This window comes from Burkholderia sp. MBR-1, assembly GCF_013822785.1.
Lineage (GTDB): Bacteria > Pseudomonadota > Gammaproteobacteria > Burkholderiales > Burkholderiaceae > Burkholderia > Burkholderia vietnamiensis.
Window position 1 is genome coordinate 908,183 of sequence record NZ_CP053609.1, and the last position, 56,251, is coordinate 964,433.

A 56,251-nucleotide genomic window follows, 5' to 3' on the forward strand; every position below is an offset into this window, starting at 1 on the left:
AGATATGAATCCATTGCCCGTTGGTGCAACGGGAGAAATCTATGTAGGTGGGCGAGGGGTGGCGCACGGATACTTGAATCGGCCGGCGCTTACGGCCGAGAAGTTCGTTCCCGATCCAATCGGCGGAATTCCGGGTGCGCGACTTTACAGAACCGGCGACCTTGGCCGCTATTTGCCTGGAGGAGCGCTTCAGTACCTTGGTCGCAATGACCAGCAAATCAAGATACGCGGATATCGTGTGGAACCGGGCGAAATCGAGTCGGTCCTCATGCAGCAACCGGGCGTCAAGGACGCGCTGGCTATGGCGATCGATTTCGACACTGACGACAAGCGCTTGATTGCGTATGTGGTTCCGCATGATGACTCGAACCTGCAGCCCGAGGTATTGAGACGCATACTTAGAGACGAGTTGCCGGCTCATGTGATACCGGCGAACATCGTATCGCTCAGCAGATTTCCGCTAACGCCAAACAACAAGGTTGATAGGACAGCGCTTGCGATGCTCGGAATGAAGCACAAGCGAGAGGCCGAGCAGGTCGAGATGCCGACCACATATGCGCAGAACATGGTTGCAGATATCTGGCGGAACCTGTTGAACATCGACAGAGTGGGCGTCAACGAAAATTTCTTCGACTTGGGTGGGCACTCGCTGCTGGCTATTCGGCTTACGTCGCAGATATACCGGCATTGTGGCGTCGAAATTCCCCTCGATGTGCTGTTTAGGGGCCTCACGGTGGGTGAAATTGCCGCATATATCGAGAGCGAAACGGCGGGGTCAACGCCTTCACGTAGTGTGCAGATAGAGAAGGGAGAGGCAACATCGAGAATCCCCCTATCATACGCGCAGGAGCGGCTTTGGTTCCTCGAGCAGGTCTCAGCGAGCGCGGCGTTTTACAACATTCCAATGGTGATGACGCTGGAAGGGCCGTTGGATGGAGAAGGGTTGGAATGGTCATTGAATGAGGTCGTGAGACGACACGAGGTGTTGCGTACGGGCTTTTCGATGAATGAGGAGGGTGAGCCAGTGGCGGCGATACGAAGCGATATCTCGCTGGCGCTGCCGCTGGTTGATTTGAGTGGTTTGCCGGAGGAAGAGGCGCAGACGGAGGCAGAGCGACTGGTGAAGGAGGATGCGAGACGACCATTCGACTTGAGTGATGCCCCGTTGATGCGCGTCCTGTTGGTGAGGGTGAACGAGACGAAACATATTTTTTTCGTCAATGTCCACCATATTGTTTTCGATGGGTGGTCTGGCAACATTTTTGTGCGGGAGTTGGGCGAACTCTATCGCTCACGCAAGGAGGCATGTGAGCCGGAGCTTGCGGATTTGCCGATCCAGTACCGGGACTTTGCACAGTGGCAGCGCGACTGGCTAGAAGGGGAAGAACTCGAGCGTCAGTTGTCGTATTGGAGAAAGCAGCTAGCCGACGCGCCGCAGACGCTGCAATTACCCTGCGATTATGAGCGTCCGGCGAAGTCGGGACACCATGGGGCGACACAGGTATTCGAGTTGCCCGTGGAGTATGTCGGCAAAATAAGCGAGTTGGCCAAGAGATACCGCGCTACGCCATTCATGGTGATGTTTGCGGTGTTCAATGTGCTGATGTACCGTTACACGGGGGCACCGGATATCTGCGTCGGCACACCCATTGCCAATCGCAATCGGGAGGAGGTGGAGGGGTTAATCGGTTTGTTCATCAACACGCTCGTGTTAAGAACAAAGTTGTCTGGCGACATGACGTTCGCGCAAGTGCTTGAAGAAGTGCGCACAACTACACTCGATGCATACTCCAATCAGGATCTGCCCTTCGATAGATTGGTCCGCGGATTAAACCTGACTCGCAAGTCGGGACAGTCTCCCCTCGTAAATACAATGTTCGGCTACCATTTGACGGCTGATCGCGCGTTACGCCTGCCCGGTCTCCGTGCCATGACAACCTTCCTGCACAGCGACGTTGCACGCTTCGATTTGATTATGAATGTCTTTGCGTCAGAGGCGACACTGACCGGCTACGTCGAATATCGCACGGAGCTCTTCAAAGCATCGACAATTCAGAATATGGTTGTGCATTTCAAAGAGCTTATTTGCCGAATCTGTTTATCAACGGGCACAAAACTTCCCATTTTGCGGTTGGTCGATTCGAATTTTTCTGTCACCTACTCTGATTGATTTCGGAAGCGTATTCGTGAATGTCGCCTTCATTGCAGTGCTCCGGACCGAGGGAACTCCAACACACCTTGAGCGTCTGCGTTGATGTTCACGCGGAACTGACCCATTGCGTTGCGGTCGGCCACCGGCAGTTGGACGCTTTACGCTCGCGAGCTACTGGTGCGGACGTAAGTGAGCACGTCGCGGCGTTCATCGGGCGTGAAGCCGTGACGGTCGAGCAGTTCCACCAGCGTCAGCAAGACCTCGGTGGACGTCTGATCCGGCTGGTGCCAGTGCAGGCTGTTGGTTTGTTCGCGGCCGATCTGGGCTGCCGCCCGGCGCCAGTCATCCGTTGCAACGACCGTTGCACGCCATGCTGCGCGATCAGCAAATGCAGCGTTCAGCGCGTCGACGTCGGTGGCCAAGGCATTCATGGAGTTCGACGAAGCGGGGCGAATGAAGCCGTCGGCGCATTTCGATCGGGTGGTCGACGTGATGGAGAAGCTGGTCAAATTCACTTTGCTGACTAGTGACATCGGCCCGTACCTGGTCGATCGGTATAGCGAGCGAAAGGAAAGCGCCGAAGAACTGTCGAAGCGCGTGAATCAAGGCAGAATCTAAGTTCCTTGGGATCAAGGCAGGCGCTTGTGTCTCATGGCGAACTTTGCCTTCGTTCAGGGGAGAGGTTTGTCGCAAAACTCGCTCTCGGATCGGCCCAGGATTCCTCAAGCGGATCAGTCGAGGCGCCCAGCACATCACCCTGCTTGCTGATTGGGATCCTGGGCGTAGCAGAACTTATATGTGGGGATGCTGCGTACCTCGGGCAGCTGGCCGGTGCTTAGGTCGCCAGTACTTGCAATTCAGACGTTTCGAGGATAACCTCCTGCGAGCCATTCGGTTGGCATCATCACTCTGCCCATGCGGCTTCCTTGTTGGATCGAGCGGTTTCATCCCGCTTCGCGTAACGCAGCGTAGTTGCGTTTGGTCAGCGCTCAGTCTTTCTGGCGCGTCGACATTGCCTACTCCGTCATGTCTTTTCCAGCGCGACTTATAGGACACCTGGAACTGACGCGGAGCAGCGAGCCGCTCGCTGTCGCTTCCCCCGCACTTCAAGGTTCCAGTCAGGCACTCACTATGTTCCTGCCACCTCGGAGGAGTCATGTGGCGCAATTTTCGTCGCGCGGTGGATAAGTGACCCCGGGAAAAGTTTCGCTTTTTCTCAAATTACGCCCGCAGGTACCGTTGTACGTGTTGCTGGGCGGCCTTGGTCGAGAAAGTTTACGGTTATTACAGAACAGAACCGTTCTAAAGCGGACCGACGGCATCGCGTACCCGAAGGGGGCCCGGCGGCCCGAGTCGAGCGAATCGCTCGGCGCGGACCGCCGGGCCCTTTGCCGTATACGTGCCGCGCGCCCGACACGCCGCGGATGCCGCCCGCAATCGTGCGCAATCGCGCGCATCTGATCGATGTCACGCGGCCGCCATGATTGACCGGCTAAGCTCGTCTCTTCGACGTTCGATCGAAGGAGACGCAATGCGGCGGGTCGTATTCAACCAGAAGGGCGGCGTGGGCAAATCGACGATCGTCTGCAACCTGGCGGCGATCAGCGCCAGCGAAGGGCTGCGCACGCTCGTGATCGACCTCGACGCGCAGGCGAACTCCACGCACTATCTGCTCGGCGATCGCGCGGCCGATGCGCGGCCCGGCGCCGCCGAGTTCTTCGAGACGGCGCTGACGTTCAACTTCCGGCCGATCGACGTCGCCTCGTTCATTCATCCGACGCCATTCGACGGGCTCGACGTGATGCCCGCGCACGCGGACCTCGACACGCTGCACGGCAAGCTCGAGTCGCGCTACAAGATCTACAAGCTGCGCGACGCGCTGAACGAGCTGGACGGCTACGACGCCGTCTACATCGACACGCCGCCCGCGCTGAACTTCTACTCGCGCTCGGCGCTGATCGCGGTCGAGCGCTGCCTGATTCCGTTCGACTGCGACGACTTCTCGCGCCGCGCGCTGTACACGCTGCTCGAGAACGTGAAGGAAATCCAGCAGGACCACAACGCGGCGCTCGAGGTCGAAGGCATCGTCATCAACCAGTTCCAGCCGCGCGCAAGCCTGCCGCAGCAGCTGGTCGACGAACTCGTCGGCGAAGGGCTGCCGGTGCTCGCGTCGCGGCTGTCGGCGTCGGTGAAGATTCGCGAGTCGCACCAGCAGTCCAAGCCCGTGATTCATCTCGAGCCGGCGCACAAGCTCGCGCAGGAGTTTCGCGCACTGCACCGCGAGTTGGCCGGGTGAATCTGCGCCGGCAATAATCGGAATCATCCGATCATTTAAATGCGTATTAGTAATCCCGGCAACGGTTTCAGAATAAATCGAAAAAACGATTACATGATAAATGATCGCATTCGAATGCGATCATTTTTTTAATATCGGGAATAATGACGGGGTAAATGTTGCATCTCGTCATGGTGCGGCATACCGTAAAAAGGTAAAAGCGATCGTCGGCGTTGCGGTGCAACGCCGTCATGCAAGCCTGCAGGCCGCCTTGCAGCGCCGGTCATTTCGAGGCATAAGGGTTTTCACCTATCATTAATGCCATTTAATTGACAATTAAACGTTCTAGAATGGCCACCTCAACTTCTCGAGCTCAATGGAGTTGCGGGTTGTCAGTAAGGAAGCGGGCGGTCGATCTGCCTTCCATTTTCCGTTACGTCGTCTCTCGCATTGCCAACAGGAGCGTGCCCGATGTCCGTATTTGCCCCCGAAAAATTCGCCGCCGATTATCAGTCCGGTATCGCAACCTGGTTTGCGCTCGCGCGTCCGGCGATCAGCGGCTTCGAGGCCGTCGTCGAACTCAATCTGCAAGCGGCCCGGACGGCGCTCGCGGAGTACGAGGACAAGTTGAAGAACGCGTTCAACGCGAGCAACCCGGCGGCTGGTTTCGCGCAGCAGGTCGCCGCGCCGCAGGAAGCGGCCGGCAAGGCAGTCGCGTACGGTCGCCATCTGTTCGACATCGCGGTGTCGACGCAGGCCGAGTGGGCCAAAGTCGCTCAGGCGCAGTATGAGGAGACCGACAAGCGCGTGAAGGACGTGGTCGGCGAGCTGACCAAGCACGCACCGGCCGGTTCGGGCGCCGTGGTGGCCGCGCTGAATTCGGCGCTGTCCGCGGCGACGGCCGCGGCCGACTCGATGCGCGCGGCAACCGGGCAGGCGATCGAGGCCGCGCAAAGCGGTTTCGACGCGGTCAGCGACACGGCCGCGCGCGGCGCGAAGCAGACGGCCGCAGCCGCCCGCAAGGACGCCGCGTCGCGCGAATCGGCCGCGTGATCGCGGGTCGCGCGACACGAACACGATCGCTTGATCGCCACGGGAGCCTCGTGCCGGCCGTCGCGTGTGCTGCGCGGCGGCCGGCGCATGGCCGGCTTATGGCGCGATGTCCGGGAACGGGCCGAGCGCGCGGAAGTGCCGCGTATCGCTTTCGCGGTGTGCGACGCATCCGCTCTGACGGTCGCGCTGCGCGTCCGCACGCGCGGCCGCACGGCGCCGAGGCGCGGCAGTCTGCGCGCCGCCCGCCCACCGCCGCGCATCCCCTATCGACCCATTGATTTCAACGCAGGAACAGAACATGACGGACGTAGTGATCGTATCGGCCGCGCGGACCGCGGTCGGCAAATTCGGTGGTTCGCTCGCGAAGGTTGCGGCACCGGAGTTGGGCGCGACGGTGATTCGCGCGGTGCTGGAGCGCGCAGGCGTGCAGCCCGATCAAGTGAGCGAAGTGATCATGGGTCAGGTGCTGGCGGCGGGCTCGGGGCAGAACCCGGCGCGTCAGTCGCTGATCAAGGCCGGGCTGCCGACGGCGGTGCCGGGCATGACGATCAACAAGGTGTGCGGCTCGGGCCTGAAGGCGGTGATGCTGGCGGCGAACGCGATCGCGGCGGGCGACGCGGAGATCGTGATCGCGGGCGGCCAGGAGAACATGAGCGCGGCGCCGCACGTACTGCCGGGCTCGCGTGACGGGTTCCGGATGGGCGATGCGAAGCTGGTCGACACGATGATCGTCGACGGGCTGTGGGACGTGTACAACCAGTACCACATGGGCATCACGGCGGAGAACGTCGCGAAGGAATACGGGATCACGCGCGAGGAGCAGGACGCGTTCGCGGCGCTGTCGCAGAACAAGGCGGAAGCCGCGCAGAAGGCCGGCCGCTTCGCCGACGAAATCGTGCCGGTGTCGATTCCGCAGCGCAAGGGCGAGCCGCTGCAGTTCGCGACCGACGAGTTCGTGCGTCACGGCGTGACGGCGGAATCGTTGGCGGGGCTGAAGCCGGCGTTCGCGAAGGACGGCTCGGTGACGGCGGCGAACGCGTCGGGGCTGAACGACGGCGCGGCGGCGGTGCTGGTGATGTCGGCGCAGAAGGCGCAGTCGCTGGGGCTCACGCCGCTGGCGCGCATCAAGGCGTACGCGAACGCGGGCGTGGATCCGAGCGTGATGGGCATGGGGCCGGTGCCGGCGTCGCGGCGCTGCCTGGAGCGCGCGGGCTGGACGCCGGGCGATCTGGACCTGATGGAAATCAACGAGGCGTTCGCGGCGCAGGCGCTGGCGGTGCACAAGCAGATGGGCTGGGACACGTCGAAGGTGAACGTGAACGGCGGCGCGATCGCGATCGGTCACCCGATCGGCGCCTCGGGCTGCCGGATTCTGGTGACGCTGCTGCACGAGATGGTCAAGCGCGATGCGAAGCGCGGGCTGGCGTCGCTGTGCATCGGCGGCGGGATGGGCGTGGCGCTCGCGGTGGAGCGCGCGTAAGCGCATGAGCGCGATTCGACGCTCGAGCATGGAGGCGGCGCAGCCTGCGCCGCGCGCGCACGAAGCAGCGGCTTCGCGCGCGATACGTTGCCAACAACAAGCGTGATGTTCCGGGATGCGCCGTGTCCGCGCCGCGGGCGCGGACGCATCGCAGCGGCGGGGCGGCGGCATCGGCGGTGCGGCCGTCTCGCGTGATTGTCTACTTTTCTTGTCGGTGACAAACAGGATGACTAAGCGAATTGCAGTTGTGACGGGTGGAATGGGCGGCCTCGGCGAAGCGATCAGCATCCGGCTGAGCGATGCGGGCCACCGGGTCGTCGTCACGTATTCGCCGGGCAACAGCGGCGCCGATCGCTGGCTCGGCGCGATGCATGCGGCCGGCCATGAATTCGACGCGTACCCGGTGGACGTGGCCGACCACGATTCGTGTCAGCAGTGCGTCGAGAAGATCGTCCGGGACGTCGGCCCGGTCGAAATCCTGGTGAACAACGCGGGCATCACGCGCGACATGACGCTGCGCAAGCTCGACAAGGTGAACTGGGACGCGGTGATCCGCACCAACCTCGACTCGGTGTTCAACATGACGAAGCCGGTGTGCGACGGCATGGTCGAGCGCGGCTGGGGGCGCATCATCAATATCTCGTCGGTCAACGGCTCGAAGGGCTCGGTCGGGCAGACCAACTACGCGGCGGCGAAGGCCGGCATGCACGGCTTCACCAAATCGCTCGCGCTCGAAGTCGCGCGCAAGGGCGTGACGGTGAACACGGTGTCGCCCGGTTATCTCGCGACGAAGATGGTGACGGCGATCCCGCAGGACATCCTCGATACGAAGATCCTGCCGCAGATCCCGGCGGGGCGCCTCGGCCAGCCGGAGGAAGTCGCGGCGCTGGTCGCGTATCTGTGCTCGGAAGAGGCCGGCTTCGTGACGGGCTCGAACATCGCGATCAACGGCGGCCAGCACATGCATTGACGCGTGGCGGCCCGGCCGCGCACGGCCGGGCCGCGTTCCCGCAGTATCCAGCGCCGGCGCGGTAGGCACGCCGCGCCGGCCTCGCATTCCGGAGGAGGCATGGGCGACACCTGGACGGGACTCGTGATCGGCGGCTCGGCGCTGGCCGTCGCGCTGACGATGGCGATCGCGCTGCACTGGCTCGAGCGGCGCCGCGCGCGGTTGCTGCGCAATTTCGATCATCGCGATTGCTGGGTCGTCGCGTATGGCAGGCGTCTTGCGCGTCGGCCGGTACGGCGCACGCGCAGCGGCGCGCGGTGAGGGCGGCGGGGTGAGTACGTAGCGGTAGGCGACGGCGGCTGCGGCGCGCTTACGTACCGTGCCGCAGTCTGCAACCCGCAACCCGCAACCCGCAACCCGCAACCCGCAACCCGCAACCCGCAACCCGCAACCCGCAACCCGCAACCCGCAACCCGCAACCCGCAACCCGCAACCCGCAACCCGCAACCCGCGAGCTCGGCGGCGGTGCGCCGCTCGCTCGCAGTCAATCGCGCTCAATCGCCGTGAGTCAGCCCGCCGTCGCCCGGGTCGCTCTTGCGAAAAATCCGCTCGGTCGTGCGCTTGGTCGCATCCCGGCCCGCGCGCAACGCTTGCGCGATGCCGTGGCTCACTCGCCGTGCGTCTGCGCGCCGTCGCCCGAATCGCCCTTGCGAAAAATCCGCTCGGTCGTGCGCTTGGTCGCATCCCGGCCCGCGCGCAACGCCTGCGCGATACCGTGGCTCACTCGCCGCGCGTCTGCGCGCCGTCGCCCGAGTCGTTCTTGTGGAAGACCCGCTTGGTCGTGCGCTTGGTCGCATCCCAGCCCTCGCGCGACGCGTGCGCGATGCCGTGGCCGACCGCCTTCGCGGCGCTCGCGGTCGCATGGCCGAAGCTGCGCGCGGCCTCGCCGGTCTTGTGCGCGGCTTCCTTCGAATCGCGCTTGATGTCCTGCTTCACTTCCGACATGTCCGCGTGCGCGATCGGGCTGATCAGCGCGACGACGAACGCGGTGCAAACGAACTTGCGTGCTTTCACGACGTGGTTTCCTTCGGATTGATTCATCGGGCCTCCATGCGATCGCCGTGCGGCGCGGCCGATGCGCCGGCCGCCGCTGCATCGAGCATCACCGCCGCGCGTCCGCGCAGCAGCACGCGCTCGCCGCAGCGCAGCGCGAAGTCGTACAGCACCGTGCGGTCGTCGCCGCCGATGCGCTCTGCCTCCACGACGAGCGGCAGCTCGAACGTGTCGAGCCGATCGACGAACGCATCGACGTTGCGCACGCTCGCGAGATAGCCGGCGCGCGGACGCGCCCGTTCGTCGTGCGCGCCGAGCAGCGCGCCGTGCACGGCCATCGCCTGCGTTGCATATTCGATGCCGCACACCGACGCGAGCCGGCCGTCGCGACGCAGCGGATGGTGCGCATCGCGGTGGCTCGTCGCGCTGCAGCGGATGCGCACGGCGTCCCACGCGTCGACGCGCTCGAGCATGCACATCGCGCCCGCGTGCGGAATGCGCGCGGCGATCCATTCGCGATCGAGCGTCGCGGTCGACATCGGCGGCAGCGGCGTAGCGTCGACGGTCGTCATCGCACACGCTCCATGGCCGCATCGGCCGGCGCGACATCGACCTGCACGCGCGTATCGTCCAGATAGTCGAGTACGACGCGCGTCGCACGCCGCGCGGCCAGCGCATCGAGCAGCGGCAACGCACGCGCGGCCGGAATGCCGGCGCGCAGCGCTTCGAGCGCGGGCAGCGCGAGCGGCGTCGCCGCGGCATCGGTGAGCGCCACGTCGATGCGCGCCAGCGTGCGCTCGCTCGGCTGCGGCGCGAACACCAGCGCGACGCCGAATGCGTCGACGATCGGGCGCACGCTGCGCAGCGGCTGCGGATAGTCGGTGTCGTAAGCGATCAGCAGGCTCGGCACGCAATCGACCGCCACCTGGCACAGGCTCTCGAGGAGGCCCGCGGCAAAGCTGCCGTCGTGCGCGCACAGCACGTTCGACGTCGCCATCGCGCGGGTCGCGATGCTCCAGTAGCCGGCCGGCGCATTGTGTACGGAGTTGTGGAAGCGCGTCGGCGACAGCTGGCGATCATCGCCGGCCAGCGTTTCGCAGATCGCATGGCAGTTCTGGCCATCACCGCCCGACGCGCTGAACACGGTCGCAAGCGTCGCCGCGTCGCGCCCGCTCGCCGCCGCGGCTTCGAGGCCGGCTGCCAGCGCGACGCGCACGACCGGGCCGGTGCGCCGGCGTTCCGCCGGCGGCAAGCCGGCCGGCGGCGGCAACACGGTGCGCGCGCTCGCGTAGGGCGCGTGGCCGGCGAGGACGGCGGCCGCGTGCGGCCAGTCGTTCAGCCCCGGGCCAACCAAGCCGATACCTTCGATGAATGCGCTGAGCGTCATGTCGGCTCCCGGCGGTTCGCGCTCGCGTGGTCGGCGCGGCCGAACACCAGCGTACAGTTCGTGCCGCCGAAGCCGAACGAATTGGACAGCGCCGTGCGCATCTGCGCCGCGCGGCTCGCGAGCACGTAGTCGGCAGCGAGCGCCGGATCGGGTTGCGTCGTGTTGACGCCGGCCGGCACGAACCCCTCGCGCAGCGCGAGCGCGGTGATCACGGCTTCGAGCGCGCCGGCCGCGCCGAGCGTGTGACCGGTCGCGCCTTTGGTCGAGCTGCACGGCGTGCGCGCGAGCAGCGCGCCGACTGCGCGACTTTCGGCGGCGTCGTTGCTCGGCGTCGCGGTGCCGTGCAGGTTCACGTAGTCGATGTCGGTCGCGTCGAGGCCGGCCGATGCGAGCGCCTGTTCGATCGCGAGGCGCGCGCCGAGTCCTTCGGGATGCGGCGACGACATGTGATGCGCATCGCTCGATTCGCCGATGCCGAGCAGCAGGATCGCATCGTCGTCGAGTGCGTCGCGTTCAGCGGGCACGCGCTCGAGCAGCGCGAACGCGGCGGCCTCGCCGATCGAGATGCCGTCGCGCGCCACGTCGAACGGCCGGCACGGCTGGCGCGACAGCAGTTCGAGCGAATTGAAGCCGTACAGCGTGGTCAGGCACAGCGTGTCGACGCCGCCTACCACGGCCGCGTCGATCAGCCCCGCCTCGATCATCCGGCGCGCGGAGCCGAACACCTTCGCGCCGGACGAGCAGGCGGACGAGATCGCCGTCGCCGGCCCGCGCAGCCCGCAATACGCGCGCACGAACGCGGCGGCCGAATACGGGTTGTGCGTATGTGCGTAGCGGAAGTTGGCCGGCAGCGCGCCGCTCGCGGGATCGCGCCGCATGTACGCGCGTTCCGTTTCGAGGATGCCCGACGTGCTGGTGCCGACGAACACGCCGATGCGCTGCGCCCCGTATCGCGCGACGGCCGCCGCGACGTGCGCGTCGAAGCCGTCCTGCACGAGGGCGAGCTGGGCGAGGCGGTTGTTGCGGCAGTCGAAGTCGGCGAGATCGGCGCGCACCGGCTGCGCATCGAGCCCGTCGACGGCGCCGATCCACGTGTCGAGTTCGGCGCGCTCGAAGCGACATGGCGAGAGCCCGCCGCGCGCGGTGCGCAGCGCATCGACGGTCGCGTCGCCGCCGCGGCCGATGCAGCTGGTGCTGGTGAAGTGCGAGAGCAGGAGAGGGTTCACGAGGATCGCATCCGGGAGCCGGAACGCGCGCGGCAGCAACGCCGGCCGGCGCGTCGGGCGTGGTCAGAGTTTATCAAACGGGGTCCCTTGCAGGCCCGGCCGGACGCCCGCTGCGGGCGGCTCGGCCGCGGCGGCGGCGGCGCGCAGCGTGGTCCACTGCAATTGCGCGTCGGCAGCCGCGCGCAGCAGCGCGGGCAGCACGTCGAGCACGACCGGTACGCCGCGCGCATCACGCGCGGCGTGCCCGTCGTGCACGAGCAGGATGTCGCGCGGCGCGAGGCCGTGGAGCAGCCGCTGCGCGACGATGCCCGCGTCGCGCGTGCGCGTGTCGAAGCCGCGGCGCGTCCAGCTCGCGAGCTGCAGGCCGAGCTCGCACAGCACCGGCTCGAGGAACGGATTGCGCAGCCCGGCCGGCGCGCGAAAGAACTGCGGGCGCGTGCCGGTGAGTTCGATCAGCGTCTGCTGCGCGGCCGCGATCTCGCGCCGCAGCGCGGCGGGCCCCGTCAACGAGAACGTGTGACGATGCCGCTGGCTGTGGTTCTCGACCGCGTGACCGCGCGCGACGATCGCCTCGATCCAGCGCGGATGCCGACGCGCGAGATCGCCGATGCAGAAGAACGTCGCGCGCGCGTCGTGGCGCTCGAGCAGGTCGAGCACGCGCGGCGTGACCTCGGGGTCCGGGCCGTCGTCGATCGTCAGCGCGATCCGGCGGCCGGCGTCGGCCGGCAGCCGCGTCCAGTTCGGGCCGAGCAGCGCACTGCGCGGCCACAGGCCGGCCGCCGTCAGCGCGGCGTGCGACGCGAACACGCTGCCGGCAGCCCAAGGCCACGCGCCCGGTTGCGCGAGCACGGCCGCGAGCGCGCCCGCATGCAGCGCGACCGTGCCGGCGATCAGCGGCGTCGGCTTCCAGCGGCGCGCAGGGCCGCCCGGGTGTCGCCCAATGGCCGACGGCTCGTTCATGAGCGACCTCCTGTCTGATTGTGATGCGGGCGGTGCGCGGGCGGTGCGTCCGGTGCTTCCGATGCTTCCGATGCTTCGGCAGTGTCCGTCGCCCGCGGCGAGAGGATCGCCGCGAACGCGAGCGCGAGCATCGCGCCGGGGCCGACGGTCAGCCCGAAGGTTTCGAGCAGCGGCACGTGCGACAGCGCGAGCAGGCCGAAGCCCGCCACCGTCGCGGCGTTGGCGACCAGCAGCGACACGAGCGTGTACGGCGTCACCGGTTGCGCATCGTCGCGCTTGCAGAAGAACAGCGCGTAGTTCGACCCGACCGCGACGATCAGCAGCATGCCGACCAGATGCAGAATCGTCAGCGGCACGCGGGCGAGCGCGAACGAGGCTGCCACCACCAGCACGGCCGCGACCAGCGGCGCGAGCGCGCGCAGTGCGCGACGCGGCGAGCGCAGCGCGATCAGCAGCAGCACGGCGATCGCCGCGAAGCCGGCCAGCGACAGCCGCAAGTCCTCGCGCACGTAGTCGACGTACAGGCGATCAGCTTCTGCCTTCAGGTCGACGAACAACGCATCGCGCACGCCGGCGCGCGCGACGGCCGCGCGGATCGCCGCCGTGTCGAGCGCGGCCGCGGCATCGGGCGCCGCCGCGGCATCGGGCGCCGCCGCGGCCGACGACGCGCTGCGTGCGCGATCCGCCGCGCGCAGCGGCAGCATCGCGTTCCAGCGGCCGTCGCGCTCGGTCAGCAGTGCATCGACGGCAACGGCCATCGAGGTTCCGCGCAAGTCGGCGCGCGTGAGCAGCGGCGCGCGGCGCGCCGCGTCGACATCGGCGATGAACGGCGCGAACAGCTCGGGCTTCACGGAAACCGGTTGATTCGCGACCGCGTCGCGCATGCGGGCGGCGAGCACGTCGGCGCTGGGCAGGCTCGCCTGCCGCGCACGCTGCGCGGCGTCGCTCGGCAGATAGCGGGCGGGCGTTTCGAAGCCGGCGAGCGCGCCGCGATCGACGAGCGGCTGCAACTGCCCGGCGACCTGCTCCGCGCGTTCGAGCGCCGCCTGTTCGCCCGGCGCCGAGATCACGACGAGATAGCGCACGTCCGGGGCGCCGACGTCGGCCCGCAGCCGTGCATCGAGCGCCTGCGCGCTCCCGGGGACGGGGCTGAGCGCGGCAAGCTCGCGGCTCCACAGGCCGTCGCGATGGATGACGAGCGTCGCGCACGCGGCCGCGACGAGCAGCGCGAGCGGCCAGCGCAGCCGCGGCGCCGCGGCCGCCGCGCGCGCGAGCAGCGCGCCGAGCCGCGACACGTCGCGAATCGCGACGTGCTCGCCGCGCAGATGCGGCAGCACGAAGCGCGTGACGAGCGCGGCGGCCGTCAGGCCGGCGATCGAATACAGCCCGAGCTGCACGAGACCCGGAAAGCCGGAGAACAGCATCGACGCGAACCCGCACACGGACGTCAGCACGCCGAGCCGGATCGTCGGCCAGTACGCGGCGATCCATGCGCGGGTCGCGTCGCCTGCGCGCGCGACGTTGCGCGAATCGGCGCGCGCCGACTGGACGAACAGGTAGATCGAGTAGTCGACGGCTTCGCCGATCAGCGTGGTGCCGAAGCCGAGCGTGAGCCCGTGGACCGTACCGAACGCGACGCCGACCGCGGCGATGCCGGCCGCGATGCCGGTGAGCACCGGCAGCAGCCCGAGCGCGAGCGTGCGCGGCGAGCGGTACAGCGTGAGCAGCAGCGCGACGATCAGCACGATGCTCGCCGTCGACAGCCGCTCGACGTCGTGGCGGATCGTGTCGCGCGTGTCGACCGAAAACACGCCGGGGCCGGTCATCGCGAGCGTGTAGGCGGCGCGGTCCGGCAGCGTCTGCGTGGCCGCCCCGAACGCGCGCCGCACGGCGTCGAGCGCGCGCGCCTGCGCATCGGTGTCGGCGCCGGCCGCGGCCGTCTGCACGACCAGCACCGCGCGCGTGCCGTCGCGCGACGCCCACACGCCGTCGCGCAGCGCGGGCTGGGCGCCGCTGTCGAGCTGGTCGACGAGCGCCGTCACCTCGCCGGTCGGGTCGCGCGGCAGCAGCGCCTTCGCGACGAGCCCCGCCGACGAACTCAGCAGGTCGAGGCTGTCGCCGAGCGCGCGGTGCAGGCCGTCCGCGCTGAAGCGTTGCGGGTTCACCGCCGGGCTCAGCAGGTAGCGATGATCGAACACGAACTGCCGGTCGCGCGCGTCGTTCGCGGCTTCGCCGTTGTTGACCGCCGAGAACTGCCGATCGTCGCGCAGCGTGCGTGCGATGCGCCGCGACAGCGCGGCGCGCGTGGCCGCATCGCCGCCGTCGATCGCCACCAGGATCAGCCGCGACACGATCCCGTCGCGCAGCTGGTCGACGAGCACGCGCTGCGCGGCGCTCGGCGCACGCGGCAGGAACGCGGACAGATCGGCGGTGAAATTCGCGCGGGCGATCGCCGCCGCGCACGCGACCAGCGCCAGTGCCCATACGAGCACCGCGGGTTGCCGCCAGGCGGGCGAATGCGGCGCGACGGGGCCGGCCGAGCGGGGGCGCTCGTTCATCGGTTCGCGGGCGCCGGTTGCAGGCGCATCGTCGAATGGTCGCCGTCGGCCTGCCGGATCGCGACGCTGCGCAGCACGTCGCGCGTGCCGTCGAGCGTGATCGAGCTGACGACCTTCAGCATCCGCGCATCGAGCGGCGTGAGCGTGAGCGTCCAGTCGTCGCCGTGTCCGTCGACCACCACCTTGTAGAGCTGTTCGAGCGCATAGCGATTGCCGGCGAGCGTCGCGCGGATGCTGTCGATGAACGCGCCCAGCTCGGGATAGCGCGCGAGCGCGAGCGTGTATTTGCGGTCGTTGCGCTCGACGGTGAGCATGTCGCCGTCGACCACGAGATGCTCGGGCTTCGGGCGCAGCGTGTGCTTCTCGAGATGGTCGGGCGCGACGAACACGAGCTCGCCCGACGATTCCAGCGGCTCGGCCGCGATCGACAGCGTCTTCGTCTCGGTGAAGGTCGCGCGGCCGGATTTGTGCTGCGCGAGCGTCGCCATCAGCCGGTCGAGCGTCCACGCGGGGCCGGCGTCGGCCGCGTGGGCGGGCAGCGCGCAGGCCGCGGCCGCCGCGATGACGAGCGTGCGGGCGGCGCCGCGTAGCGCATGGAGCAGCGTGAACGACGGCAACGACGACGACCGCGGGGGGCAGGGCCGCGGCAACGACGACATCGACGATGCCAACGAGCGACGAACGGCGATCATGTGTCGGAATCCCGGGTGGCCGGCAGCTCGGTGCACGCGCGCGCATCGTCGCCGCGCGCGGCGGCATCGCCCGTCTGCCAGAAATCGAAATAGTTGAACCAGTTGTAAGGCGCCGCGCGGCAGTACCGGTCGACGAGGCCGACGTAGCGCGCGAGCGCCGCATCGACGGCCGCCGCGCGCGTGTCGCGGCGCACGTCGGAGAAATCGGCGATCGTTTCGAAATGGACGTCGTAGCGGTTGCCGTCGCGGTACAGGCCGGTCATGAACAGCACCGGGCGCCGCAGCATCGCGGCCATGTGCAGCGGCCCGAGCGGAAACGCGGCCGGTGCGCCGAGCAGCGGCAGCCGGCGCAGCGACGCGGCCCCGTCGTCGAGCAGCGTGCGATCGGCGAGCATCCCGACCATGCAGTTCGCGTCGAGGCGCTCGCGCACCTTCAGCATCGAATCGATCCGCCCGAGCGGGATCACTTCCGGCGTCGCGGCCGGATTCACCGCGGCGAGCGTCGCGTTGATCTTGCGCGCGTTTTCCTCGTACATCGTGACGACGACGCGCAGGTCCGCACGCGTGCGCCCGATCGCGCGCACGACCTCGAAGCTGCCGAGGTGCGCGCCCAGCAGGAACGCGCCGCGCCCGCCGGCGAGCGCTTCGTCGACGCGCGCGGCGCCGTGCAGCCGGATGTCGAACAGGTCGAAGCGGCCGTTCATCAGATAGATGCGGTCGTGGATCGTCGTCGCGAACGTGAACACGTGCCGGTATACGTCGCGCCATCGCGCGGGACGGCCGAGCGCGCGGCGCAGGTAGTCGCGCGACGCCGCGCACGCGGCCGGCGAGAACAGCACGAAGTACGTCGCGATCGCATGCAGCACGACACGCGACGGCCGCCGGCCGAAGCGCAGCGACAGCCAGGTCATCACGCGCAGCAAACCCGCATGGCTGCGTTCCTGGCGTTCGGCCCACGCGGTGCGCTTCATGGCTGTCCGCCGTCGTGCGTGGCGGGCGGCTCGGCCAGCACGGCGCTCGCGACGTCGCGCGCGCCGGCGCGCAGCGTGAAGCGGATCGCACCGTTCGCCGCCGCCTCGAACGCGAGATCGAGCGGCTCGCCGGGCGCGACCGGGCTCAGGAATTTCGCGGATGCGAGCCGCCACGTGTCGAGCGGCCGGTTCAGCGACGCGCCGAGCGCGGCGATCGCGTGGTCGAGCAGCACGACGCCCGGCACGATCGGATGGCCGGGGAAATGGCCGGGCAGCGCGGGATGGTCGGCCGCGATCGTGAAGCCGAGCCGCGTCTGCGGCGCGCAGTGCGCCCGCGCGGCGGCCGCGCTCGTGCGCACGTGGCGGGCGACCAGCGCGGCCAGCGCGTCGCGCGGCAGCTTGCCCGTTTCGTTGCGCGGCAACGCGTCGACGAACACGAGCGGACGCGGCATGAACGCCGGATCGATCCGTTCGCGCAGCGCGCGCTGCAGATCGGCCGCGGCGAGCGTCGGCGCGACGACCAGCGCGACGAGCCGCGTCACCGGTTCGCGGCGCGCATCGGCGTCGGCCGGCGCGGCTTCGTCGGGCATGAAGAACACGCCGTCGACGACGCCGGCAATCGCGTTGAGCTGATGATTCAGATAGGCGAGCGACGTGCGCTTGCCGGCGATGTTGACGAGGTCGGCCTTGCGGCCGTGCAGCAGGAACCGGCCGTCGCCGAGCAGTTCGAGCGCGTCGCCCATCGGCACCGGCGCCTCGACGTGGCCGCCCGACGCCCAGACGGTCGGGCCGCCGTCGTCGCCCGCGGCGTCCGCGCCCGGCCGGTCGAGGGCGTCGCGCACGTCCAGCCGGATCTCGGGGAACGGTTGCCACGCGGCGCCCTGCGACGTGCGGCGCGTCGCGATCTGGCCGGTCTCGGTGCTGCCGTAGATTTCGACGAGCGGCGCGTCGAGCGCGGCTTCCGCTTCGCCGGCGAGCTTTTCCGACAGCGGCGCGGTGGCCGACAGCACGAGCGCCGCGCGCGGCAGCGCGTGGCCGGCCGACAGCAGCGCGCGCAGATGCACCGGCGACGTGACGAGCACGCGCGGCTGCGGGAGCGCGGCGAGTTCGTCGCGGATGTCGCCCGGATAGAACGGTTGCCGGTTGCTGAACGCGAGGCCGCCGATCAGCGCGAGCAGCACCGTCGATTCGAAGCCGTACATGTGCTGCGGCGGCACGGTGCCGATCAGCGTGGCCGCACGCCCGTCGAGCAGCGCGAGGCGTTCGGCCGCCGCGCGCACGCAGCCGACCAGGCCGCCCCACGTCTTGCGATGCGGCACCGGCGTGCCGCTCGAACCCGACGTGAACACGTACGCGACGAGCCGCGACGCGTCGATCTGCGGCACCACGCACGGCGCGGCGTCGTCGTCGCCGCCTGCGTGCGCGGCGGCTTCCGGATACGCGAAGCGCGGCAGGTCGATCGTGCAGTCCGGCGCATCGTGCAGGCAGAACGCATCGGGTGCGAACGACGCGAGCTGGCGCACCATCTCCGGCGTGTGCGTCGACGGCAGCAGGCTGACCTTGCCGGCGACGAGCGCCGCGCACAGGCCGACCGCGAAGCGGTAGCGATCGCGGCACACGTTGAACACGTGGCCGCCGGCGGGCAGCACGGCGGCGACGCGTGCGACGTCCGCGACGAACGTGCGCACGCTGACGGGCGCACCGTCGCGCCAGGCGATCGTCTGGTCCGGCGACGAATGGAATACCAGCGGGAATACCAGCGGGTGAGTCGGCATAAATCGGTTGAAGCGTGAGGCAGTGGCCGGCGCAGCCGCGCCGGCCTTGGAATCATCGCGACGGCTGGGTCGACGCGCGGTACGCGCGCATCGAGTCGGCCATCGTCGTGCGCGCGTCGCCCGGCAGCGCGACGCGCCGGCACGCATGCTCGGCGGCGAACATCACGGCGACGAGCGGCAACGACAGGTAGTTGGCGAAGGTCGACCACGCGGCGATCGGCGCGGTCGCGAACAGCAGCGTCGACACGGCCGCGATCGCGACGAAGAACAGCGCCCACGCGAGCGTGATGCGCCGCGTGTAGCGCGCGACGGCCGGCGTGATCTCGCCGTGAATCATCGCCGCGAAGCGCGTGCACAGCGGCACCTGGCCGGCCATCAGCGTGCGGCCGAACAGCAGCGCCATCGCGACGTTGAAGCTCGCGTGCTCGAGATACAGGCCCCATTCGAAATGGCGTGCGAGCGGGACGCGTGCGGCCCACAGCGCGCCGGCGACGAGCAGCCACACCGGCACGAGCGCCGCGCGTCGCGGCGAGCGCAGCGCCGCACCGAGCGCGAGCAGCAGCGGCGGCACCAGCGCCATCGCGAGGCCGAAGCCGTGCGCGCCCGGCGTCGCGGCCGCGTAATGCGCGCCGATCTGATACGCGGCGACCGCGGCCAGCGCGCCGGCGCCGCGCGCGATGGCGAGCGGCGTGCTCATCGCGGTGCTCCCGCTGCGCGGCGCGCCCGCGCACGGCCGATGGCCGCCGCGGTAGCGCGGCGTACGGCTGGACGGACGGGAGCGGGGCGAATGAACGGGCGTGGCATGGCTGCTGGAAACATCGTGCGGATCGTCGCCCCACGCGTGCGTCGGGCTGTCAAAGGTCTTACGAAAAAGTCTTACGAAAAGGCTTGCGAACCATGGCCCGAACTCAGTCCGGGCCGGTGGTGACGCACGCACATTTTAGGGCCGCGGCGCGACGCTTCGTGATGGGCGCGGCCGGGTTTTGTAACGGATTGTATGGCGGCCGCGCGCACGCGTCGCTGCGGCGATTCATTTCGAGTCGAAGCGGCGCAAGCGTCTCGTGCGATCGGGGCCTCCAACTGGCCCGCGCGCGGGCCCTTCAGTCTGTAACCATTCGCGGTATACGCCCCGATATCCGTTCGTCTAGAATCCGCGTAACTTTTACACATGGTCCCCCATAACGCAGGCGGGGAAGCCGGCAGACGCTGGCGCGACGGCGCTTCGCACGCGCCGCGCGGGCACGGCGGCTGCCGGTTCGATGCGCCTTTCGCTGCCCCGGGCCGCCTGCCCGCAAGCATGATGAACGCACTGGAACAAGAGCTCGCCACGCTGATCATCGGCGAACTAAATCTCGAAGACGTCTCGCCCGACACGGTGACGGCCGCGACCGCGCTGTACGGCGAGGGCTTCGGGCTCGACTCCATCGACATCCTCGAAATCGCGCTGCTGATCTCGAAGAAGTACGGCTTCGAGCTGCGCTCGGACAACCCGGACAACCAGCAGATCTTCTCGAATCTCGGCGCGCTGGCCGCCTACGTCGCCGTGCATCGCACGAAGTGACGGCGGCGCGATACGGCACGCCATGGACGACGGCACGCGGCGACGCCTGCGGCACGATACGAGGCGGCGGCGTCGCTCAACGCGACGTGCAATGAACGGAGCCATTCGATGCGGGCGCTCGTAACGGGCGGCAGCGGCGCACTGGGGCAGGCGATCTGCACGGCGCTCGCGCAGGCCGGCCATGAAGTGTGGGTGCATGCGAACCGGAATCTCGCCCAGGCGCAGGCCGTCGCGCAGCGGCTCGTCGCGGCCGGCGGCGCCGCGCATGCGATCGCGTTCGACGTGACCGACGCCGACGCGACGCTCGCCGCGCTCGCACCGTTCGTCGACGGCGCGCCGGTGCAGATCCTCGTCAACAACGCGGGCATCCACGACGACGCGCCGATGGCCGGCATGTCGCGCCGCCAATGGCACGACGTGATCGACGTGACGCTCAACGGCTTTTTCAACGTCACGCAGCCGCTGCTGCTGCCGATGATCCGCACGCGACACGGGCGCATCGTGAACATCGCGTCGGTCGCCGGCGTGACCGGCAACCGCGGGCAGGTCAACTATGCGGCCGCGAAGGCCGGGCTGATCGGTGCGACGAAATCGCTGTCGCTCGAGCTCGCGTCGCGCGGCATTACCGTGAACGCGGTCGCGCCCGGCATCATCGAATCGCCGATGGCCGGCGACGCGTTCCCGATCGAACGGATCAGGCAGCTCGTGCCCGCGCAACGCGCAGGCCGGCCCGACGAAGTCGCGGCGATGGTCGCGTATCTGGTGTCCGATGCGGCCGCCTATGTGACCGGGCAGGTACTGTCGGTCAACGGCGGGCTTGCATGACCGTGCGTGCGTCCCACGCCGCGCCGCTTGTTGAGGAAATCGAAGTGTCAGTGCAACCAGTCGGCGCCGAACGGCGCGTGTGTTCTCCGTCCACCGTCCCGGCCGCAGCCGCAGCCCCGTATGGCGTGCGCGCCGTGCGTCGTGGCGGCGGTCGTGCCTTGCGACTCGTCCGCAGCGCGGAGGCGCGGCTCGCCGCGCCGCAGCACGGTACGCAACGGCGCGGCGACGCGTTCCGGCAGACGTTTCCCGGCGCGCGCGCCGCGATCGAAGGCGTGCTGCGCGACGCGGCCGGCCTGGGCGTACGCACGTCGTTCGTCCACGCCGATGCATGCGGCGGCAATCCGCCGGTCGAGATCGACGCGAGCGCCGCCCATCCGCCGGAGCATCGGTCGTGAAGCGCGCCGGCCTGTCGCTGCGCGAGCCGTCGCCCGGCATCGACGAAGCCTGCCGGCAGTCGCCCGCAGGTCATACACTTTTGTCAGGATCATCGTCTTCGCAATCGGTCGTTCCCATGTCCCAGCTGCACGCGTCGACCACCCATCTCGTGCTGATCCCGAGCTACAACCCCGGCGTCAAGGTCGACACGACCGTACGCAACGCGCGTGCGCAGTGGAACCCGGTGTGGGTCGTCGTCGACGGCAGCACCGACGGCAGCGCCGAGCGGCTGCAGGCGATGGCCGAGCGCGATCCCGGCCTGCGCGTGATCGTGCTGCCGCAGAACCGCGGCAAGGGCGCGGCCGTGCTCGCCGGGCTCGACGCGGCCGCCGCGAGCGGCTTCACGCACGTGCTGACGATGGATTCCGACGGCCAGCATCCGGCCGAGCTGATTCCGCAATTCATGGCCGCGTCGCAGGCGGCGCCGGACGCGATGGTGCTGGGCCTGCCGAAATTCGACGCGAGCGCGCCGCGGCTGCGCGTGCAGGGCCGGCGCCTGTCGAACGGCTGGGCCGACCTCGAGACGCTGTGGGCCGGGATCGGCGATTCGCTGTACGGCTTTCGCGTGTATCCGATCGCGCCGCTCGCCGCGATCATGCACCGGCAGCCGTGGATGCGCGGCTTCGACTTCGATCCCGAAGCGGCCGTGCGGCTCTGCTGGGCCGGCGTGCGGCCGATCCGCATCGACGCGCCGGTGCGCTATTTCGGCGCGCACGAGGGCGGCGTGTCGCATTTTCACTACGGTCGCGACAACGCGCTGCTCGCATGGATGCACGTGCGGCTCGTCGCCGGCTTCGTGCTGCGGCTGCCGCTGCTGGCCGCGCGGCGGCTGACGCGCCGCTCGCGCCGCGCGTTCGACCGGCCGCGACGCGGCGATCGACCGTCCCGCTGACCGTCAATCCGTTAACTATTGTTACTTCCGGCCGATTGCGCCGGTAATGGTCCTGTCATTAGACGTAAACGTCTGGTAATTTTCTGCCGGATTATGCAAAATCGCCGCTCCCAAATAAAACTACCGAGGGTTACCGAATGCATATCAAGAAAGCGGCGGCAGCGTGTGGCGTGGCGTTCCTGTTGAGCGCGTGCGGCGGGGTGCAGAACCTCGACGCGAACGGCCTGACGTCGGCGGGCACCAGCCTGTTCAAGGCGGCGACGCTGTCGGACAGCGACATCGCGGCCCTGTCGAACGACTCGTGCAAGGCGAGCGACGCGGAATCGAAGATCGCCGCGCCGAACAGCGCGTATTCGAAGCGTCTGACGAAGGTGATGAAGGGCTTCGGCGACATGACGCTGAACGGCCAGAAGATCAACTACAAGGTCTACGTCACGAAGGACGTCAACGCGTGGGCGATGGGCAACGGCTGCGTGCGCGTGTACAGCGGCCTGATGGACATGATGAACGACGACGAGCTGCGCGGCGTGATCGGCCATGAAATGGGCCACGTTGCGCTGGGCCACTCGAAGAAGGCGATGCAGACGGCCTACGCCGTCAGCGCGGCGCGCACGGCGGCCGGCGCGGCCTCGCCCGGCGTCGCGGCGCTGACCAGCTCGCAGCTCGGCGACATCACCGAGAAGTTCATCAACGCGCAGTTCTCGCAATCGCAGGAAAGCGCGGCCGACGACTATTCGTTCGACCTGATGAAGCAGAAGAACATGAGCCAGAAGGGCCTCGTCACCGCGTTCCAGAAGCTCGCGCAGCTCGACGGCGGCAAGAGCTCGATGATGAGCTCGCACCCGTCGTCGACGAGCCGTGCGCAGCACATCCAGGATCGCATCGCGAAGGGCAGCTGATCGCCGTTGCCCGCCGCGCGGCCCCGGCCAGGCCCGCGCGTTCGGATGAACAAAACCCCATGCCCTCGCGGGCATGGGGTTTTTGTTTGTGGCGAGCGCCGCGCGAGGGGCTTACGGCACCATGCCCGGCAGCAGGTAGGCCTGTACGAGCGTGATCACGCCGACGATCACCGCGAACAGCAGGCTGTGGCGCACCGTGAAGCGGAACAGCTCCGACTCCTTGCCGACCAGGCCGGTCGCCGCGCATGCGACGGCGATCGATTGCGGCGAGATCATCTTCGCGGTCACGCCGCCCGTCGTGTTGGCGGCGACGGCCAGCGTCTCGGGCACGCCGAGCTGGTGGGCCGTGGCCTGCTGCAGCGAGCAGAACAACGCGTTCGACGACGTGTCCGAGCCGGTCAGGAACACGCCGAGCCAGCCGAGGAACGGCGAGAAGAACGGGAACGCGGCGCCGGTCGCGGCGAGCATCAGCGCGAGCGTCGACGACATCCCCGAGTAGTTCGCGACGAACGCGAACGCGAGCACGAGGCCGATCGACAGGATCGGACGCGTGAGCTCCTTCAGCGTCTCGCCGAATGTGACGAGCGCGTCGCGCGGCTTCATCCGCAACAGCACCATCGAGATCAGCGCCGTCACGAGGATCGCGCTGCCGACGGCCGACAGGAGGTCGATCTTCAGCACGGCGTCGAGCACCTTCGGCGCAGCCGCGATCGGCGCGCCCTTCACGACCAGCTGGTCGAGCCCGGCGACGTGGAATTTCAGCACGGTTGCCGCGAGCGGGCCGTGCGCCGCGAACAGCGCCTTGAACGGCGCGAGGCTCCAGACGGTGACGACGGCCGTCAGGATCAGAAACGGCGACCATGCGCGCACGGTCTGCGCGAGCGAGTACGGCGACGCCTGACGGCTCGAGCCCGCGGCGTTGCCGCCGGCACCGAAGCCGGCGAGCGCGGCGCCGCCGCCGGACGTGACGACGCTGCCGGCCGTCGCTTTCGCGCTGCTCGGCTGCCAGACCTTCAGGAACGTGGCGAGCGACACGAGGCTGACGAGCGACGACGTGATGTCCGGCAGCTCGGGCCCGATATGGTTCGACGTGAAGTACTGCGTGACCGCGAAGCTGCCACCCGCAACCAGCGCGGCCGGCCAGGTCTGCCGCACGCCGCGCAGCCCGTCCATCATGAACACGAGCCAGAACGGCACGGCGAGCGACAGCAGCGGCAGCTGGCGGCCGGCCATCGCGCCGATGTGGAACGCGTCGATGCCGGTCACCTGCCCGGCGACGATGATCGGGATGCCCATCGCGCCGAACGCGACCGGCGCGGTGTTCGCGATCAGGCACAGTCCGGCCGCGTGCAGCGGCTTGAAGCCGAGGCCGACGAGCAGTGCGGCCGTGATCGCGACCGGCGCGCCGAAGCCGGCCGCGCCTTCGAGAAACGCGCCGAACGAGAAGCCGATCAGCAGCATCTGCAGCCGCTGGTCGTCGGTGATCGACAGCACCGACGCACGGATGATGTCGAACTGGCCGGTCTTCACGACGATCTTGTACAGGAACACCGCCGCGACGATGATCCACGCGATCGGCCAGAGGCCGTATGCGAAGCCGAAGCCGGCTGCCGCGAGCGCCTGCCGCACGGGCATCCCGTAGGCGAGGATCGCGACGCCGAGCGACAGCAGCAGCGTGATCGCGGCGGCCGCGTGCCCCTTCATCCGCAGTGCGGCGAGCGCGACGAAAAAGAAGATGATCGGAATCGCGGCGACGAACGCCGACAGCCCGAGGCTGCCGAGCGGCGTGTAGATCTGGTGCCAAACCTGCATGGTGGTCTCCTCCATGGATTGCTGTTGGTACGGGTTTTGAATCGGCGGCTATTCGGGTTGTCCGCGCGCGCGCAGCAGGTCGGACAGGCTGCGCGGCGCCGGCTCGAGCGGCGTGCGGTGCTGGGTCCAGCCGAGCTGCTTCGCCGGCGTCAGCGCGCGCAGCCGCGTTGCGGCCCAGCGGAACGCGCGATACGCGCGCGGATGCGCGAACGCGCCGGACCAGAAGCGCCACACGAGGTCTTCCGCCCGGTTGTAGTTCGCGCCCTGGCCGCGCAGCGGGTGCGCCACGGCCTCGTCCGGCTTGCGGTTCGCCTCGGTGCGCAGCCGCACCAGCAGCTGCGGGATCGGAATGCGCACCGGGCACACCTCGCCGCATGCGCCGCACAGCGTCGATGCGCTCGGCAGGTCGGCCGTCGCATCGAGGCCGAGCAGGTGCGGCGAGATGATCTTGCCGATCGGGCCGGGATAGGTGGTCCCGTACGCGTGGCCGCCGATGCGCGTATAGACGGGGCAGTGGTTCATGCACGCGCCGCAGCGGATGCACTGCAGCGTCGCGCGCAATTGCTCGTCCGCGTAGGCCTGCGTGCGGCCGTTGTCGAGCAGCACGAGATGCAGCTCGCGCGGGCCGTCGCGTTCGCCGTCGCGGCGCGGGCCGGAGATCAGGTTGAAGTAGGTCGTGATTGCCTGGCCGGTGGCCGAGCGCGTCAGCAGGCTCGCCAGCGGCACGATGTGTTCGAGCTTCTCGACGACCTTCTCGATGCCCATGATCGCGATGTGCGTGTCGGGCACCGTCGTCGACAGCCGGCCGTTGCCCTCGTTCTCGACGAGCCACAGCGTGCCCGTGTCGGCCGCCGCGAAATTCACGCCGGACAGGCCGATGTCCGCTTCCGCGAACGCGCGGCGCAGCGCGCGCCGGCCGGTCTGGATCAGCGCGTCGACATCCTCCGTGTAGCGGGTGCCGGCGATGTGCTGCTCGAACAGCGCGGCGATGTCGGCGCGCGTCTTGTGGATCGCCGGCATCACGATGTGCGACGGCTTCTCGCCCGCGAGCTGGACGATGAACTCGCCCATGTCGGACTCGATGCAGTCGACGCCGCGCTCCGCGAGGTAATGGTTCAGCTCGATCTCCTCGCTCGCCATCGACTTGCCCTTGATCACGCGGCGCGCGTTGCGCGCCTGCGCGATGCCGAGCACGATCGCGTTCGCGTCGTCGGCCGTCTCGGCCCAGTGCACCTGCACGCCGGCTTCGGTGAGCTTCGCCTCGAGCCGTTCGAGCAGCGCCGGCAGCTGCGCAAGCGCATGGCGGCGCACGGCTTCGCCGACGTCGCGCAGCTGCTCGAGCTCGGCGCCGTCGGGAAACTGGCTCGCGCGCTTGCCTTGCAGGAAGTCCATCGCGCCGCGAAAGCTGCGGCGCAAGGCGGGATCGTCGAGCGCGGCGCGCGCGCGGGTCTTGAAGTCGCCGGGGGCGACGAAGTGCAGCGGCTGGTCGCTCATCGCGGCAGCTCCTGGAAAGCGGGTGCGGCGGATGCATCGGCCGGTTCGGTGACGATCACGACCCACAGTTCGCGCGGGCCGTGCGCGCCGTACGCGAGCGTCTGCTGGATGTCGGAAGTCTTCGACGGGCCCGATACCAGCACGAGGTTGGTCGGCATGCCGGCATGCCAGCGCTCGGCGTGCACGGCCGCGTGCAGGTCCGCGTGCAGCGTGCGCGCGTGCACCAGTGCGACGTGCAGCGGCGGCACCAGCGACACCGTGCGCGGCGTGCCGGCGTCGGGCGCGAGCACGACGGTGCCGGTCGCCGCGATGCCGGAGCGCGCCACCGTGAAGCCGGCGTCGATCGTGTCGAACAGTTCGGTCTTCCACGCGTCGATTGGGCGATCGAACGGCACCGGCGCGACCGTCTCGGGCAGCGCGTGCGCGAGCGCCGCGGCTTCGGCGCGGGCCGGGTCGAGCAGCAGCCGCCGCACGCCGGCCGCCGCGAGCTTCGCGGCGAGTTGGGCGGGCCATGCGTCGGCGCTCGCGCACCAGACGTCGGTATGCGACGCGGCGAGCGCGGCCTGCATCGTCTGCACCAGCGTGTGGAGATCGGCGGCGAGCGGGGCGCGCTGCGCGGCGTAATGCTCGCCGATGCGCGTGTCGACCGCGGCGCTCGCGTGCCCGGCGACGCCGGGCGCGGCGGCGCGCAGCCGCGCGAGGATCGCGTCGCGGGCGCTCATTGTGCATCTCCGCTCAGCGACGCCGCGCCGGCCGTGCGGCGCCACAGGAAGCTCGCGAGGTGCTCGACGGCGAGCTTCGCGCCGGCCTTGTCGGCCGCATGGCCGATGTTGAGCAGGCAGCCGCAGTCGGCCGACACGAGCCGGTCGCAGCCGGTCGCGCACGCCGACGCCACCTTGTCCTGCACCATCGCGCCCGAAATATCGGGGTGTTTCAGCGAGAACGTGCCGCCGAAGCCGCAGCATTCCGATTCGCGTTCATGTTCGACGCGCGTGACGCCCGGCAGCGCATCGACGAGCGCGACGCCGTGGGCGCGCGTGCCCATCTCGCGGCGGGCCGCGCACGACGTGTGCAGCACCACGCGTTCGTCGGGGCCGGCTGGCGGCGCGATGGCGTCGAGCCGCACGTGCAGCACGTTGACGAGGAATTCGGCGAGTTCGTAGGTGCGCTCGGCGATCGCACGGGCCTTGGGGCCATGCACTGGATCGTCGGCGAACAGGGTCGGCCAATGGTGCCGGATCATGCCGGCGCAGGAGCCGGACGGGACGATCACCGGCCACGCGTCGCCGAACAGGTCGAGCTGCGCGGCCGCGACGCGGCGCGCTTCGTCGGGATTGCCGCTGCTGTAGGCCGGCTGCCCGCAGCAGCTCTGGCCGCGCGGATAGTGGACGGTCAGCCCTTCGCGCTCCAGCAGCCGGACCGCGTCGAGGCCGGCTTCCGGCACGAACAGGTCGACCAGGCAGGTCGCGAACAGGTACACGTGCGCGGGGGCGACAGCGGGGTAGGGCCTTGGGTTCATGTCTCGCTCCAGGTACGCCGTCCCGGCATCTGCATGCGGGCGGCCATTTCGCTGCATAATTCCCGCGACGGCGCCGGAGCTCAAATTGGTTGGGCCAATCGACGCGACAGCGATACGAAACGGGGAGACGGCAATGGCGGCGATGACGGCACGGGGCCGGACCGAAGTGGTGATGCGCAAGATCGAGACGGCGCTGCTCGACGGCACGTGGCCGGCGGGCGCGCGGCTGCCGGCCGAGCGCGTGCTCGCGCAGCAGTACGGGGTGGCGCGCAATACCGTGCGTGAGGCGACCCAGCGGCTCGTCGCGCGCGGGCTGCTGCAGAGCCGGCGCGGCGCGGGCGTGTTCGCGACCGACCAGTTGCGCGCGGGCATCGCGTCGCCGTGGGGCCAGCTGGTCGCCGATCATCCGGCGCTGCGCGACGACATCCTCGAATTCCGTCGCGTGCTCGAAGGCGCGACCGCGTATTTCGCCGCGCTGCGTGCCGATGCGAACGACCGGCGCCGGATCCGCGGGCTGCTGCGCGAGCTGGAGACTGCGCATGCGAACGACGACGCGGTCGTCGAGGCGTCGGCCGACGCGAAGCTGCACGAGGCGATCGCGCTCGCGTCGCACAACACGATGTTCCTGCACCTGCATACGAGCGTGCTCGGGATGCTGCGCGAACACATTTCGATCAACGTCGCCGGGATGACGACCGACGACGAGCAGGCATCCGAACTGCTGCTGCAGCAGCATCGTGTGGTGTGCGATGCGATCTGCGCACACCGGCCCGAGGAGGCGCGCACCGCGATGCAGACCCATATCGACTACGTGCGCAGCCACTTCGAGCGTAACGGCGCCGCGTCGTGAGATTGGTTGGACCACGGCGCCTGTGGCCCGTGCCTGAACGCGCTGGCGGTGGGGCGGTGCGAGGGGCGGGGGCGGGGTGCCGGGTGCGCTCGTAGTACGGTCGAAGTGCAGTCGAAGTACGGCGGAGGTGCGATGGAAGTACGGCGGAAGCGCGATCGAACTACGCTCGAACCAAGGTCCGGGCGGCGCCCGAACGCCGCTCGACGCGCGATTGACCGGCTCGTCGGGCGCCCACTAGAATCGGTCGGAACTGCCCGTGCGCCGCGCGCCGCGGCGCTCACGTGCCCGTTGACCCGACTGTCGAGGAAGCCTCCGTGCTCACGTCTTTGATCCGGCACGCGCCGGCCGCGCCGTGTTGGCGCGCCGTGTGCCGCCAGGCCCGCGCGCTGGTCGTCTGCGCGCTGCTGCCGCTCGTCGCGTGCGCGACGCACCCGCCTGCGACGTCGCTCGAGCGCTCCGTGTCCCACGCGCTGCCGGCCGATGCCGCGACGCCGCTGCGCACGGCGCTGGCCGCACCGGAAGCCGCACATCCCGGGCAGTCGGGGTTCCGCCTGCTCGCCGACGGCGCCACCGCGCTGCAGATGCGCATCGCGCTCGCGCGGGCGGCCACGAAGACGCTCGACATGCAGTACTACATCGCGACCGAGGACACGACCGGCAAGCTGTTGCTCGCCGCGGCGCTGTACGCGGCCGATCGCGGCGTGCGCGTGCGGATGCTGGTCGACGACCTGAACTTCCGCGACATCGACCGCGTGATGGCCGCGCTCAATACGCACGGGAACATCGAGATCCGCGTGTTCAACCCGTTCGGCGCGTCGCAGTACGGGATGGTCGAGCGCACGGCCAATTTCTTCACGCGGCTCGACAGCTTCACGCGCCGCATGCACAACAAGGCGATGATCGCGGACAACCAGCTCGCGATCGTCGGCGGCCGCAATCTCGGCGACGAATACTTCAGTGCGAGCCCGACGCTGCAGTTCCGGGATCTCGACGTGCTCGCGGCCGGCCCGGTGACGAACGACATCTCGAAGAGCTTCGACGACTACTGGGCGAGCGCGAGCAGCTATCCGTTGCGCGTGCTGAACCACCAGCGCTTCGATCCGAAGGATCTCGACGCGGTGCGCGACGAGCTGCGCGAGCACTGGCGCAACAACGCCGACCCGTACAACGCGAAGCCGTTGAACGCCACGCCGCTGGCGCGCCAGATCGCGCGCGACGAGCTGGAACTCGTGTGGGCGCCGGCCGAGTTCAAGGTCGATGCGCCGGACAAGATCGCGCAGCCGACCGACACCTACGTGAGCCCGCCGATGCAGCGCCTGGCGGACCTCACGCGCGGCGCGCGCACGGAATTTCTCGCCTTTTCGCCGTACTTCGTGCCGCACGACGCCGGCGTGAAGATCCTCGGCGATACGGCCGCGCGCGGCGTGCGCGTCGCGATCGTCACGAATTCGCTCGCGGCCACCGACGCGGTCGCGGTGCAGGCCGGCTACGCGCCGTACCGCGTGCCGTTGCTGCAGCGCGGCGTCGAGTTGTACGAATTCAAGTCGCAGCCCGAACAGCCGCCTGCGCGGCTGTTCGGCTCGCGTTCGCGTGCGAGCCTGCATGCGAAGGCGTACGTGATCGACCGGCAGATCGTCGTGATCGGCTCGCTGAACCTCGACCCGCGTTCCGCACACCTGAACACCGAACTGGCGCTCGTGATCCACAGCCCGCAGCTCGCGCAGCAGGCGGCGGCGATCTTCGCGCACGTGACGCAGCCCGACCAGAGCTACCGCGTGACGCTCGCGCCGCAGCCGGGCGGCGGCCCGCCCGCGCTCGAATGGACGGGCACCGATGGCGGGCAAACCACCACCTATCACGTCGACCCGCATGCCGGGCTGCTGCGCAACGTGATGACCGGCGTCTTCATGCTGCTGCCGGTCGACGATCAGTTGTAACGGCGGCGCGGCTCCGGCAAAACCCGTGTTACCGAAGTGCCGGCACAGGCGATATAGTTGCTCGCACAACGATACGCGCAGCGTCGCGGGCCGGACCCGAGGCGCCGCCCGCGCGTGCCGCAGCCGCGCCCGTGCGCAACCGGAGTGCCCGATGCAACGTGTACCGAACCAGCCGTTCACGCGTCCCGCCCGTTTCTCCGAAGCCGAATGGCAAGCGCGTGTGCAGCTCGCGGCCGCCTACCGGATCTTCGCTCACCTCGGCTGGACCGAGCTGATCTACAACCATATCTCGCTGCGCGTGCCGGGCGCGGACGGCCACTTCCTGATCAACCCGTTCGGGCTCCATTACCGCGAGGTGTGTGCGTCGAATCTCGTGAAGATCGACGTCGACGGCAACGTGATCGGCCATTCCGACTGGCCGATCAACCCGGCCGGCTTCACGTTCCACGGCGCGATCCATGCGGCGCTGCCCGACGCGCACTGCGTGATGCACGTGCACACGACGCCGACGATGGCCGTGTGCTGCGCGCGCGATGGCCTGTCGTTCTCGAATTTCTATTCGGCGCAGCTCTACGGGAAGGTCGCGTATCACGATTTCGAGGGCATCACCGTGCATGCGGAGGAGGGCCGTCGGATCGTCGCGAGCGCGGGCGGACGGCCCGTGCTGCTGCTGCGCAACCATGGGCCGGTGACGATCGGTGCGACGCTCGCGCACGCGTTCTCGCTGATGTGGCTGCTCAATCGCGCGTGCGAGGTGCAGGTGGCGACGCACGCGATCGGCGAGCCGTTGCCGATCGAGCCGCCGGTGCTCGACCGGTGCGTGCGCGATTCGCTGAATTTCGATCCGAAGCACGGCGCGGGACAGGACGCGTTCGACGCGCTGCAGCGTATCGTCGATCGTATCGATCCGGGGTATCGCGGGTGATGGGTACGCAGGTGATGCATCACTGCGGCGGGGCAGATTGCTTCGGGCTGCTTGCCGACGCCCGACGCCGAAGCGGCGGACGAGGCGGGTATCGCGTGCGCGACGAGCAAAAAAAAACGCGGCCGGCTGGCCGCGTGAATACTCGCAGACTCCTTCGGACGAAGGAAACAAGCAACTGTGAGACGGAGTGTAGCGAAAGGCCGCGTGCGGATTCAGGCGTTGCGCTGCAAAGGTCCCTTCCTGGATTCGGCACGCTGCCGGATCGGCGCCGATCGACTACCATCACGTAGCGCCCCGGCCGCGGGGCGTACCACGTCGTACAAGGAGGATTCATGCCGAAGTTGCGTTTGCTCCAGGTGGCGTTGCTCACGGGCGTTCTGGCGGCCGGCAGCGCCGCCGCCGAAACGGTGCGTCTGTCCGCGAACCTGCAGCCGTCGAGCGAGGTGCCGCCCACCGCGACCAAGGGTGCCGGCGCGGTCGACGCCACCTACGACACGGCGACCCACCTGCTGCGCTGGACCGTCACTTACGAAAACCTGACGGGGCCGGCGACGGCCGCACATTTCCACGGTCCCGCGCCGGTCGGCCAGAACGCCGGCGTGCAGGTGCCGATTCCGAAGGACGAGCTCGCGAGCCCGATCAAGGGCTCGAAGGAACTCACCGACGCGCAGGTGGCCGAGCTGACGAGCGGCAAGTGGTACTTCAACGTGCATACGAAGGCGCATCCGGCCGGCGAGATCCGCGGGCAGGTGATGCCGGCGAACTGACGCGCGCGGCGGCGTTTGACATATAGGGTGTCGAAGGCGGGTGGCGAGTCGGTCGAGATGACGTGTGGCTCGACAGGCCGCCGCTCGGGCAGATGTAAGCGCCGATCGCGCCGCAGGCGCGCGATGCTCGACCGCCAGTCGCCAGTCGCCAGTCGCCAGTCGCCAGTCGCCAGTCGCCGAACCGGCGAACCGGCGAACCGGCGAACCGCGCGAACGCCCAGCGCCCAGCGCCCAGCGCCCAGCGCCCAGCGCCCAGCGCCCAACGCCCAACGCCCAACGCCCAACGCCCAACGCCCAACGCCCCCGCCTCGCAACCGCCTCGCAACCGCCTCGCAACCGCCTCGCAACCGCCCCCGCTCGTCACCGCTCGTCACCGCGCCGGCGCGCCGTCGATCGCCTGATACGCGGCCCGCACGGCCGCCGCGCCGTACTTGCGCTCGAGCCGGCGCACGGTGAAGTGGCCGTGCGCCATCTGCTGGAAGTGATCGATGAACAGCGTGTTGACGGTCGCGCCGAGCACCGCGCCGATCGCCGGGATCGACTTCGCGGCCATCTGCTCAGTCACCTGCACGGAAAAACGTGACGCGACCGTCTGCACCAGCTTGAACACCGCCGCCGAGCTGTGCGCGGCCACACCTTTCGTCGCGATGTCGGACGACGCCTTCGAGATCGCCTGCGCGAGCGCGCCGCGCAGCACGAAATAGCCGAGATCGGCGTCCTCTTCCCGCTTGTCCGTGTCGCCGCCCATGCCGAGCACGGCCAGGCACTGCAACTGCGTGTCGACCGCCGCGAGATCCTCGCCCTCGCTGCGCGCGATGTCGCACACCGAGCGGAAGATCAGCGTGGTCGTGACCGGCAGCTCGACCGGCAGCGCGAGGAAGCCGAACGCGCCGCCGGCCGCGCCGGTCGTCGCGACCGCGAGCTTGTGCAGCAGGTTGCTCGGCTTGTCGGGCTCGGCATCGGGCGCCGGCGGCTTGCCGAGCGTGCGCAGCGCGATGTTCAGGCACTTGCGCAGCGCGAGCTGCGTCGCATCGTTGATCTTGCCGGTCGCGAACGCCGGCAGCCGCCCGATCATCTTCTCGACCGGCGCACCGAGCACGCTGGTCAGCTTCAACGTCAGCGACGGGCTTTCCAGCACCTGCTTCGCGCGCCGCAGCGCGTCCTGGTCCTGCGGCGACAGCGTCGCCGCAGGCGTGATCGAAATCGGTTCCATCGTTCTCCCTGGCGGCACGCCGCCCATCCCATGCCCGCGTAGATTACTCCGACGTGCTACACTTTCGCGATTGTTTGACACGTCAAAGATTGCATCAACAAAAAATGCCGGTCCATACTGCCGCCCACCATTCCAGCGGGCAACTTCTGCCGTTTCGCGAGTCGCTGCTCGCGATGATCGGGATCTCGTTCGTCACCATGCTCGTCGCGTTCGACCAGACGGTCGTCGGCACCGCGTTGCCGACCATCGTCGCCGAGTTGCGCGGCTTCGACCTGTACGCATGGGTCGCGACGTCGTACCTGCTCAGCTCCGTGATCACCGTGCCGATCTTCGGCCGCCTCGGCGACTATTACGGCCGCAAGCCGTTCGTGATCGTGTCGATCGTCGTGTTCACCGGCGCGTCGGTGTTGTGCGGGATGGCCAACGACATGCTGTACCTCGTGCTGGCGCGCGGCCTGCAAGGGATCGGCGGCGGCATGCTGGTCGGCACCGCGTTCGCGTGCATCCCCGACCTGTTCCCCGATTCGGTCGTGCGGCTGCGCTGGCAGGTGCTGATGAGTTCGGCGTTCGGCATCGCGAACGCGATCGGGCCGTCGCTCGGCGGGTTCCTGACCCAGTCGTTCGGCTGGCGTTCGGTGTTCTACGTGAACCTGCCGATCGGCATCCTGTCGCTGTTCTTCGTGTGGCGCTACCTGCCGCACCTGCGGCACGTCGAGCACGACCGCAGCATGCGGCTCGACTGGCCCGGCGCCTTGCTGATCGCGCTGTCGCTGGGCGCGCTGCAGCTGTTCGTCGAATGGCTGCCGAAATACGGCTTGATGAGCTGGGCGTCGCTGCTGCTGGTAGTCGCGCTCGGCGCGGGCGTGGCGTTGTGGCACTGGGAGAAGCGCTGCGCGCAGCCGATCCTGCCGTTCGACATGTTCGGCAACCGCGCGCTGTCGGCGCTGTTCGTGCTCGCGATGCTCGCCGGCTTCTCGATGTTCTCGCTGCTGTTCTATGCGCCGCTGCTGTTCCAGGGCGGCTTCGGGATGTCGCCGAAGGCGGCGGGGCTCGTCATCACGCCGCTCGTCGTGTTCATCACGATCGGCAGCATCATGAACGGGCGCGTCGTCACGCGCATCCGCCATCCGAACGCGATGCTGCACGTCGGCTTCGGGCTGTTCGCGTTCACCTGCGCGGGTGTCGTCGTGTCGACCCACACGACGCCTGGCTGGATGCTGATGATCCTGATGGTCGCCGGCGGGATCGGGCTCGGCTTCGTGCTGCCGAACCTCACCGTGTTCGCGCAGCAGACCGCCGGTCGCGAGCACCTCGGCATCGCGACCGCGCTCCTGCAATCGCTGCGCATGGTCGGCGGGATGATCGGCACCGCGCTGACCGGCACGCTCGTCAACCAGATGTATTCGAGCGGCGTGCACGATGCGCTGGCCGGCGATCGCGCGCTGCAGTGGCATGCGCAACTCGCCGATCCGCAGATCCTGATCGACCGTGCGGCGCAAGGCCGTCTGGTCGCGGAGCTGACGGCGGCCGGGCATAATGGCGCGCTGCTGCTGGAAGCGGCCCGCGAATCGCTCGTCGGTGCGATTCACCTGGGCGTCGCGATGGCGGCCGTCGTCGCCGTGGTGTCGGTGTGGCAATGCCGCCGCGTGCCGCCGATCGCGCTGCGACGCAAGGTCGAACCGCATGTCGCGGCCGATTGAAACGATTCACCGAATGAACGAGTAGGCATCAGCGCATGGAAGAACCGGACCGCATCGCGATCTTGCAGCAATTCGGACGCACGTATCGCGCGTTCATGAGCGCGTTCGAAACGCACGTCGGGCAGCCGATGCCGCGCTGGCGCATCATGGTGGCGCTGCACACGCTGGACGGCCAGGCGTCGCAGAAGAAGCTCGTCGAGGTGCTGCGCATCGATCCGGGCGCGCTCACGCGCCAGCTGAAATCGCTCGATGCGCTCGGCTGGATCGAGCGCGCGTCCGATGCCCGCGACAACCGGGTGACCAACGTCACGCTGACCGCCGCCGGGCGCGCGGCGTTCGACGCGTGCCTGCCGCGCCGCAAGGCGTTCCTCGACCGCACCGTCGCGCAGTTGCCGGACGACGTGCTGACCGCGCTGTCGGGCGCGCTGGCGATGCTGGAGTCGCGGATCGCGGAGGTCGGCTCGACGCCGTCTCCGCACTGAAGGGCGGCGACCGGCGCGGCGCGGCGGGCCCGAGAGCCCACCGCCCAACGCCGGCCGGCGCTCGTCACATCACTTCATTTCCCTTCTACGGGCACGACGACTTCGCTCACAGCTCGATGCGCGTGCCGAGCAATGCGAGGAACTGCGCGAGCCATGCCGGATGCGCGGGCCACGCGGGCGCGGTGACGAACGGCGCGTCGGTCACGGCCGCATCGACCGGGATGTCCGCATATTCGCCGCCGGCGAGCTTCACTTCCGGCGCGCAGGCCGGGTAGGCCGAGATGCGCTTGCCGCGGATCACGTCGGCGGCCGCCAGCAGCTGCGCCGCATGGCAGATCGCGGCGATCGGCTTGCCGGCCTGCGCGAACGCGCGCACCAGCGCGATCACCTTCGCATCGAGACGCAGATATTCCGGCGCGCGGCCGCCGGCGATCGCGAGCGCGTCGTAGCTCGACGCGTCGACGTCGTCGAAGCTCGCGTTCAGCGTGAAATAGTGGCCGGGCTTTTCGGTGTAGGTCTGGTCGCCTTCGAAATCGTGGATCGCGGTCTTGACCTTGTCGCCGGCGCGCTTGCCGGGGCACACGGCGTCGACGCGATGGCCGACGGCCTGCAGTGCCTGGAACGGCACCATCGTTTCGTAGTCTTCGGCGAAATCGCCGGTCAGGAACAGGATCTTCTTCGCGGCCATGGCACTCTCCATTCAACGGTGTTGAAGGGCCGTTCGCGCGGCGAGCGGCGCACGGCCGCCGCGGCGGCGATGCGGCCCCGAGGACGAATGCGCAGTGTACTCCGCCCGCTCGAAGCGTGCGTGACGGCCACCCGCGGCGGGGCGGTGCCACGCGCGGGCGGCGTGTCAGAAGAACGTTTCGACGACTTCCGTCACGCGGTACTGCGGATCGACGACGAGCAACTGCCGCCATTTGTCGAACGTGAGGCACGGGTGCGAGATGTCGAACGCGACCATGTCGCCGACCTTCACATCCGCGCCCGGCGGGATCTGCAGATACGCGTGCTGGTCCATCATCCCCGTCACGGCCCAGCCTTCGGTGGCGGCCAGCTCGCGCGGCGCGCTGTCGCGGCCGGGGCGGAAATGGCGCGCCGGCTCCGGCATGCCCGCGTCGAACGCCGCGTCGCGCTTGCCGAGCGCGACGATCGCGCGGTCCGGTTCCGGCACCGACTGCACGTACGCCCACAGCTGCAGCGCCGGCAGCAGCCCTTCGCCCATCCTGCGTGCGATCGGATTGCGCGCGAACACGTCCGCTTGCGCCTTCCTGTAGATGCCGACGTCATGCGTCAGATAGCAGCCCGGACGCAGCACGATCTCGGCGAAACCGGCGTCGGACGCCTTCGCGAATTCCTCCGCGACCACGTCGTACCACGCGGAGCCGGCCCCCGACAGGATCGCCGGCGTGCGCGCGAAGCGGCCGGCTTCGGCCAGTTCGCGCGTGAGTGCGACCGCGTGTTGCAGGAACGTGCGGATCTCGCCTTCTTCCTTCAGCACGCCTTCGTAGAGTTCGATGCCGGCCAGCTTCAGCGTGTCCGGATGGCGGGCGATCGCATCGAGCACCGCCTGGCGCTGCGCAGCGTCGCGCACGCCGGCGCGGCCACCCGGCACGCCGAGCTCGAGCAGCACGTTCAGCGTCTTGTTCGCCGCGCCGAAAAAGCGGCCGAGCTGCTCGACGCCATCGACGGAATCGACGAGGCAGAAGAACTCGAATTCGGGATCGGACAGCAGCCCCGCGATGAGCGTCATGTTCTGGCGGCCGACCAGTTGGTTCGCCAGCAGCACGCGCCGCACGCCGCCGTGATACGCGGCCTGCGTCTGGTGCGCGGTCGCGAGCGTGATGCCCCATGCGCCGGCCGCGAGCTGGCGGCGGAACAGCTGCGGCGCCATCGTCGTCTTGCCGTGCGGCGCGAACTGCGCGCCGTACTGCTGGACGAACGCCTGCATCCAATTCAGGTTGTGTTCGATCCGGTCGGCGTACAGCACGGCCGCGGGCAGGCTGACGTCCTCGGCGAGCAGGTTCCACTCGAGGCGGCCCGCTTCGTCGAGCGGCACGCTCGCGCTCGGCACGTTGCCGAGGCCCTTGCCCAGCGGATCTATTTTCGGCTCCTGATAGTTTGTAACTTTCATGTCGTCCCGCTCCATCATCACTATGCATTGCATCGAAGTTGACATGCCGATGGTACCGAAAGTAGCATCGGCGTGGTGATGTTATTTAGTAACACGACGCGCGCCAGCGCTTTCCACCGATGAATTCCCCCGTCTCGCGGGCCGCGTCACGCGCGGCCGCCCAGTCATCCGCGCAGCTTGCGCAGCCGGCCGTCGACATCGTCGCACGCATCACCGAATGCGCGCCCGAACTGCGCGACGCCGAGCGCAAGGTCGCCGCGTTCATCCTCGCCGATCTGGCGCGCGCCGCGCATGCCAGCATCGGCGCGCTCGCGCGCGACGCGCAGGTGAGCGTCGCGACGGTCACGCGGTTCGCGAAGGCCGTCGGCTGCCGCGACGTGCGCGAGCTGAAGGTGCTCGTCGCGCAGGCGGCGGCGGTGGGCCGGCGGTTTCTGGCGCCGTCCGACCAGCCGCACGCCCACGATACGAGCCCGGCATCGGTGGTCTACGACGAGATCTGCGTCGCGCTCGCGCACAACCACCAGTTGCTGCGCAACACGTCGTTCGACGCGGCCGCCGACCTGCTCGCCGGCGCGCAGATGATCTACGTGTACGGGCAGGGCGGCGGCTCGACCGCGCTCGCCGACGAGCTGCGCTTTCGCCTCGTGCGCTTCGGCCGGCCGGTCGCGAGCTACCAGGACAGCCTGCTGCAGCGGATGGTGTCGGCGACGCTGTCGCGCGACGCCGTGGTCGTCGCGCTGTCGGTGAGCGGACGCGTGCCGGAGCTGCTCGACAGCTGCCGCGTCGCGAAGCGCTACGGCGCGACGCTGATCGCGATCACCGCGCCGGCTTCGCCGCTCGCGAAGCTCGCCGATCACCTGATCCCGGTGGTCGCGTTCGAAACCGATTTCATCTACAAGCCGTCGACGTCGCGCTACGCGATGATGATGGCGATCGACGTGCTCGTGACCGGCGTCGCGCTGCGGCTCGGCGATGCGGGCCGCGAATCGCTGCGCCGCATCAAGCATGCGCTCGACGCGCATCGCGGCGGCGGAGATCGTCAACCGGTAGGAGACTGACCATGCATTCGCATCCCGAAGCCGCCGATACGCTGATCGTCGGCGCGCAGCTGTACGACGGCACCGGCGCGCCGCCCGTCACGCGCGACGTCGCGATCCGCAACGGCGCGATCGCGGCGATCGGCAACCTGTCGAACTGGCTCGCCGAGAGCGTCGTCGATGCGAACGGCCGCGCGCTCGCGCCCGGTTTCGTCGACGTGCACACGCATGACGACACGCACGTGATCCGCGCGCCGCAGATGCTGCCGAAGATCTCACAGGGCGTGACGACCGTGATCGTCGGCAACTGCGGGATCAGCGCGTCGCCGGTCACGCTCGCCGGCGAGCCGCCCGATCCGATGAACCTGCTCGGCGAGCGCGACGCGTTCCGCTACCCGACCTTCGCCGCCTATGTCGCGGCGGTGAACGAAGCGCGCCCGGCGGTCAACGTCGCGGCGCTCGTCGGGCACACGGCGCTGCGCAACAACCAGATGGACCGGCTCGACCGCGCGGCGACCGACGGCGAAATCGCCGCGATGCGCGCGCAGCTCGACGAGGCGCTCCAGAACGGCGCGCTCGGTTTGTCGTCGGGCCTCGCCTACGGCTCCGCGTTCGCGGCGCCGACCGAGGAAGTGATGGCGCTCGCGGAGCCGCTCGCGAAGGCGGGCGCGCTGTATACGACGCACATGCGCACCGAGTTCGACGCGATCCTCGATGCGATGGACGAGGCGTACCGGGTCGGGCGGCACGCGCAGGTGCCCGTCGTGATCTCGCATCTGAAGTGCGCGGGGCCGTCGAACTGGGGGCGCAGCACCGAGGTGCTCGCGTCGCTCGACGGCGTGCGCCGCCTTCAGCCGGTCGGCTGCGACTGCTATCCGTACAGCCGCAGCTCGTCGACGCTCGACCTGAAGCAGGTGAGCGGCGACATCGACATCACGATCACGTGGTCGGCGCCGCATCCGGAAGTCGCCGGCAAATTGCTGAAGGCGATCGCGGCCGACTGGGGCGTGACCGAGCAGGAAGCCGCGCAGCGCATCCGTCCGGCCGGCGCCGTGTACCACAACATGTCCGAGGACGACGTGCGGCGCATCCTGTCGCACCCGGCGACGATGGTCGGCTCCGACGGGCTGCCGAACGATCCGCTGCCGCATCCGCGCCTGTGGGGTGCGTTCCCGCGCGTGCTCGGCCACTATGTGCGCGACACGAACCTGCTGCCGCTGGAGGAGGCGATCCGCAAGATGACGTCGCTGTCCGCGCGGCGCTTCGGGCTCGCGCGTCGCGGCGAGGTGCACGTCGGCTACCACGCGGATCTGGTGCTGTTCGATCCGGCCCGCGTGATCGATGCGGCGACCTTCGAGCAGCCGCAGCAGCCGGCGCACGGCATCGACGCGGTGTGGGTGAACGGCGTGCTGACCTACGAGAACGGGCAGCCGACCGGCGCGCGCGCGGGCGGCTTCGTGGCGCGTGGCGAGCGTTCTGCGGCCGCCGCCGATGCGGCCTTCTGAGCGCGGCAGGCAGGTCGAGATTCGGCGTGTGCCGCGAGCGGCGCGCGCCTTCGCAATGAAATGGAACTGAACCGGAACTGAAACGGAGTGAAACGATGAAGCGATATGGCGTGGGCGAAGCGAAGGGGACGGGCGGCCAGGTGATGCCGTTCGCGCGGGCGGTCGAGGCCGACGGCTGGCTGTACGTGTCGGGGCAGACGCCGATGGTGAACGGCGAGGTCGTCGAAGGCGGGATCGTCACGCAGTCGAAGCAGGCGATCGAGAACCTGATCGCGATCCTGAAGGAAGCCGGCTACGGCGTCGAGGACGTCGTGCGCTGCGGCGTGTGGCTCGACGACGCGCGCGATTTCGCGTCGTTCAACAAGGTGTTCGTGTCGTACTTCGGCGCCAACCCGCCGGCCCGCGCGTGCGTGCAGTCGAGCATGGTGATCGACTGCAAGGTCGAAGTGGACTGCATCGCGTACAAGGCGCCGGCGAAGTAACGCGGCCGCGCTGCTGGTCGCAAGTCAAACAGCCCCGCCGGTGCAAACCGGCGGGGCTGTTGCGTTCAGGGCCGCGCGCAGCGGCCGGTGCGCGTCACTGCCGCGCTGTGCGCGCGTTGTCCGGCATCGACTGGTTGTAGTTGGTGCGGAACGGGTTGATGTCGAGCCCGCCGCGGCGCGTATAGCGCGCATACACCGCGAGCTTCAGCGGTTTGCACGCCTGCAGGATGTCGAGGAAGATGCGCTCGACGCACTGCTCGTGAAAGCCCGTGTGGTTGCGAAACGAGATGATGTAGCGCAACAGCCCCGCGTGATCGATCTGCGGGCCGACGTAGTGGATCTGCACGCTGCCCCAGTCGGGCTGGCCGGTGACCGGGCAGTTCGAGCGCAGCAGGTCGGACACCAGCGTCTCCTCGACCGGCGCTTCGTCGGCGGCGGCCGACAGCAGCGACGGATCGGGCTCGTACACGTCGGTGTCGAGGTCGAGGCGGTCGAGCGACAGCCCGTCGAGCTCCTCCATCTGCAGCTTGCCGAAGTCGTGCGGCGACACCAGCTGCACCGACACGCTCGCGCCGCACGCGGCCGACACGTCGCGCTTGAGCACGTCGCGCACGGCATCGACGGAATCGAACTTCGATTGCGCGAACGAGCCGAGATACAGCTTGAACGACTTCGATTCGACGATGTTCGGCGATTCTGCCGGCACGTAGAAGGTCGCGACCGCGAGCTGCGGCTTGCCGCGCGCGTTCAGCCACGACAGCTCGTACGCATTCCAGATGTCGGTGCCGAAGAACGGCGGCGCGGCCGCGATGCCGAGCTGCTCGCGCGCGCCCGCGCGCGGGATCGGAAACAGCAGCGACGCGTCGTACTGCGCCGCGTAGACGGTGGCCTTGCCGAGCGGGGAATGTTCGGGGTTCATGGCACGCAACCTTTACGACAGGAACAGGCGGTAGGCCGGATTGGCGCTCTCTTCGACATACGGATAGCCGAGCGCGGCCAGGAAGCGTTCGAACTCGGCGCGATCGGCCTGCGGCACCTGCAGCCCGACCAGGATCGAGCTGTAGTCGGCGCCCTGGTTGCGGTAGTGGAACAGGCTGATGTTCCAGTCCGGCGCCATCGACGACAGGAACTTCATCAGCGCGCCCGGCCGCTCCGGAAACTCGAAGCGGAACAGACGCTCGTCGAGCGCTAGCGGCGAGCGGCCGCCGACCATGTAGCGGATATGCTCCTTCGACAGCTCGTCGTGCGTCAGGTCGACCGTCTTGAAGCCGTGCGCGTCGAAGTTCGCGGCGATCTCGGCCGACTCGCCGCGCCGGCGGATCTGCACGCCGACGAAGATGTGCGCCGATTTTTCGTCGGCGATCCGGTAGTTGAACTCGGTCACGCTGCGGTCGCCCACCAGCGAGCAGAACCGCTTGAAGCTGCCGCGCTCCTCGGGGATCGTGACCGCGAACACGGCTTCGCGCGCCTCGCCCACTTCCGCGCGTTCGGCCACGAAGCGCATCCGGTCGAAGTTCATGTTCGCGCCGGAGGTGACCGCGACGAGCGTCTGATTCTCGATCCCTTCGCGTTCCACGTAACGCTTGGCGCCGGCGACCGCCAGCGCGCCGGACGGCTCGAGCACGCTGCGCGTGTCCTGGAACACGTCCTTGATCGCCGCGCACAGCGCGTCGGTGTCGACGGTGACGACGCCGTCGAGGAATTCGCTGCACAGCCGGAAGGTCTCCTCGCCGACCAGCTTCACCGCGGTGCCGTCGGCGAACAGCCCGACTTCGCTGAGCTCGACGCGTTCGCCCTTCTGCAGCGACTGCGCCATCGCGCACGAATCCTCTGCTTGCACGCCGATCACCTTGATCTCGGGGCGCACGGCCTTCACGTACGCGGCGACGCCCGACGCGAGCCCGCCGCCGCCGATCGGCACGAAGATCGCGTGGATCGGCCCCTGATGCTGCCGCAGGACTTCCATCGCGATCGTGCCCTGGCCGGCGATCACGTACGGATCGTCGAACGGGTGCACGAACGTGAGGTCGCGCTCCTGCTGCACCTTGAGCGCATGCGCGTACGCATCGCTGTACGACTCGCCTGCCTGGATCACCTCGACGCTCGGGCCGCCGTGCGCGCGCACCGCGTCGACCTTCACCTGCGGCGTCGTGACCGGCACGACGATCACCGCCTTCACGCCCATGCGCGCCGCCGAGAACGCGACGCCCTGCGCATGGTTGCCGGCGGACGCGGTGATCACGCCGCGCGTGAGCGCGTCGGCCGGAATGTGCGCCATCTTGTTGTACGCGCCGCGCAGCTTGAACGAGAACACCGGCTGGTTGTCCTCGCGCTTCAGGTAAATGGGGTTGCGCAGCCGTGTCGACAGGTTGCGGGCCGGTTCGAGTTCCGTCTCGCGTGCGACGTCGTAGACGCGCGCGGTGAGGATTTTCTTCAGGTAGTCGTGGGATGCCATGGGCGCTCGCGGGCAGTGCGAAAAGCAGAGGGTAAAGGATCAATGATAGCGCCAAGGGTCCGCCTGCACGCAAGCGACGTGCCGGCGGCAGGTTCGCCGCGCGGCGCGCACGACGTCCGCGCGAAGCCCGCAGGACGCCCGCACGAAGCCGTTCGCGGCCCGCCGTGCCGTGCTCGCCGGGTCCGCTGCGCGGTTCAATCGAGGTTCAATCGCGGTTTAACCGCGCGGTTACCGACCGGCCGGCCGGCGAATGCCGGCGCGAAGCGGCGTCGAGCCAGGCGTGGCGCGGCTTGCGGCGAAAGCCCCACGACCTGTCCGGCGTGCCACGGACGGCCCGATCATGGGTTAGAATTCCGTTTTGAATCAAGGATCGGAAGATGCAGAGGCACCCTCGGATCGCCCCGTTGAAGCCGACGCCGCGCGCTGCCAGCCCCGCGGCGCAGCGGCATGCGCGCCGCGCGCGATCGTGCTGATGGCGCCGAGTGCCGCCAGGCCCTGCCGGCCCGGATCGGTGAGTCTCCACCCGTTCCGGCCCCATGCGAGATAGTCGCGCGCCTGGCACCAGAACAGATTTCCCCAAGATTGCGCCCACGCGCTTGCCGACGCCCGTGCACGGTGTATCGGCCCTCCGAGTCGTCCGAACATGAACGCACCACAAGTTTTCGATCCGCATGGCGCGGCCGCCGCCGTCGCCGCCGACCCCGCGCCCCGTCTGCGCGAGATTCCCTACAACTACACGTCGTTCTCCGACCGCGAGATCGTGATCCGCCTGCTCGGCGAGGACGCGTGGTCGGTGCTCGACGAGCTGCGCGCCGAACGCCGCACGGGCCGCTCGGCACGAATGCTGTACGAAGTGCTCGGCGACATCTGGGTCGTGCGCCGCAACCCGTACCTGCAGGACGACCTGCTCGACAACCCGAAGCGCCGCGCCTTGCTGATCGAGGCGCTGAACCACCGGCTGACCGAGATCGGCAAGCGCCGCCGGGCCGACCTCACCGAGCATCGTGACGACGCCGGCCGCGAGCGCGCCGGCCGCGTCGAGATGCTCGAGGCCGCCGCGCAGCGCGCGGTCGACGAGTTTGCCGACGAATTCGACAAGATGGCCGACCTGCGCCGCCGCGCGACCAAGGCGCTCGGCCGCTGCACGCAGAAGGACAACATCCGCTTCGACGGGCTGTCGCGCGTGTCGCACGTGACCGATGCGACCGACTGGCGCGTCGAGTACCCGTTCGTCGTGCTGACGCCCGACACCGAAGCCGAGATCGCGGCGCTCATCAAGGCCTGCTTCGAGCTCGGCCTGACCGTGATCCCGCGCGGCGGCGGCACCGGCTACACGGGCGGCGCGGTGCCGCTCACGCCGTTCTCCGCGGTGATCAACACCGAGAAGCTCGAGCAGCTCGGCGCGGTCGAGCTGACCGAGCTGCCGGGCGTCGCGCACAAGGTGCCGACGATCTTCTCCGGCGCGGGCGTCGTCACGCGCCGCGTGACGGAAGCGGCCGAAGCGGCCGGCTACGTGTTCGCGGTCGACCCCACGTCGCTCGACGCATCGTGCATCGGCGGCAACGTCGCGATGAACGCGGGCGGCAAGAAGGCGGTGCTGTGGGGCACCGCGCTCGACAACCTCGCCTGGTGGCGGATGGTCGACCCGGACGGCAACTGGCTCGAAGTCACGCGCCACGAGCACAACCAGGGCAAGATCCACGACATCGCGGTCGCGCGCTTCGAGCTGAAGTGGTTCGACGGCGCGTACGCGCCGGGCGAGAAGCTGCTGCGCACCGAAATGCTCGAGATCGAAGGCCGCCGCTTCCGCAAGGAAGGGCTCGGCAAGGACGTGACCGACAAGTTCCTCGCCGGCCTGCCGGGCGTGCAGAAGGAAGGCTGCGACGGGCTGATCACGTCCGCGCGCTGGGTGCTGCACAAGATGCCCGCGCACACGCGCACCGTCTGCCTCGAATTCTTCGGCCAGGCGCGCGAGGCGATCCCGAGCATCGTCGAGATCAAGGACTACCTGTTCGAGACGTCGAAGCAGGGCGGCGCGATCCTCGCGGGCCTCGAGCACCTCGACGAGCGCTATCTGCGCGCGGTCGGCTACGCGACCAAGAGCAAGCGCAACGCGTTCCCGAAGATGGTGCTGATCGGCGACATCGTCGGCGACGACGCCGATGCGGTCGCGCAGGCGACCTCCGAAGTGATCCGGATGGCCAACGGCAAGAGCGGCGAAGGCTTCGTCGCGGTCAGCGCCGAGGCGCGCAAGCGCTTCTGGCTCGACCGCAGCCGCACGGCCGCGATCGCGAAGCACACCAACGCGTTCAAGATCAACGAGGACGTCGTCATTCCGCTGAACCGGATGGGCGAATACACCGACGGCATCGAGCGGATCAACATCGAGCTGTCGCTGAAGAACAAGCTGCAACTCGTCGACGCGCTCGAGGCGTTCTTCCGCGGCGGCAACCTGCCGCTCGGCAAGACCGACGACGCGAACGAGATCCCCAGCGCCGAACTGCTGGAAGACCGCGTGCAGCAGGCGCTGGAGCTGCTCAAGCGCGTGCGTGCGCGCTGGGAGTTCGTGCGCGACCGGCTCGACCAGCCGCTGCGCGAGGCGCAGCACTACCTGGTGCAGCTCGGCTACGAGGCGCTCGCCGAGAAGTTCGCCGATCGCGCCGACGAGCAGCCGGGCGCGAGCGTGTTCCACGTCACGCAGGACCGCACGATCCGCATCTCGTGGAAGCAGGAGATCCGCGCGGAGCTGCGCGCGATCTTCAACGGCGGCGCGTTCAAGCCGATCCTCGACGAAGCGCAGGCGATCCACAAGCGCGTGCTGCGCGGCCGCGTGTTCGTCGCGCTGCACATGCACGCGGGCGACGGCAACGTCCACACCAACATCCCGGTCAACTCCGACAACTACGAGATGCTGCAGGACGCGCATGCGGCCGTCGCGCGCATCATGACGCTCGCGCGCTCGCTCGACGGCGTGATCTCCGGCGAACACGGGATCGGCATCACGAAGCTCGAGTTCCTGACCGACGACGAGATCGCCGAATTCCGCGCGTACAAGCAGCGCGTCGACCCGAACGGCCGCTTCAACAAGGGCAAGCTGCTCGACGGCGCGGATCTGCGCAACGCTTATACGCCGAGCTTCGGGCTGATGGGCTACGAGTCGCTGATCATGCAGCAGTCCGACATCGGCGCGATCGCCGATTCGGTGAAGGACTGCCTGCGCTGCGGCAAGTGCAAGCCGGTGTGCGCGACCCACGTGCCGCGCGCCAACCTGCTGTACAGCCCGCGCAACAAGATCCTCGCGACGTCGCTGCTGGTCGAGGCGTTCCTGTACGAGGAGCAGACGCGCCGCGGCGTATCGATCAAGCACTGGGACGAGTTCAACGACGTGGCCGACCACTGCACGGTGTGCCACAAGTGCGCGACGCCGTGCCCGGTGAAGATCGACTTCGGCGACGTCACGATGAACATGCGCAACCTGTTGCGCAAAATGGGCAAGAAGAAGTTCAACGCCGGCAATGCGGCGGGGATGTTCTTCCTGAACGCCACCAATCCGCAGACGATCAACGCGGCGCGCACCGTGATGATGGGCGTCGGCTACAAGGTGCAGCGCTTCGCCAACGACATGCTGAAGAAGGTCGTCACGAAGCAGACGCAGCATCCGCCGGCGACGACCGGCCGGCCGCCGGTGGTCGAGCAGGTGATCCACTTCGTCAACAAGAAGATGCCGGGCAACCTGCCGAAGAAGACGGCGCGTGCGCTGCTCGACATCGAGGACAACAAGATCGTGCCGATCATCCGCAACCCGAAGTCGACGACCGTCGATTCGGAAGCGGTGTTCTACTTCCCCGGCTGCGGTTCCGAGCGCCTGTTCTCGCAGGTCGGCCTCGCGACGCAGGCGATGCTGTGGGAAGCGGGCGTGCAGACGGTCCTGCCGCCGGGCTACCTGTGCTGCGGCTATCCGCAGCGCGGCTCGGGCCAGTACGACAAGGCCGAGAAGATCGTCACCGACAACCGCGTGCTGTTCCACCGCGTCGCGAACACGCTGAACTACCTCGACATCAAGACGGTGGTCGTGTCGTGCGGCACCTGCTACGACCAGCTCGCCGGCTATGAATTCGACAAGATCTTCCCCGGTTGCCGGATCATCGACATCCACGAGTTCCTGCTCGAGAAGGGGATGAAGCTCGACGGCGTGACGGGCACGCGCTACATGTATCACGACCCGTGCCACACGCCGATCAAGACGATGGACCCGGTCAAGCTCGTCAACGAGCTGATGGGCACGGAGAAGGACGGCTACCGGATCGAGAAGAACGACCGCTGCTGCGGCGAGTCGGGCACGCTGGCCGTCACGCGTCCGGACGTGTCGACGCAGGTGCGCTTCCGCAAGGAAGAGGAGATCCGCAAGGGCGCGGCGAAGCTGCGCGGCATTCCCGTCATGGCCGACGGCGCGCCGGCGCCGGCGGCCGCGAGCGGCCCGGACGTGAAGATCCTGACGAGCTGCCCGTCGTGCCTGCAGGGCCTGTCGCGCTACAACGAGGACGCGAACCTCGAGGCCGACTACATCGTCGTCGAAATCGCGCGCCAGGTGCTCGGCGAGAACTGGATGGCCGATTATGTCGCACGTGCGAACAATGGCGGGATCGAGCGCGTACTGGTCTAATGCGGGCATGCAACGAGAGCGGGCGCCGGCGTTGACGAGCCGGCCCCCGTGCACAGGGAGCGACGATGGAATGCGTGTTTTGCCGTGAAGACGGCGGCGAGGTGCTCTGGCAGGACGACGTGCTGCGGGTCGTCCTCGCGACGGCCGAGCACGACTACCCGGGCTTCTGCCGCGTGATCTGGCGCGCGCACGTGGCCGAGTTCTCCGATCTCGGCGAGCCCGAGCGGGCACATCTGATGCGCATCGTGTATGCAGTGGAGCGCGCGGTGCGCCGCGTGATGCAGCCGAACAAGGTGAACCTCGCGAGCCTCGGCAACATGGTGCCGCACGTGCACTGGCACGTGATCCCGCGCTTCTCGAACGACGCGCACTTTCCGCAGCCGGTGTGGGCGCCGCGCCAGCGCAGCGTGTCCGAGGCGTTGCTGCGCGCGCGCGCGGCCCAGGCGTCGCTGCTGCACAATGCGGTGCGCGAAGAAATTCAACGAACCCCCGATTCGAGGCAGGCATGAGCGGTTTGACTTCCACGACGCCGATTCCGTCCGGCGTCGTCGTGCACGCGGTGTCGCGCGTGCTCGAATTGCAGTACCCGAACGGCGAGAGCTACCGGATTCCGTTCGAGCTGATGCGCGTCTATTCGCCGTCGGCCGAGGTGCGCGGCCACGGGCCCGGCCAGGAGACGCTGCAGACCGGCAAGCGCGAGGTGACCATCACCGCGCTCGAGGGCGTGGGCAACTACGCGCTGCAGCCGACCTTCTCCGACGGCCATTCGACCGGCATCTATTCGTGGGATCTGCTGTATGAACTGGCGACGCAGCAGGATGCGCTGTGGCGCGACTATTTCGACAAACTGAAGGCGGCGGGCGTCGAGCGCGATGCGCCGATGCAGGCGGCCCCCGCGCCGCACGGCCACTGCCACTGAAATCGACGGCGCCCGCTCGGCGCCGTCTTGCCATTTACTGAGGATCAACGCGATGAGCAAAACCCACTTCGGCTTCGAAAGCGTCGAGGAAACCGAAAAAGCGAAGAAAGTGGCGGGCGTGTTCCATTCGGTCGCGAGCAACTACGATCTGATGAACGACCTGATGTCGGCCGGCATGCACCGCGCGTGGAAGGCGTTCACGATCGCGCAGGCGAACGTCCGCCCCGGCTTCAAGGTGCTCGACATCGCGGCCGGTACCGGCGACCTGACCCGCGCATTCGCGAAGGCGGCCGGCCCGACGGGCGAAGTCTGGCACACCGACATCAACGAATCGATGCTGCGCGTGGGCCGCGACCGGCTGCTCGACAAGGGCGTCGTGACGCCGTCGCTGCTGTGCGATGCGGAAAAGCTGCCGTTCCCGAACAACTACTTCGACGTCGTCACCGTCGCGTTCGGGCTGCGCAACATGACGCACAAGGACGCCGCCCTCGCCGAGATGCGCCGTGTCGCGAAGCCCGGCGGCCGCGTAATGGTGCTGGAATTCTCGAAAGTGTGGGAGCCGCTGAAAAAGGCCTACGACCTTTATTCTTTCAAAGTATTACCGTGGCTTGGCGACAGGTTCGCGAAAGATGCCGACAGTTATCGGTATCTTGCTGAATCTATCCGGATGCATCCCGATCAGGACACCCTCAAGACGATGATGGAACAAGCGGGTCTCGACGCCGTCAAATATTACAATTTGTCAGGTGGCGTGGTAGCTTTACACGTAGGATCCAAGTACTAAAGGGTTCTATCCCTACATTCGTCTTACATCTGGAGAAGCTGATGTCCGAGTCGCGTTCGTTGTTCAACCGTAGCAAGCCGTCGAAGCCGTGGGCTCGACGGGTCGGCACGCTGCTGATGGTCGGCCTGCTCACGGCCGGCACGTTCGCATCGCTCGACGCCGAGGCGCGGCGCATGGGCGGCGGGCGCAGCATCGGCCGCCAGAGCTCCACCGTCACGCAGCGTCAGGCCACGCCGCCCGCCCAGCAGCCGATGCAGCAGGCCGCGCCGGCTCAGGCGCAGCGCACCAACCCGGCCGCTCCGGCGCCGGCCACGCAGCCGAACCGCTCGCGCTGGCTCGGGCCGATCGCCGGTCTCGCGGCCGGCCTCGGCATCGCGGCGCTGCTGTCGCACTTCGGCCTCGGCGGCGCGTTCGCGAGCATGATGGCGAACGTCATCGTGATCGCGCTGCTCGCGATGGTCGGCATCTGGCTGATCCGCAAGTTCATGAACCGTCGCCGCCCGCACGAGCCGGCGTATTCGGCCGGCGGCTCGGCGTCGTCGGCGGGCGGCTATGCGCAGGGTTCGTCGTTCCAGCAGGGCAGCGGCGGCAACTACGCGGGCAGCGGCAGCAGCTATGCGAACGAAGCGCAAAGCGTGTTCGGCGGCGGTGCAGCGGCCGCGGGCGCGGCAGGCGCGCTCGGCGCGGCGCCGCTGCAGGTGCCGGCCGGCTTCGACACCGAAGCGTTCCTGCGCAGCGCGAAGGTCTACTTCGTGCGCCTGCAGGCGGCATGGGACCAGGGCAACATGGCCGACATCCGCGAGTTCACGACGCCCGAAATGTTCGCCGAGATCAAGATCGACCTCGATTCGCGCGGCAACGAAGCGAACCAGACCGACGTCGTGCAGCTCGACGCGGAACTGGTCGCGATCGAGGATCGCGGCATCGAGCAGGCGGCGAGCGTGCGCTTCCATGGGTTGATCCGCGAATCGGCGAACGCGTCGGCGGCGCCGTTCGAAGAGGTGTGGAATCTGTCGAAGTCGGGCGGTCAGGGCTGGCTGCTCGCGGGCATCCAGCAGCTGAACACGCACTGAACGCAGCCGGCGGCCGGCTTGCCGGCTGCTGGCGACGGTCGCCGCAGTGCGGCCGCTTGCCGCCGGCGCGTGCGGTCGAGCGCAGTCTGCCGACGATCCGACGTTACAATAGAAACCCGCGTGGGCGCCCGGCCTGCGCGGGTTTTTTCTTTCCCAGCCCGATGACCTTTGCCGCCAAGCCTTTTGCTGCTGCCGTCAATCACCTGCTCGCGCGCGAATCGTGGGCGCGTGACCGCCTGATCCCTTACGCGGGCAAGACCGCCCGGCTCGTCGTGCCGCCCGTCACGCTGACGCTGCTGGTGCAGCCCGACGGTTATCTGTCCGCGGTCGACGCGCACGATGCGCAGCGCGTCGACGTGTCGATCGCACTCGCCGGCGATACGCTCGCCGCGTTCCTGCAGGGCGGCCAGGCCGCCGTGATGAAGCACGTGAAGATCGAGGGCGACGCGGAGTTCGCGACGCAGATCGCGAAGCTCGCCGAGCACCTGCGCTGGGAGCCTGAGGAAGATCTCGCGAAGCTGGTCGGCGACGCGGCGGCGCACCGGATCGCGACGGTCGTGCGCGACGCCGGCGCACGCGCGCGCCGCACCGGCCGCAACGTGCTCGATTCCGTCGCCGAGTACTGGCTCGACGAGAACCCGCAAGTCGTCCGGCGCACCGCGCTCGGCGGCTTCGACGCCGAACTGGCGCGGGCGCGCGATGCGCTCGCGCGCGTCGAGAAACGGATCGAGCGACTCGAACAAAAAATCGGCGCGCGTGCGGGTTCCAGCCTGCGCGGCGCGCACTGAGGGCCGCAGCGCATGCGCATTTTACGTTTCATCAAGATTGTCTATACCGTCATCCGTTTCGGCCTCGACGAGGTGATGCTGTCCCGGATCGACGACCGGCGCGTGAAGCTGCTGCTGCGAATCACGACGATCGGCCGCCGCTATTCGTCGCCGCCCGCGGTGCGGCTGCGTCACGCGCTCGAGAGCCTCGGCCCCATCTTCGTGAAGTTCGGCCAGGTGCTGTCGACGCGCCGCGATCTGCTGTCGGTCGATTTCGCGAACGAGCTCGCGAAGCTGCAGGACCAGGTGCCGCCGTTCGACTCGGCGGTCGCGATCGCGATCATCGAAAAGTCGCTCGGCGCGCCGGTCGACGAGCTGTTCGACGAATTCGAGCGCGAGCCGGTCGCGAGCGCGTCGATCGCGCAGGTGCATTTCGCGAAGCTCAAGCAGGGCGTGCATGCGGGCAAGGCGGTCGCGATCAAGGTGCTGCGTCCGAACATGCTGCCGGTGATCGATTCCGATCTGGCGCTGATGCGCGACATCGCGACGTGGGCCGAGCGCATGTGGGCCGACGGGCGGCGCCTGAAGCCGCGCGAGGTCGTCGCCGAGTTCGACAAGTACCTGCATGACGAGCTGGACCTGATGCGCGAGGCCGCGAACGGCAGCCAGCTGCGCCGCAACTTCGCCGGGCTCGACCTGCTGCTGGTGCCCGAGATGTTCTGGGATTTCTCGACGTCGCAGGTGCTCGTGATGGAGCGCATGACCGGCGTGCCGATCAGCCAGGTCGAAACGCTGCGCAGCGCGGGCGTCGACATCAAGAAGCTCGCGCGCGAAGGCGTCGAGATCTTCTTCACGCAGGTGTTCCGCGACGGTTTCTTCCACGCCGACATGCATCCGGGCAACATCCAGGTGAGCCTCGATCCGAACACGTTCGGCCGCTACGTCGCGCTCGATTTCGGGATCGTCGGCGCGCTGTCCGATTTCGACAAGAACTACCTCGCGCAGAACTTCCTCGCATTCTTCAAGCGCGATTACCATCGCGTCGCGACGCTGCACCTCGAATCGGGCTGGGTGCCGCCCGAGACGCGCGTCGAGGAGCTCGAAAGCGCGATCCGCGCGGTGTGCGAGCCGTACTTCGACCGCGCGCTGAAGGACATCTCGCTCGGCCAAGTGCTGATGCGCCTGTTCTCCACGTCGCGCCGGTTCAACGTCGAGATCCAGCCGCAGCTGGTGCTGCTGCAGAAGACGATGCTCAACGTCGAGGGGCTCGGCCGTTCGCTCGACCCCGAGCTCGACCTGTGGAAGACCGCGAAGCCGTATCTCGAGCGCTGGATGACCGAGCAGATCGGTCTGCGCGGCTGGTACGAGCGCTTCAAGGTCGAGGCGCCGCAATGGAGCAAGACGCTGCCGCAGCTGCCGCGCCTGATCCACCACGCGCTGGCCGAACGACAAGATGGCACGCGCGCGGCGAGCGACGATCTGATGCGTCAGATCCTCCTCGAGCAGAAGCGCACCAACCGGCTGCTGCAGGCGCTGCTGATCTTCGGTCTGGCCGTCGGCGTTGGCGCGCTCGTCGCGCGCGTGCTGCTCGCGCTCACGTACGGCGCATGACCGACAGGAGCCGAGCGATGTCCAACCCGACCCAACCGCCGCCGCCGAGCGCCGCCGACTTCGCGACGCGCGATCCGGCCAATGCTTCGTTCTGGGACGAGCGCTTCGCGCGCGGCGTGACGCCGTGGGAATTCGGCGGCGTGCCCGACGGGTTCCGCGCGTTCGCGCAGCGCCGCGCGCCGTGTACGGTGCTGATTCCCGGCTGCGGCAGCGCGCAGGAGGCCGGCTGGCTCGCGCAGGCCGGCTGGCCGGTGCGCGCGATCGATTTCGCCGAGCAGGCGGTCGTCGCCGCGAAGGCGACGCTCGGTGCGCATGCGGACGTCGTCGAGCAGGCGGACTTTTTTGCATACCAGCCGCCGTTCGTCGTGCAGTGGGTGTACGAGCGCGCGTTCCTGTGCGCGCTGCCGCCGAGCCTGCGCGCCGGCTACGCGGCGCGGATGGCCGAACTGCTGCCGGCCGGCGGATTGCTGGCCGGCTATTTCTTCGTGATGAAGAAGCCGAAGGGGCCGCCGTTCGGCATCGAGCGCGCCGAGCTCGACGCATTGCTGGCGCCCTCGTTCGAACTGATCGAGGAGCTGCCGGTGACCGATTCGCTGCCCGTGTTCGATGGGCACGAGCGCTGGCTCACGTGGCGCCGTCGCTGAACGCCGCGCGTCGCTGCCGTTGCCGGAGCGCGCCGGGGTTTCGGCTATAATTCAAGGTTTTGCAAGCCGTTTCCAGTTTCTGCGGGAAAAATATCATGCCGATCTACGCCTATCGATGCGAAGCGTGCGGTTTCGCGAAAGACGTGCTCCAGAAGATGAGCGATGCGCCGCTGTCGCAATGCCCCGAATGCGGGAAGGATGCTTTTCGCAAGCAGGTCACCGCCGCCGGCTTCCAGCTGAAGGGTTCCGGCTGGTACGTCACCGATTTCCGCGGTGGCTCGGGCGGCACCAGCGCGCCGGCGTCGACGTCCGGCGAAGCGGGCAGCGCCGCGGGCGGTACAGCCCCGGCTGCAGCCGCGCCGGCTGCCGCGAGCACCGAAAGCACGACGACGAGCGCCGCGCCGGCCCCGGCCGCGACGCCCGCCGCCGGCACTTGACAGTCGCGGCCCGGCCGGGCCGCGCTCACACCGCGCTCGAGGCGCGGTTCATTGACGGCAGATGATGAAAAAGACGACCCTGAAATCGGTGTTTCTGACCGGCCTGCTGGTCCTCGTCCCGCTTGCGATCACGCTGTGGGTGCTCGGCCTCATCATCGGCACGATGGACCAGACGCTGCTGCTGCTGCCCGAGTCGTGGCAGCCGGAGCGGCTGCTCGGCTTTCACCTGCCGGGCATCGGCGCGGTGCTGACGCTCGCGTTCATCTTCGTCGTCGGGCTGGCCACGCGCAACTTCATCGGCCAGAAGCTCGTCACGTGGTGGAACGCGGTGGTGCGCCACATCCCGGTGGTCGGCCCGATCTACACGAGCGTCAAGCAGGTGTCGGACACGCTGCTGTCGAGCAGCGGCAACGCGTTCCGCAAGGCGCTGTTGATCGAATACCCGCGCCGCGGCTCGTATACGATCGCGTTCCTGACCGGCACGCCGGGCGGCGACGTGGTCAACCATCTGACGGAAGAATTCGTGAGCGTGTACGTGCCCACGACGCCGAACCCGACGTCGGGCTTCTTCCTGATGCTGCCGAAGAGCGAAGTCATCGAACTCGACATGTCGGTCGATGCCGCGCTCAAGTACATCGTCTCGATGGGCGTCGTGGCGCCCCCGGCGCCGGTTCCTGCGCCCGCCCGCCGTCCCGTCGAGCCGCCGCTGTAACCAACGTATCATCGCCCGGGCCGCGCGCTGCGGCGCCCGTTGATCAAACCGAACGAAAGCAAACATCATGTCGATGCGTACTGAATACTGCGGTCTCGTGACCGAACACCTGCTGGGCCAAACCGTGTCGCTGTGCGGCTGGGTGCAGCGCCGCCGCGATCACGGCGGTGTGATCTTCATCGACCTGCGCGATCGTGAAGGCCTCGTGCAGGTGGTCTGCGACCCGGATCGCGCGGAAATGTTCGCGACCGCCGAAGGCGTGCGCAACGAGTTCTGCGTGCAGATCAAGGGGCTGGTGCGCAACCGTCCGGAAGGCACGGTCAACGCGGGGCTGAAGAGCGGCAAGATCGAAGTGCTGTGCCACGAGCTGATCGTGCTGAACGCGTCGGTCACGCCGCCGTTCCAGCTCGACGACGACAACCTGTCGGAAACGACGCGCCTCACGCACCGCGTGCTCGACCTGCGCCGCCCGCAGATGCAGCACAACCTGCGTCTGCGCTACCGCGTCGCGATCGAGGCGCGCAAGTACCTCGACGAGCAGGGCTTCATCGACATCGAAACGCCGATGCTCACGAAGAGCACGCCGGAAGGCGCGCGCGACTACCTGGTGCCGTCGCGCGTGAACGCGGGCCAGTTCTTCGCGCTGCCGCAGTCGCCGCAGCTGTTCAAGCAGCTGCTGATGGTCGCGAACTTCGACCGTTACTACCAGATCACCAAGTGCTTCCGCGACGAGGACCTGCGCGCCGACCGTCAGCCGGAATTCACGCAGATCGACTGCGAAACCTCGTTCCTCGGCGAGCAGGAAATCCGCGATCTGTTCGAAGACATGATCCGTCACATCTTCAAGACGACGATCGACGTCGAGCTCGACGCGAAATTCCCGGTGATGCCGTACTCGGAAGCGATGGCGCGTTTCGGCTCGGACAAGCCGGACCTGCGCGTGAAGCTCGAATTCACCGAGCTGACCGACGCGATGAAGGACGTCGACTTCAAGGTGTTCAGCACGCCGGCCAATGCGAAGGACGGCCGTGTCGCGGCGCTGCGCGTGCCGAAGGGCGGCGAGCTGTCGCGCGGCGACATCGACGGCTACACGGAATTCGTGCGCATCTACGGCGCGAAGGGCCTCGCGTGGATCAAGGTCAATGAGAAGGCGAAGGGCCGCGACGGCCTGCAAAGCCCGATCGTC

The 56,251-nt window shown here is 68.4% G+C and carries 52 protein-coding genes and 1 pseudogene (2 of these 53 cut by a window edge); 33 read left to right on the top strand and 20 right to left on the bottom strand.

Translation table 11 applies throughout. The features are described from left to right. Positions 1-2,170 carry the 3' portion of a non-ribosomal peptide synthetase gene (locus MBR110_RS04160; protein ID WP_181709196.1) on the top strand. 2,390 nt of this gene lie to the left of the window's left edge, so 2,170 of the gene's 4,560 nt are visible here — the last part of the coding sequence; its start codon lies beyond the left edge, outside the window; it ends in the stop codon at positions 2,168-2,170. 140 nt (positions 2,171-2,310) lie between these two features. On the opposite strand, the gene MBR110_RS04165 is transcribed toward MBR110_RS04160, so the two are convergent. Beyond that, positions 2,311-2,583, bottom strand: coding sequence for a hypothetical protein (locus MBR110_RS04165; protein WP_181709267.1), 273 nt, complete (start codon positions 2,581-2,583; stop codon positions 2,311-2,313). Between MBR110_RS04165 and MBR110_RS04170 the strand changes: the two are divergent. From MBR110_RS04170 to MBR110_RS04200, 7 genes and pseudogenes are all read left to right on the top strand, one after another. After that, positions 2,561-2,770: pseudogene (locus MBR110_RS04170) on the top strand (arsenical resistance protein ArsH); the annotation flags it as partial. The gene MBR110_RS04165 and the pseudogene MBR110_RS04170 sit on opposite strands and share 23 nt — an antisense overlap. A gap of 913 nt (positions 2,771-3,683) precedes the next feature. Next, positions 3,684-4,448 carry a ParA family protein gene (locus tag MBR110_RS04175; protein ID WP_011886041.1) on the top strand — a complete coding sequence of 255 codons (765 nt, stop codon included), beginning with the start codon at positions 3,684-3,686 and terminating at the stop codon, positions 4,446-4,448. Positions 4,449-4,548: 100 nt separating this feature from the next. After that, a complete protein-coding gene (locus MBR110_RS04180) occupies positions 4,549-4,746 on the top strand; it encodes a hypothetical protein (protein WP_131929064.1) in 198 nt (65 codons plus the stop codon). Positions 4,747-4,898: 152 nt separating this feature from the next. Beyond that, the gene (phaP, locus tag MBR110_RS04185; RefSeq protein ID WP_034192568.1) at positions 4,899-5,480 is read left to right on the top strand and encodes a TIGR01841 family phasin; all 582 of its coding nucleotides are present in this window, start codon (positions 4,899-4,901) and stop codon (positions 5,478-5,480) included. 298 nt (positions 5,481-5,778) lie between these two features. Further along, entirely contained in the window at positions 5,779-6,960 is a 1,182-nt protein-coding gene (locus tag MBR110_RS04190; protein ID WP_041493836.1) for an acetyl-CoA C-acetyltransferase, read from the top strand. A gap of 226 nt (positions 6,961-7,186) precedes the next feature. Beyond that, positions 7,187-7,930, top strand: a complete 744-nt coding sequence (gene phbB / locus MBR110_RS04195) for an acetoacetyl-CoA reductase (protein WP_046424012.1) — start codon at positions 7,187-7,189, stop codon at positions 7,928-7,930. Positions 7,931-8,029: 99 nt separating this feature from the next. Then, positions 8,030-8,230: a hypothetical protein gene (locus MBR110_RS04200; protein ID WP_011886038.1), complete on the top strand. Its 201-nt coding sequence runs from the start codon at positions 8,030-8,032 to the stop codon at positions 8,228-8,230. Between the two features lie 459 nt (positions 8,231-8,689). Here the strand turns inward: MBR110_RS04200 and MBR110_RS04205 are convergent, their stop codons facing one another. The 10 genes from MBR110_RS04205 to MBR110_RS04250 form a co-directional block, all read right to left on the bottom strand. Next, the gene (locus tag MBR110_RS04205; RefSeq protein ID WP_011886037.1) at positions 8,690-9,010 is read right to left on the bottom strand and encodes a hypothetical protein; all 321 of its coding nucleotides are present in this window, start codon (positions 9,008-9,010) and stop codon (positions 8,690-8,692) included. After that, positions 9,007-9,534: a hotdog family protein gene (locus MBR110_RS04210; RefSeq protein WP_059735429.1), complete on the bottom strand. Its 528-nt coding sequence runs from the start codon at positions 9,532-9,534 to the stop codon at positions 9,007-9,009. Before MBR110_RS04210 ends, MBR110_RS04205 begins: the two co-directional genes overlap by 4 nt. Then, on the bottom strand, positions 9,531-10,349 hold the full coding sequence (locus MBR110_RS04215) for a beta-ketoacyl synthase chain length factor (protein WP_059735427.1): 819 nt from the start codon (positions 10,347-10,349) through the stop codon (positions 9,531-9,533). The genes MBR110_RS04210 and MBR110_RS04215 overlap by 4 nt, the downstream gene beginning before the upstream one ends. Then, a complete protein-coding gene (locus MBR110_RS04220; protein WP_181709197.1) occupies positions 10,346-11,575 on the bottom strand; it encodes a beta-ketoacyl-[acyl-carrier-protein] synthase family protein in 1,230 nt (409 codons plus the stop codon). Before MBR110_RS04220 ends, MBR110_RS04215 begins: the two co-directional genes overlap by 4 nt. A 63-nt stretch (positions 11,576-11,638) precedes the next feature. Further along, positions 11,639-12,535 carry a polysaccharide deacetylase family protein gene (locus MBR110_RS04225; RefSeq protein ID WP_034194780.1) on the bottom strand — a complete coding sequence of 299 codons (897 nt, stop codon included), beginning with the start codon at positions 12,533-12,535 and terminating at the stop codon, positions 11,639-11,641. Then, a complete protein-coding gene (locus tag MBR110_RS04230) occupies positions 12,532-15,093 on the bottom strand; it encodes an MMPL family transporter (RefSeq protein WP_034194781.1) in 2,562 nt (853 codons plus the stop codon). Before MBR110_RS04230 ends, MBR110_RS04225 begins: the two co-directional genes overlap by 4 nt. Continuing rightward, on the bottom strand, positions 15,090-15,752 hold the full coding sequence (locus tag MBR110_RS04235) for an outer membrane lipoprotein carrier protein LolA (RefSeq protein WP_059475011.1): 663 nt from the start codon (positions 15,750-15,752) through the stop codon (positions 15,090-15,092). The genes MBR110_RS04230 and MBR110_RS04235 overlap by 4 nt, the downstream gene beginning before the upstream one ends. A gap of 29 nt (positions 15,753-15,781) precedes the next feature. Further along, positions 15,782-16,756: an LpxL/LpxP family acyltransferase gene (locus MBR110_RS04240; RefSeq protein WP_059462447.1), complete on the bottom strand. Its 975-nt coding sequence runs from the start codon at positions 16,754-16,756 to the stop codon at positions 15,782-15,784. Continuing rightward, positions 16,753-18,531 carry an AMP-binding protein gene (locus MBR110_RS04245; protein WP_181709198.1) on the bottom strand — a complete coding sequence of 593 codons (1,779 nt, stop codon included), beginning with the start codon at positions 18,529-18,531 and terminating at the stop codon, positions 16,753-16,755. The genes MBR110_RS04240 and MBR110_RS04245 overlap by 4 nt, the downstream gene beginning before the upstream one ends. Before the next feature lie 52 nt (positions 18,532-18,583). Further along, positions 18,584-19,228 (bottom strand): membrane protein, encoded by a 645-nt coding sequence (locus MBR110_RS04250; RefSeq protein ID WP_014723648.1) that lies wholly within the window; start codon positions 19,226-19,228, stop codon positions 18,584-18,586. 603 nt (positions 19,229-19,831) lie between these two features. Here MBR110_RS04250 and MBR110_RS04255 point away from each other — a divergent pair. From MBR110_RS04255 to MBR110_RS04275, 5 genes are all read left to right on the top strand, one after another. Continuing rightward, entirely contained in the window at positions 19,832-20,092 is a 261-nt protein-coding gene (locus MBR110_RS04255) for a phosphopantetheine-binding protein (protein ID WP_011886027.1), read from the top strand. 108 nt (positions 20,093-20,200) lie between these two features. After that, a complete protein-coding gene (gene fabG, locus MBR110_RS04260; protein WP_011886026.1) occupies positions 20,201-20,917 on the top strand; it encodes a 3-oxoacyl-ACP reductase FabG in 717 nt (238 codons plus the stop codon). A 158-nt stretch (positions 20,918-21,075) separates the two neighbouring features. After that, the gene (locus MBR110_RS04265; protein ID WP_034194786.1) at positions 21,076-21,312 is read left to right on the top strand and encodes a hypothetical protein; all 237 of its coding nucleotides are present in this window, start codon (positions 21,076-21,078) and stop codon (positions 21,310-21,312) included. Between the two features lie 116 nt (positions 21,313-21,428). After that, complete coding sequence (locus MBR110_RS04270; protein ID WP_034194787.1) at positions 21,429-22,244, top strand: glycosyltransferase family 2 protein; 816 nt, start codon at positions 21,429-21,431, stop codon at positions 22,242-22,244. A 137-nt stretch (positions 22,245-22,381) separates the two neighbouring features. Beyond that, complete coding sequence (locus MBR110_RS04275) at positions 22,382-23,143, top strand: M48 family metalloprotease (protein WP_011886023.1); 762 nt, start codon at positions 22,382-22,384, stop codon at positions 23,141-23,143. A gap of 111 nt (positions 23,144-23,254) precedes the next feature. Here MBR110_RS04275 and MBR110_RS04280 read toward each other — a convergent pair whose 3' ends face one another. From MBR110_RS04280 to MBR110_RS04295, 4 genes are read right to left on the bottom strand one after another with little or no spacing between them, the layout of a single operon-like run. After that, entirely contained in the window at positions 23,255-24,955 is a 1,701-nt protein-coding gene (locus tag MBR110_RS04280) for a lactate permease LctP family transporter (RefSeq protein ID WP_034194788.1), read from the bottom strand. A gap of 48 nt (positions 24,956-25,003) precedes the next feature. Continuing rightward, positions 25,004-26,449: a LutB/LldF family L-lactate oxidation iron-sulfur protein gene (locus MBR110_RS04285; RefSeq protein WP_181709199.1), complete on the bottom strand. Its 1,446-nt coding sequence runs from the start codon at positions 26,447-26,449 to the stop codon at positions 25,004-25,006. Then, the gene (locus tag MBR110_RS04290) at positions 26,446-27,171 is read right to left on the bottom strand and encodes a LutC/YkgG family protein (RefSeq protein WP_011886020.1); all 726 of its coding nucleotides are present in this window, start codon (positions 27,169-27,171) and stop codon (positions 26,446-26,448) included. The genes MBR110_RS04285 and MBR110_RS04290 overlap by 4 nt, the downstream gene beginning before the upstream one ends. Further along, positions 27,168-27,968: a (Fe-S)-binding protein gene (locus MBR110_RS04295; protein ID WP_041493889.1), complete on the bottom strand. Its 801-nt coding sequence runs from the start codon at positions 27,966-27,968 to the stop codon at positions 27,168-27,170. Before MBR110_RS04295 ends, MBR110_RS04290 begins: the two co-directional genes overlap by 4 nt. Before the next feature lie 133 nt (positions 27,969-28,101). On the opposite strand from MBR110_RS04295, the gene MBR110_RS04300 reads away from it, so the two are divergent. From MBR110_RS04300 to MBR110_RS04315, 4 genes are all read left to right on the top strand, one after another. Next, complete coding sequence (locus MBR110_RS04300; protein WP_011886018.1) at positions 28,102-28,818, top strand: FadR/GntR family transcriptional regulator; 717 nt, start codon at positions 28,102-28,104, stop codon at positions 28,816-28,818. A gap of 314 nt (positions 28,819-29,132) precedes the next feature. After that, the gene (locus tag MBR110_RS04305; protein ID WP_181709200.1) at positions 29,133-30,755 is read left to right on the top strand and encodes a phospholipase D family protein; all 1,623 of its coding nucleotides are present in this window, start codon (positions 29,133-29,135) and stop codon (positions 30,753-30,755) included. Positions 30,756-30,906: 151 nt separating this feature from the next. Beyond that, positions 30,907-31,680, top strand: coding sequence for a class II aldolase/adducin family protein (locus tag MBR110_RS04310; protein ID WP_176316757.1), 774 nt, complete (start codon positions 30,907-30,909; stop codon positions 31,678-31,680). Positions 31,681-32,012: 332 nt separating this feature from the next. Next, positions 32,013-32,447, top strand: coding sequence for a CHRD domain-containing protein (locus tag MBR110_RS04315; RefSeq protein ID WP_011886015.1), 435 nt, complete (start codon positions 32,013-32,015; stop codon positions 32,445-32,447). 370 nt (positions 32,448-32,817) lie between these two features. On the opposite strand, the gene MBR110_RS04320 is transcribed toward MBR110_RS04315, so the two are convergent. Beyond that, positions 32,818-33,660, bottom strand: coding sequence for an EcsC family protein (locus tag MBR110_RS04320; protein WP_014723635.1), 843 nt, complete (start codon positions 33,658-33,660; stop codon positions 32,818-32,820). Between the two features lie 104 nt (positions 33,661-33,764). On the opposite strand from MBR110_RS04320, the gene MBR110_RS04325 reads away from it, so the two are divergent. Together MBR110_RS04325 and MBR110_RS04330 are read left to right on the top strand one after the other, a co-directional pair. Beyond that, positions 33,765-35,360 carry an MFS transporter gene (locus tag MBR110_RS04325; RefSeq protein WP_059462452.1) on the top strand — a complete coding sequence of 532 codons (1,596 nt, stop codon included), beginning with the start codon at positions 33,765-33,767 and terminating at the stop codon, positions 35,358-35,360. Positions 35,361-35,395: 35 nt separating this feature from the next. Next, entirely contained in the window at positions 35,396-35,842 is a 447-nt protein-coding gene (locus MBR110_RS04330) for a MarR family winged helix-turn-helix transcriptional regulator (protein WP_014723633.1), read from the top strand. Between the two features lie 106 nt (positions 35,843-35,948). On the opposite strand, the gene MBR110_RS04335 is transcribed toward MBR110_RS04330, so the two are convergent. Next, entirely contained in the window at positions 35,949-36,530 is a 582-nt protein-coding gene (locus tag MBR110_RS04335; RefSeq protein ID WP_011886011.1) for a DJ-1/PfpI family protein, read from the bottom strand. A gap of 165 nt (positions 36,531-36,695) precedes the next feature. After that, positions 36,696-37,976 (bottom strand): amino acid deaminase, encoded by a 1,281-nt coding sequence (locus MBR110_RS04340; RefSeq protein WP_011886010.1) that lies wholly within the window; start codon positions 37,974-37,976, stop codon positions 36,696-36,698. A 119-nt stretch (positions 37,977-38,095) separates the two neighbouring features. Between MBR110_RS04340 and MBR110_RS04345 the strand changes: the two genes are divergently transcribed. The 3 genes from MBR110_RS04345 (at position 38,096) to MBR110_RS04355 (ending at position 41,000) form a co-directional block, all read left to right on the top strand. Continuing rightward, positions 38,096-39,034, top strand: coding sequence for a MurR/RpiR family transcriptional regulator (locus MBR110_RS04345; protein ID WP_011886009.1), 939 nt, complete (start codon positions 38,096-38,098; stop codon positions 39,032-39,034). 2 nt (positions 39,035-39,036) lie between these two features. Then, positions 39,037-40,518, top strand: coding sequence for an N-acyl-D-amino-acid deacylase family protein (locus MBR110_RS04350; RefSeq protein ID WP_069264707.1), 1,482 nt, complete (start codon positions 39,037-39,039; stop codon positions 40,516-40,518). 95 nt (positions 40,519-40,613) lie between these two features. After that, positions 40,614-41,000 carry a RidA family protein gene (locus tag MBR110_RS04355; RefSeq protein WP_011886007.1) on the top strand — a complete coding sequence of 129 codons (387 nt, stop codon included), beginning with the start codon at positions 40,614-40,616 and terminating at the stop codon, positions 40,998-41,000. Between the two features lie 94 nt (positions 41,001-41,094). Here the strand turns inward: MBR110_RS04355 and queF are convergent, their stop codons facing one another. After that, positions 41,095-41,919, bottom strand: a complete 825-nt coding sequence (queF, locus tag MBR110_RS04360) for an NADPH-dependent 7-cyano-7-deazaguanine reductase QueF (RefSeq protein WP_014723628.1) — start codon at positions 41,917-41,919, stop codon at positions 41,095-41,097. 12 nt (positions 41,920-41,931) lie between these two features. Then, positions 41,932-43,455 carry a threonine ammonia-lyase, biosynthetic gene (ilvA, locus tag MBR110_RS04365; RefSeq protein WP_014723627.1) on the bottom strand — a complete coding sequence of 508 codons (1,524 nt, stop codon included), beginning with the start codon at positions 43,453-43,455 and terminating at the stop codon, positions 41,932-41,934. A 643-nt stretch (positions 43,456-44,098) separates the two neighbouring features. Here ilvA and MBR110_RS04370 point away from each other — a divergent pair. The 11 genes from MBR110_RS04370 to aspS form a co-directional block, all read left to right on the top strand. Further along, the gene (locus MBR110_RS04370) at positions 44,099-48,118 is read left to right on the top strand and encodes a DUF3683 domain-containing protein (protein ID WP_059475001.1); all 4,020 of its coding nucleotides are present in this window, start codon (positions 44,099-44,101) and stop codon (positions 48,116-48,118) included. Between the two features lie 65 nt (positions 48,119-48,183). Continuing rightward, positions 48,184-48,627, top strand: coding sequence for an HIT family protein (locus MBR110_RS04375; protein ID WP_011886003.1), 444 nt, complete (start codon positions 48,184-48,186; stop codon positions 48,625-48,627). After that, positions 48,624-49,037: a gamma-butyrobetaine hydroxylase-like domain-containing protein gene (locus MBR110_RS04380; RefSeq protein ID WP_011886002.1), complete on the top strand. Its 414-nt coding sequence runs from the start codon at positions 48,624-48,626 to the stop codon at positions 49,035-49,037. The genes MBR110_RS04375 and MBR110_RS04380 overlap by 4 nt, the downstream gene beginning before the upstream one ends. 52 nt (positions 49,038-49,089) lie before the next feature. Next, positions 49,090-49,821, top strand: coding sequence for a bifunctional demethylmenaquinone methyltransferase/2-methoxy-6-polyprenyl-1,4-benzoquinol methylase UbiE (gene ubiE, locus MBR110_RS04385; RefSeq protein ID WP_011886001.1), 732 nt, complete (start codon positions 49,090-49,092; stop codon positions 49,819-49,821). 41 nt (positions 49,822-49,862) lie between these two features. Then, the gene (locus MBR110_RS04390) at positions 49,863-50,894 is read left to right on the top strand and encodes a Tim44 domain-containing protein (protein WP_059560120.1); all 1,032 of its coding nucleotides are present in this window, start codon (positions 49,863-49,865) and stop codon (positions 50,892-50,894) included. A 161-nt stretch (positions 50,895-51,055) separates the two neighbouring features. Next, entirely contained in the window at positions 51,056-51,682 is a 627-nt protein-coding gene (locus tag MBR110_RS04395) for a ubiquinone biosynthesis accessory factor UbiJ (RefSeq protein ID WP_011885999.1), read from the top strand. A gap of 12 nt (positions 51,683-51,694) precedes the next feature. Beyond that, positions 51,695-53,272: a ubiquinone biosynthesis regulatory protein kinase UbiB gene (gene ubiB / locus MBR110_RS04400; protein WP_011885998.1), complete on the top strand. Its 1,578-nt coding sequence runs from the start codon at positions 51,695-51,697 to the stop codon at positions 53,270-53,272. 17 nt (positions 53,273-53,289) lie between these two features. Further along, positions 53,290-53,916, top strand: a complete 627-nt coding sequence (locus tag MBR110_RS04405) for an SAM-dependent methyltransferase (protein ID WP_045578786.1) — start codon at positions 53,290-53,292, stop codon at positions 53,914-53,916. A 95-nt stretch (positions 53,917-54,011) separates the two neighbouring features. Further along, a complete protein-coding gene (locus MBR110_RS04410; protein ID WP_011885996.1) occupies positions 54,012-54,353 on the top strand; it encodes an FmdB family zinc ribbon protein in 342 nt (113 codons plus the stop codon). A gap of 61 nt (positions 54,354-54,414) precedes the next feature. Next, a complete protein-coding gene (locus MBR110_RS04415) occupies positions 54,415-55,065 on the top strand; it encodes a DUF502 domain-containing protein (protein WP_011885995.1) in 651 nt (216 codons plus the stop codon). 67 nt (positions 55,066-55,132) lie between these two features. After that, positions 55,133-56,251 carry the 5' portion of an aspartate--tRNA ligase gene (gene aspS, locus MBR110_RS04420; protein ID WP_014723620.1) on the top strand. It continues 684 nt past the right edge of the window, so 1,119 of the gene's 1,803 nt are visible here — the first part of the coding sequence; it begins with the start codon at positions 55,133-55,135; the stop codon falls past the right edge of the window.

Excerpts from the sequence above, each read along its gene's own strand:
- MBR110_RS04250 (WP_014723648.1), bottom strand. The coding sequence starts at position 19,228 with ATGAGCACGCCGCTCGCCATCGCGCGCGGCGCCGGCGCGCTGGCCGCG.
- MBR110_RS04375 (WP_011886003.1), top strand. The coding sequence starts at position 48,184 with ATGGAATGCGTGTTTTGCCGTGAAGACGGCGGCGAGGTGCTCTGGCAG.
- MBR110_RS04240 (WP_059462447.1), bottom strand. The coding sequence starts at position 16,756 with ATGAAGCGCACCGCGTGGGCCGAACGCCAGGAACGCAGCCATGCGGGT.
- MBR110_RS04405 (WP_045578786.1), top strand. The coding sequence starts at position 53,290 with ATGTCCAACCCGACCCAACCGCCGCCGCCGAGCGCCGCCGACTTCGCG.
- MBR110_RS04235 (WP_059475011.1), bottom strand. The coding sequence starts at position 15,752 with ATGTCGTCGTTGCCGCGGCCCTGCCCCCCGCGGTCGTCGTCGTTGCCG.
- MBR110_RS04380 (WP_011886002.1), top strand. The coding sequence starts at position 48,624 with ATGAGCGGTTTGACTTCCACGACGCCGATTCCGTCCGGCGTCGTCGTG.
- MBR110_RS04320 (WP_014723635.1), bottom strand. The coding sequence starts at position 33,660 with ATGGAACCGATTTCGATCACGCCTGCGGCGACGCTGTCGCCGCAGGAC.
- MBR110_RS04340 (WP_011886010.1), bottom strand. The coding sequence starts at position 37,976 with ATGAAAGTTACAAACTATCAGGAGCCGAAAATAGATCCGCTGGGCAAG.
- MBR110_RS04355 (WP_011886007.1), top strand. The coding sequence starts at position 40,614 with ATGAAGCGATATGGCGTGGGCGAAGCGAAGGGGACGGGCGGCCAGGTG.
- ilvA (WP_014723627.1), bottom strand. The coding sequence starts at position 43,455 with ATGGCATCCCACGACTACCTGAAGAAAATCCTCACCGCGCGCGTCTAC.
- fabG (WP_011886026.1), top strand. The coding sequence starts at position 20,201 with ATGCGGGCGCTCGTAACGGGCGGCAGCGGCGCACTGGGGCAGGCGATC.
- MBR110_RS04180 (WP_131929064.1), top strand. The coding sequence starts at position 4,549 with ATGATCGCATTCGAATGCGATCATTTTTTTAATATCGGGAATAATGAC.
- MBR110_RS04290 (WP_011886020.1), bottom strand. The coding sequence starts at position 27,171 with ATGAGCGCCCGCGACGCGATCCTCGCGCGGCTGCGCGCCGCCGCGCCC.
- MBR110_RS04270 (WP_034194787.1), top strand. The coding sequence starts at position 21,429 with ATGTCCCAGCTGCACGCGTCGACCACCCATCTCGTGCTGATCCCGAGC.
- MBR110_RS04210 (WP_059735429.1), bottom strand. The coding sequence starts at position 9,534 with ATGACGACCGTCGACGCTACGCCGCTGCCGCCGATGTCGACCGCGACG.
- MBR110_RS04335 (WP_011886011.1), bottom strand. The coding sequence starts at position 36,530 with ATGGCCGCGAAGAAGATCCTGTTCCTGACCGGCGATTTCGCCGAAGAC.
- MBR110_RS04350 (WP_069264707.1), top strand. The coding sequence starts at position 39,037 with ATGCATTCGCATCCCGAAGCCGCCGATACGCTGATCGTCGGCGCGCAG.
- MBR110_RS04175 (WP_011886041.1), top strand. The coding sequence starts at position 3,684 with ATGCGGCGGGTCGTATTCAACCAGAAGGGCGGCGTGGGCAAATCGACG.
- MBR110_RS04325 (WP_059462452.1), top strand. The coding sequence starts at position 33,765 with ATGCCGGTCCATACTGCCGCCCACCATTCCAGCGGGCAACTTCTGCCG.
- MBR110_RS04295 (WP_041493889.1), bottom strand. The coding sequence starts at position 27,968 with ATGAACCCAAGGCCCTACCCCGCTGTCGCCCCCGCGCACGTGTACCTG.
- MBR110_RS04200 (WP_011886038.1), top strand. The coding sequence starts at position 8,030 with ATGGGCGACACCTGGACGGGACTCGTGATCGGCGGCTCGGCGCTGGCC.
- MBR110_RS04230 (WP_034194781.1), bottom strand. The coding sequence starts at position 15,093 with ATGAACGAGCGCCCCCGCTCGGCCGGCCCCGTCGCGCCGCATTCGCCC.
- ubiB (WP_011885998.1), top strand. The coding sequence starts at position 51,695 with ATGCGCATTTTACGTTTCATCAAGATTGTCTATACCGTCATCCGTTTC.
- MBR110_RS04395 (WP_011885999.1), top strand. The coding sequence starts at position 51,056 with ATGACCTTTGCCGCCAAGCCTTTTGCTGCTGCCGTCAATCACCTGCTC.
- MBR110_RS04225 (WP_034194780.1), bottom strand. The coding sequence starts at position 12,535 with ATGAACGAGCCGTCGGCCATTGGGCGACACCCGGGCGGCCCTGCGCGC.
- MBR110_RS04255 (WP_011886027.1), top strand. The coding sequence starts at position 19,832 with ATGAACGCACTGGAACAAGAGCTCGCCACGCTGATCATCGGCGAACTA.
- MBR110_RS04415 (WP_011885995.1), top strand. The coding sequence starts at position 54,415 with ATGATGAAAAAGACGACCCTGAAATCGGTGTTTCTGACCGGCCTGCTG.
- MBR110_RS04315 (WP_011886015.1), top strand. The coding sequence starts at position 32,013 with ATGCCGAAGTTGCGTTTGCTCCAGGTGGCGTTGCTCACGGGCGTTCTG.
- MBR110_RS04330 (WP_014723633.1), top strand. The coding sequence starts at position 35,396 with ATGGAAGAACCGGACCGCATCGCGATCTTGCAGCAATTCGGACGCACG.
- phbB (WP_046424012.1), top strand. The coding sequence starts at position 7,187 with ATGACTAAGCGAATTGCAGTTGTGACGGGTGGAATGGGCGGCCTCGGC.
- MBR110_RS04280 (WP_034194788.1), bottom strand. The coding sequence starts at position 24,955 with ATGCAGGTTTGGCACCAGATCTACACGCCGCTCGGCAGCCTCGGGCTG.
- MBR110_RS04410 (WP_011885996.1), top strand. The coding sequence starts at position 54,012 with ATGCCGATCTACGCCTATCGATGCGAAGCGTGCGGTTTCGCGAAAGAC.
- MBR110_RS04345 (WP_011886009.1), top strand. The coding sequence starts at position 38,096 with ATGAATTCCCCCGTCTCGCGGGCCGCGTCACGCGCGGCCGCCCAGTCA.
- MBR110_RS04245 (WP_181709198.1), bottom strand. The coding sequence starts at position 18,531 with ATGCCGACTCACCCGCTGGTATTCCCGCTGGTATTCCATTCGTCGCCG.
- MBR110_RS04370 (WP_059475001.1), top strand. The coding sequence starts at position 44,099 with ATGAACGCACCACAAGTTTTCGATCCGCATGGCGCGGCCGCCGCCGTC.
- MBR110_RS04205 (WP_011886037.1), bottom strand. The coding sequence starts at position 9,010 with ATGAATCAATCCGAAGGAAACCACGTCGTGAAAGCACGCAAGTTCGTT.
- MBR110_RS04285 (WP_181709199.1), bottom strand. The coding sequence starts at position 26,449 with ATGAGCGACCAGCCGCTGCACTTCGTCGCCCCCGGCGACTTCAAGACC.
- MBR110_RS04275 (WP_011886023.1), top strand. The coding sequence starts at position 22,382 with ATGCATATCAAGAAAGCGGCGGCAGCGTGTGGCGTGGCGTTCCTGTTG.
- ubiE (WP_011886001.1), top strand. The coding sequence starts at position 49,090 with ATGAGCAAAACCCACTTCGGCTTCGAAAGCGTCGAGGAAACCGAAAAA.
- MBR110_RS04215 (WP_059735427.1), bottom strand. The coding sequence starts at position 10,349 with ATGACGCTCAGCGCATTCATCGAAGGTATCGGCTTGGTTGGCCCGGGG.
- MBR110_RS04165 (WP_181709267.1), bottom strand. The coding sequence starts at position 2,583 with ATGAATGCCTTGGCCACCGACGTCGACGCGCTGAACGCTGCATTTGCT.
- phaP (WP_034192568.1), top strand. The coding sequence starts at position 4,899 with ATGTCCGTATTTGCCCCCGAAAAATTCGCCGCCGATTATCAGTCCGGT.
- MBR110_RS04190 (WP_041493836.1), top strand. The coding sequence starts at position 5,779 with ATGACGGACGTAGTGATCGTATCGGCCGCGCGGACCGCGGTCGGCAAA.
- MBR110_RS04390 (WP_059560120.1), top strand. The coding sequence starts at position 49,863 with ATGTCCGAGTCGCGTTCGTTGTTCAACCGTAGCAAGCCGTCGAAGCCG.
- queF (WP_014723628.1), bottom strand. The coding sequence starts at position 41,919 with ATGAACCCCGAACATTCCCCGCTCGGCAAGGCCACCGTCTACGCGGCG.
- MBR110_RS04310 (WP_176316757.1), top strand. The coding sequence starts at position 30,907 with ATGCAACGTGTACCGAACCAGCCGTTCACGCGTCCCGCCCGTTTCTCC.
- MBR110_RS04300 (WP_011886018.1), top strand. The coding sequence starts at position 28,102 with ATGGCGGCGATGACGGCACGGGGCCGGACCGAAGTGGTGATGCGCAAG.